Origin of the sequence: Dickeya sp. MK7 (genome assembly GCF_000406305.1) — a bacterium.
Taxonomy (GTDB): Bacteria; Pseudomonadota; Gammaproteobacteria; order Enterobacterales; family Enterobacteriaceae; genus Dickeya; species Dickeya fangzhongdai.
In genome coordinates this window covers 4,720,620-4,775,702 of sequence record NZ_CM001984.1, presented here as the reverse complement: position 1 = coordinate 4,775,702, position 55,083 = coordinate 4,720,620, and the positions used below count along the sequence as shown (strand labels likewise).

General features: G+C 57.5%; 44 protein-coding genes and 1 riboswitch (1 of these 45 cut by a window edge). Of the genes, 25 read left to right on the top strand and 19 right to left on the bottom strand.

Annotation, left to right across the window (positions count from 1 at the left end; all coding sequences use genetic code 11):
• Positions 1-35: 35 nt before the first annotated feature.
• The 7 genes from DXXMK7_RS20745 to DXXMK7_RS20715 all read right to left on the bottom strand — a co-directional run bounded on the left by DXXMK7_RS20745 (position 36) and on the right by DXXMK7_RS20715 (position 8,223).
• Entirely contained in the window at positions 36-353 is a 318-nt protein-coding gene (locus DXXMK7_RS20745) for a hypothetical protein (protein WP_049842700.1), read from the bottom strand.
• A gap of 110 nt (positions 354-463) precedes the next feature.
• Positions 464-4,057, bottom strand: a complete 3,594-nt coding sequence (uca, locus tag DXXMK7_RS20740; RefSeq protein ID WP_038920645.1) for an urea carboxylase — start codon at positions 4,055-4,057, stop codon at positions 464-466.
• A 101-nt stretch (positions 4,058-4,158) separates the two neighbouring features.
• Positions 4,159-4,794, bottom strand: coding sequence for an urea amidolyase associated protein UAAP2 (locus DXXMK7_RS20735; RefSeq protein WP_038920644.1), 636 nt, complete (start codon positions 4,792-4,794; stop codon positions 4,159-4,161).
• A gap of 2 nt (positions 4,795-4,796) precedes the next feature.
• Positions 4,797-5,516: an urea amidolyase associated protein UAAP1 gene (locus tag DXXMK7_RS20730; protein ID WP_038920643.1), complete on the bottom strand. Its 720-nt coding sequence runs from the start codon at positions 5,514-5,516 to the stop codon at positions 4,797-4,799.
• Positions 5,517-5,532: 16 nt separating this feature from the next.
• Positions 5,533-6,312 carry an ABC transporter ATP-binding protein gene (locus DXXMK7_RS20725; protein WP_038920642.1) on the bottom strand — a complete coding sequence of 260 codons (780 nt, stop codon included), beginning with the start codon at positions 6,310-6,312 and terminating at the stop codon, positions 5,533-5,535.
• A 26-nt stretch (positions 6,313-6,338) separates the two neighbouring features.
• Positions 6,339-7,151 (bottom strand): ABC transporter permease, encoded by an 813-nt coding sequence (locus DXXMK7_RS20720; protein ID WP_038920640.1) that lies wholly within the window; start codon positions 7,149-7,151, stop codon positions 6,339-6,341.
• Between the two features lie 16 nt (positions 7,152-7,167).
• Positions 7,168-8,223, bottom strand: coding sequence for a putative urea ABC transporter substrate-binding protein (locus DXXMK7_RS20715; protein ID WP_038920639.1), 1,056 nt, complete (start codon positions 8,221-8,223; stop codon positions 7,168-7,170).
• Between the two features lie 71 nt (positions 8,224-8,294).
• Positions 8,295-8,389, bottom strand: a riboswitch (guanidine-I (ykkC/yxkD leader).
• Between the two features lie 514 nt (positions 8,390-8,903).
• Here DXXMK7_RS20715 and DXXMK7_RS20710 point away from each other — a divergent pair.
• The 4 genes from DXXMK7_RS20710 to DXXMK7_RS20695 all read left to right on the top strand — a co-directional run bounded on the left by DXXMK7_RS20710 (position 8,904) and on the right by DXXMK7_RS20695 (position 13,946).
• Positions 8,904-9,614: a DUF3053 domain-containing protein gene (locus DXXMK7_RS20710; protein WP_038920638.1), complete on the top strand. Its 711-nt coding sequence runs from the start codon at positions 8,904-8,906 to the stop codon at positions 9,612-9,614.
• A gap of 508 nt (positions 9,615-10,122) precedes the next feature.
• A complete protein-coding gene (locus tag DXXMK7_RS20705) occupies positions 10,123-12,030 on the top strand; it encodes a PTS mannitol transporter subunit IICBA (protein WP_038920637.1) in 1,908 nt (635 codons plus the stop codon).
• Positions 12,031-12,105: 75 nt separating this feature from the next.
• Entirely contained in the window at positions 12,106-13,254 is a 1,149-nt protein-coding gene (locus tag DXXMK7_RS20700) for a mannitol-1-phosphate 5-dehydrogenase (RefSeq protein WP_038921167.1), read from the top strand.
• A gap of 77 nt (positions 13,255-13,331) precedes the next feature.
• The gene (locus tag DXXMK7_RS20695) at positions 13,332-13,946 is read left to right on the top strand and encodes an MltR family transcriptional regulator (protein ID WP_202438406.1); all 615 of its coding nucleotides are present in this window, start codon (positions 13,332-13,334) and stop codon (positions 13,944-13,946) included.
• Between the two features lie 125 nt (positions 13,947-14,071).
• On the opposite strand, the gene DXXMK7_RS20690 is transcribed toward DXXMK7_RS20695, so the two are convergent.
• From DXXMK7_RS20690 to fdhD, 3 genes are all read right to left on the bottom strand, one after another.
• On the bottom strand, positions 14,072-15,958 hold the full coding sequence (locus tag DXXMK7_RS20690) for a methyl-accepting chemotaxis protein (RefSeq protein WP_038920636.1): 1,887 nt from the start codon (positions 15,956-15,958) through the stop codon (positions 14,072-14,074).
• Positions 15,959-16,224: 266 nt separating this feature from the next.
• Complete coding sequence (gene sodA, locus DXXMK7_RS20685) at positions 16,225-16,851, bottom strand: superoxide dismutase [Mn] (RefSeq protein ID WP_038920635.1); 627 nt, start codon at positions 16,849-16,851, stop codon at positions 16,225-16,227.
• 228 nt (positions 16,852-17,079) lie between these two features.
• Positions 17,080-17,904 carry a formate dehydrogenase accessory sulfurtransferase FdhD gene (gene fdhD, locus DXXMK7_RS20680; RefSeq protein ID WP_038920634.1) on the bottom strand — a complete coding sequence of 275 codons (825 nt, stop codon included), beginning with the start codon at positions 17,902-17,904 and terminating at the stop codon, positions 17,080-17,082.
• 367 nt (positions 17,905-18,271) lie between these two features.
• Here fdhD and DXXMK7_RS20675 point away from each other — a divergent pair, with 367 nt between their 5' ends.
• On the top strand, positions 18,272-19,810 hold the full coding sequence (locus DXXMK7_RS20675) for an aldehyde dehydrogenase family protein (protein WP_038920633.1): 1,539 nt from the start codon (positions 18,272-18,274) through the stop codon (positions 19,808-19,810).
• 105 nt (positions 19,811-19,915) lie between these two features.
• Here the strand turns inward: DXXMK7_RS20675 and xylB are convergent, their stop codons facing one another.
• Positions 19,916-21,376 carry a xylulokinase gene (gene xylB, locus DXXMK7_RS20670; RefSeq protein WP_038920632.1) on the bottom strand — a complete coding sequence of 487 codons (1,461 nt, stop codon included), beginning with the start codon at positions 21,374-21,376 and terminating at the stop codon, positions 19,916-19,918.
• A gap of 119 nt (positions 21,377-21,495) precedes the next feature.
• Positions 21,496-22,815: a xylose isomerase gene (gene xylA / locus DXXMK7_RS20665; RefSeq protein WP_038920630.1), complete on the bottom strand. Its 1,320-nt coding sequence runs from the start codon at positions 22,813-22,815 to the stop codon at positions 21,496-21,498.
• A 366-nt stretch (positions 22,816-23,181) separates the two neighbouring features.
• On the opposite strand from xylA, the gene xylF reads away from it, so the two are divergent.
• The 4 genes from xylF to xylR all read left to right on the top strand — a co-directional run bounded on the left by xylF (position 23,182) and on the right by xylR (position 28,356).
• Entirely contained in the window at positions 23,182-24,177 is a 996-nt protein-coding gene (gene xylF, locus DXXMK7_RS20660) for a D-xylose ABC transporter substrate-binding protein (protein WP_038920629.1), read from the top strand.
• Between the two features lie 73 nt (positions 24,178-24,250).
• Complete coding sequence (locus tag DXXMK7_RS20655) at positions 24,251-25,792, top strand: xylose ABC transporter ATP-binding protein (protein WP_038920628.1); 1,542 nt, start codon at positions 24,251-24,253, stop codon at positions 25,790-25,792.
• A complete protein-coding gene (gene xylH / locus DXXMK7_RS20650) occupies positions 25,770-26,954 on the top strand; it encodes a xylose ABC transporter permease XylH (RefSeq protein WP_038920627.1) in 1,185 nt (394 codons plus the stop codon). Before DXXMK7_RS20655 ends, xylH begins: the two co-directional genes overlap by 23 nt.
• A gap of 196 nt (positions 26,955-27,150) precedes the next feature.
• A complete protein-coding gene (gene xylR / locus DXXMK7_RS20645; protein ID WP_038920626.1) occupies positions 27,151-28,356 on the top strand; it encodes a D-xylose utilization transcriptional activator XylR in 1,206 nt (401 codons plus the stop codon).
• Positions 28,357-28,428: 72 nt separating this feature from the next.
• Here xylR and DXXMK7_RS20640 read toward each other — a convergent pair whose 3' ends face one another.
• Together DXXMK7_RS20640 and DXXMK7_RS20635 are read right to left on the bottom strand one after the other, a co-directional pair.
• Entirely contained in the window at positions 28,429-29,004 is a 576-nt protein-coding gene (locus DXXMK7_RS20640) for a DJ-1/PfpI family protein (protein WP_038663704.1), read from the bottom strand.
• Between the two features lie 257 nt (positions 29,005-29,261).
• Positions 29,262-29,540 (bottom strand): metal/formaldehyde-sensitive transcriptional repressor, encoded by a 279-nt coding sequence (locus DXXMK7_RS20635; protein WP_038920625.1) that lies wholly within the window; start codon positions 29,538-29,540, stop codon positions 29,262-29,264.
• A 99-nt stretch (positions 29,541-29,639) separates the two neighbouring features.
• Between DXXMK7_RS20635 and DXXMK7_RS20630 the strand changes: the two genes are divergently transcribed.
• Positions 29,640-30,542, top strand: a complete 903-nt coding sequence (locus DXXMK7_RS20630; RefSeq protein ID WP_038920624.1) for a nickel/cobalt efflux protein RcnA — start codon at positions 29,640-29,642, stop codon at positions 30,540-30,542.
• A gap of 52 nt (positions 30,543-30,594) precedes the next feature.
• Here DXXMK7_RS20630 and DXXMK7_RS22875 read toward each other — a convergent pair whose 3' ends face one another.
• Complete coding sequence (locus DXXMK7_RS22875; RefSeq protein WP_157987365.1) at positions 30,595-30,738, bottom strand: hypothetical protein; 144 nt, start codon at positions 30,736-30,738, stop codon at positions 30,595-30,597.
• A 119-nt stretch (positions 30,739-30,857) separates the two neighbouring features.
• On the opposite strand from DXXMK7_RS22875, the gene argG reads away from it, so the two are divergent.
• Complete coding sequence (gene argG, locus DXXMK7_RS20625) at positions 30,858-32,207, top strand: argininosuccinate synthase (protein WP_038920623.1); 1,350 nt, start codon at positions 30,858-30,860, stop codon at positions 32,205-32,207.
• A gap of 104 nt (positions 32,208-32,311) precedes the next feature.
• Here the strand turns inward: argG and DXXMK7_RS20620 are convergent, their stop codons facing one another.
• Complete coding sequence (locus DXXMK7_RS20620) at positions 32,312-32,812, bottom strand: MarR family winged helix-turn-helix transcriptional regulator (protein ID WP_038663695.1); 501 nt, start codon at positions 32,810-32,812, stop codon at positions 32,312-32,314.
• A 357-nt stretch (positions 32,813-33,169) separates the two neighbouring features.
• On the opposite strand from DXXMK7_RS20620, the gene DXXMK7_RS20615 reads away from it, so the two are divergent.
• The 9 genes from DXXMK7_RS20615 to DXXMK7_RS20570 all read left to right on the top strand — a co-directional run bounded on the left by DXXMK7_RS20615 (position 33,170) and on the right by DXXMK7_RS20570 (position 45,408).
• The gene (locus DXXMK7_RS20615; protein WP_038920622.1) at positions 33,170-34,063 is read left to right on the top strand and encodes a carboxylate/amino acid/amine transporter; all 894 of its coding nucleotides are present in this window, start codon (positions 33,170-33,172) and stop codon (positions 34,061-34,063) included.
• Between the two features lie 345 nt (positions 34,064-34,408).
• On the top strand, positions 34,409-35,359 hold the full coding sequence (locus DXXMK7_RS20610) for a pseudouridine-5'-phosphate glycosidase (RefSeq protein WP_038920621.1): 951 nt from the start codon (positions 34,409-34,411) through the stop codon (positions 35,357-35,359).
• An 11-nt stretch (positions 35,360-35,370) separates the two neighbouring features.
• Positions 35,371-36,063: an HAD family hydrolase gene (locus DXXMK7_RS20605; protein ID WP_038920620.1), complete on the top strand. Its 693-nt coding sequence runs from the start codon at positions 35,371-35,373 to the stop codon at positions 36,061-36,063.
• A gap of 275 nt (positions 36,064-36,338) precedes the next feature.
• Entirely contained in the window at positions 36,339-40,805 is a 4,467-nt protein-coding gene (locus tag DXXMK7_RS20595) for an amino acid adenylation domain-containing protein (RefSeq protein WP_038920618.1), read from the top strand.
• 314 nt (positions 40,806-41,119) lie between these two features.
• Complete coding sequence (locus tag DXXMK7_RS20590) at positions 41,120-42,076, top strand: 3-oxoacyl-[acyl-carrier-protein] synthase III C-terminal domain-containing protein (protein ID WP_231348828.1); 957 nt, start codon at positions 41,120-41,122, stop codon at positions 42,074-42,076.
• 13 nt (positions 42,077-42,089) lie between these two features.
• Positions 42,090-42,356, top strand: a complete 267-nt coding sequence (locus DXXMK7_RS20585; protein ID WP_174213724.1) for an acyl carrier protein — start codon at positions 42,090-42,092, stop codon at positions 42,354-42,356.
• Positions 42,346-42,957 carry a VfmB protein gene (locus DXXMK7_RS20580; RefSeq protein WP_038920615.1) on the top strand — a complete coding sequence of 204 codons (612 nt, stop codon included), beginning with the start codon at positions 42,346-42,348 and terminating at the stop codon, positions 42,955-42,957. Before DXXMK7_RS20585 ends, DXXMK7_RS20580 begins: the two co-directional genes overlap by 11 nt.
• Positions 42,958-42,977: 20 nt before the next feature.
• Positions 42,978-44,333: an MATE family efflux transporter gene (locus DXXMK7_RS20575; RefSeq protein ID WP_038920614.1), complete on the top strand. Its 1,356-nt coding sequence runs from the start codon at positions 42,978-42,980 to the stop codon at positions 44,331-44,333.
• Positions 44,320-45,408, top strand: coding sequence for an alpha/beta fold hydrolase (locus DXXMK7_RS20570; protein WP_038920613.1), 1,089 nt, complete (start codon positions 44,320-44,322; stop codon positions 45,406-45,408). Before DXXMK7_RS20575 ends, DXXMK7_RS20570 begins: the two co-directional genes overlap by 14 nt.
• Positions 45,409-45,471: 63 nt before the next feature.
• On the opposite strand, the gene vfmE is transcribed toward DXXMK7_RS20570, so the two are convergent.
• Positions 45,472-46,035 (bottom strand): AraC family transcriptional regulator VfmE, encoded by a 564-nt coding sequence (gene vfmE / locus DXXMK7_RS20565; protein ID WP_038663664.1) that lies wholly within the window; start codon positions 46,033-46,035, stop codon positions 45,472-45,474.
• A 624-nt stretch (positions 46,036-46,659) separates the two neighbouring features.
• Here vfmE and DXXMK7_RS20560 point away from each other — a divergent pair.
• The 5 genes from DXXMK7_RS20560 to DXXMK7_RS20540 all read left to right on the top strand — a co-directional run bounded on the left by DXXMK7_RS20560 (position 46,660) and on the right by DXXMK7_RS20540 (position 53,450).
• Positions 46,660-47,367 carry an ABC transporter ATP-binding protein gene (locus DXXMK7_RS20560; RefSeq protein WP_038663661.1) on the top strand — a complete coding sequence of 236 codons (708 nt, stop codon included), beginning with the start codon at positions 46,660-46,662 and terminating at the stop codon, positions 47,365-47,367.
• 4 nt (positions 47,368-47,371) lie between these two features.
• Positions 47,372-49,807: an ADOP family duplicated permease gene (locus DXXMK7_RS20555; RefSeq protein ID WP_038920612.1), complete on the top strand. Its 2,436-nt coding sequence runs from the start codon at positions 47,372-47,374 to the stop codon at positions 49,805-49,807.
• A gap of 203 nt (positions 49,808-50,010) precedes the next feature.
• A complete protein-coding gene (gene vfmH / locus DXXMK7_RS20550) occupies positions 50,011-51,411 on the top strand; it encodes a two-component system response regulator VfmH (RefSeq protein WP_038920611.1) in 1,401 nt (466 codons plus the stop codon).
• On the top strand, positions 51,404-52,723 hold the full coding sequence (vfmI, locus tag DXXMK7_RS20545; protein WP_023638054.1) for a two-component system sensor histidine kinase VfmI: 1,320 nt from the start codon (positions 51,404-51,406) through the stop codon (positions 52,721-52,723). The genes vfmH and vfmI overlap by 8 nt, the downstream gene beginning before the upstream one ends.
• A complete protein-coding gene (locus DXXMK7_RS20540; RefSeq protein WP_231348829.1) occupies positions 52,692-53,450 on the top strand; it encodes a 4'-phosphopantetheinyl transferase superfamily protein in 759 nt (252 codons plus the stop codon). The genes vfmI and DXXMK7_RS20540 overlap by 32 nt, the downstream gene beginning before the upstream one ends.
• On the opposite strand, the gene DXXMK7_RS20535 is transcribed toward DXXMK7_RS20540, so the two are convergent.
• Both DXXMK7_RS20535 and DXXMK7_RS20530 read right to left on the bottom strand, forming a co-directional pair.
• Positions 53,438-54,085: a GIN domain-containing protein gene (locus DXXMK7_RS20535; RefSeq protein ID WP_038920608.1), complete on the bottom strand. Its 648-nt coding sequence runs from the start codon at positions 54,083-54,085 to the stop codon at positions 53,438-53,440. The genes DXXMK7_RS20540 and DXXMK7_RS20535 overlap by 13 nt on opposite strands.
• Before the next feature lie 281 nt (positions 54,086-54,366).
• Positions 54,367-55,083 carry the 3' portion of a 3-oxoacyl-ACP synthase gene (locus DXXMK7_RS20530; protein ID WP_038920607.1) on the bottom strand. Its footprint extends 222 nt past the window's final position, so only the last 717 of its 939 coding nucleotides appear in the window; its start codon lies beyond the right edge, outside the window; its stop codon occupies positions 54,367-54,369.

Below are 55,083 nucleotides of genomic sequence, written 5' to 3'. Positions count from 1 at the left end.
GCGCTTACACGCCCACAGCAGTCAGCCGTAACCCACTAATTATCCACCACTGCTTTTCCCTGATACCACTTCCCGCAAAACGTCACCCTGCCGTTGGCGATGCTGCATTCGCGGTAAGCCCCCTCTTTCAGCACGGCTGCGCTCCCCTGATACCATTTGCCGCAAAATGTCACTCTGCCGTTGGCGATAGTGCATTCCCGATACTCGCCGTGTTGCAAAACCGGGGCCGAGCCCTGAAACCACGAGCTGCAGGCGGCGATTTGTCCGTTGATGATATTGCACGCACGGTAATCGGCCCATGCCGTTGGGGTGACGATAACCAGTATCCACCACAAAATTGCTCTGACTTTCATATTTTTATGCCGTTATCTGCCTGAATCCGGTACCGGTATCGTTACCGTCATTTCACATAAAAACAACCGGCTGACGCATGTCAGCCGGATAAGACGGCAGAATAACAATATCAGGCGTCAGCGGGTTCGATCACCATCAGCAACTGTCCCGCCTGCACCTGATGGCCGGGTTGACGGTGCAGTGTGTGAATAATGCCCGCGACCGGCGCGGTGATGGGGATTTCCATTTTCATCGACTCCAGAATCCCCACCAGTTGACCGGCGCTGACGGTATCGCCGGGAGCAACCAGCCACTGCCAGACGCTGCCCGCCACCTGGCTTTCCACGCCGTAGCCGTGGGCCGGAACGGTATCGTCATCAGCGGTAGTCTCCTGCAAGCTGCTGTCGAAAGTGAACTGACCGTCGGCGCGCCAGCGCGCCAGTTCCTCGTCAAAGGCTCGCTGGCGTTGCTGCTGGAAAGCGTCGATCGCCGATTGCTGCTCCATCAGATTCCGCTGATAGTCGGCGAGATGAAACTCCCCTTCTTCGGTACGCAACGGATAATCTCCCCACGGGAAGCGCTCGCGGATCGCCAGCAGCTCCTGCGCGGTAACCGGATAAAAGCGAATCTGATCGAAGAACCGCAGCAACCAGGGTTGACGGAAAACGTCTGTTTGTCGATCACGATTCCACATCTGCAACGTGCGGCCGATGAACTGATAGCCGCCGGGGCCTTCCATACCGTATACACACAGATAGGCGCCGCCGATGCCGACCGAGTTTTCCGCCGTCCAGGTGCGGGCCGGGTTGTATTTGGTGGTCACCAGCCGGTGACGCGGGTCGAGCGGGGTGGCGACCGGCGCGCCGAGGTAGACGTCTCCCAGCCCCATCACCAGATAACGGGCGCTGAAGACGATGTCTTTGACCTGATCCACCGATTCCAGCCCGTTGATGCGACGGATGAATTCGATGTTGCTGGGGCACCAGGGGGCGCCGGGTCTGACCGACTGGGTATAGCGGGTGATGGCCTCGCGGCAGGCGTCGTCGTCCCAGCTGAGCGGCAGCCACACGGTGCGGGAAGGAACGGCGGCATGCTGCAGGTCGCCGAGCGCGTCGTCTGCTTGCTGCAGATGCGCCAGCAGCGCGCTGCGCGGGCATTGCAGGCTATCGAAATGGATTTGCAGCGAGCGGATACCCGGCGTCAGCTCCTGTATGCCCGGCAACGGATGCTGTTCCAGCCACTGCATCAGCGCGTGCACGCGAAAACGCAGGGCGATATCCAGCCGGTGCTCGCCATACTCCAGCAGCAGGAAACGGTCACCTGCCGCCAGACAGTTCACCGATGGTCGATCGCCTTGCGCCGATCGGTGATACAGCACGGGCGAGGGGCAACAGGCGGCGAGGGTGGGTTCTGCCACCGGGCGACCGGCGGCGATGGCGGATTCCGCTTCGCGCGCCAGTTCGTCCGCCTGCTCCAGACTCACCGGCATGAAACGAATGCTGTCGCCGGCTTTTAACTGGCCGAGTTTCCATAAATCGGCGTGGATCACCGTGGCCGGGCAGACGAACCCGCCCAGCGATGGGCCGTCCGGCCCCAGGATGACCGGCATATCGCCGGTAAAATCCACCGTGCCGAAGGCGTAGGCGTTGTCGTGGATATTGGACGGGTGCATGCCGGCTTCGCCGCCGTCGGTTCGCGCCCACTGAGGTTTAGGGCCAATCAGCCGGATGCCGGTACGGCTGGAGTTGTAATGCACCTGCCAGTCGGCGGCGAAAAAGGCCCCGATGTCCTCTGGGGTAAAGTAGTCCGGCGCGCCGTGCGGCCCGTACACCACCCGCAATTGCCAGTGAGAGTGCCAGTCGGGCGCAGGCAGGGCGACATCGATGGCGGGCGACTGAGGCGCGGCCAGATGCAGTACGTCGCCGGCGCGCAATGCACGCCCGGCATGACCGCCGAATTTGCCGAGCGTGAAGGTGCTGCGGCTGCCCAGATACGTCGGGCAGGCCAGACCGCCGGCCAGCAACAGGTAGCTGCGGCAGCCCGCGCCCTGAATATCGCCAAGCGTCAGCGTTTGCCCGGCGCGGGCGTGATGAGTCCGCCAGCCGGCGAGCGGAGCATCATCCAGCCGGGCGTCGATGGCGGCGCCGGTGATGACGAAAGCGCAGTCGCGGTTGAAGCGCAGCGTTGGGCCGCGCAGGGTGAGCTCCAGCCCGGTGGCGTCCGGCGCGTTGCCCAGCAACTGATTGCCGAGTCGGAAGGAGCGAGTGTCGAACGGTCCGGAGGGCGGGACGCCGACATGCCAGTAACCGGTACGGCCGGGCGCATCCTGCACGGTGGTAAGCGTGCCGCCGCCGAGGACATCCAGCGTAGCGGGCTGCCAGACGACGCCGCCCAGCGTCGCGGTGATGATTTCTCCGCGCCTGACGGCGGGCAGGGTCAGCAGGTGGCGCAGCCAGTCGAGATTGGTTTCGATGCCGTACAGCGACGTGGCGCTCAGCGCCTGCGTCATACCGTCGAGCGCGGCGTCCCGGCTGGCGCCGTGAACGAGGACTTTCGCCAGCATCGGGTCATAAAACGGCGACACCTCGCTGCCGCTGTCCAGCCAGTGGTCGATACGCAGGGTGAGGCCGGGCAGCGAGTCCGGGAAACTGACGTTGCTCAGCAACCCGGCGCAAGGCTGGAACTGTTTGGCCGGGTCTTCGGCGTACAGCCGTACCTGAATGGCGTGGCCGCGCGGCGTGGCGGCAAGTGTATGGAGCGGCGGCAGGCAACCGGCGCCCAGCGTCACCATCCATTGCACGATGTCGACGCCGTACACCATCTCGGTCACGCCGTGTTCTACCTGCAGGCGAGTGTTGACCTCCAGGAACCAGAACTGCTTGCTGCTTTCGTCGTACACATACTCTACCGTGCCTGCGCTGCGGTAGTTCACCGCCTGACACAGCCGGATGGCGGTGGCCTGTAGTTCGGCGCGTACGTCGTCGCCAAGGTTGGGGGCCGGGGTCTCCTCAATCACTTTCTGGTTGCGGCGCTGGGCGGAGCAGTCGCGCTCGCCAAGGGCGATGACGTTGCCCTGACCGTCGCCGAATACCTGCACTTCGATGTGGCGGGCCTGGGCGATGAATTTTTCCAGAAATACGCCGTCGTCGGCGAAATTGTTGCCCGCCAGTCGTTTCACGCGGGTAAAGGCATCGACCAACTGGTCCTGGTCATTGCAGCGCTGCATGCCGATGCCGCCGCCGCCCGCGGTGCTCTTTAACATCACCGGATAACCAATGCGGCGCGCCTGTTCGCAGGCGCTGTCCAGCGAGGTGAGCAGGCCGCTGCCGGGCAGCAGCGGTACGTCATTCTGCTGCGCCAGCGCGCGCGCCTGATGCTTGAGGCCGAAAGCGGTCATCTGCGCCACGGTCGGGCCGAGAAATACCAGGCCCGCCTGCTCGCAGCGGGTGACGAAACCGGCGTTCTCGCTCAGGAAGCCGTAGCCGGGGTGAATCGCCTGTGCGCCGCTTTTCGCTGCGATGTGCAGTAATTTGTCCTGATTCAGGTAGGTATCGCGCACCGGGCCGTCGCCCAGCGACCAGGCTTCGTCCGCCTGACGTACGTGCAGCGAATGACGATCCGCTTCGGCGTAAACGACGATGGCCTTCACGCCCATTGTTTTCAGGGTGCGGATGATACGCACCGCAATAGCGCCACGGTTGGCAATCAGTACTCGCTCAAACATGACTGAGTCTCTTACGGGCAGGTCGTCCTGCGAAGTCTCGGACGCGTGTTGCGGGTCGTCCCGCGCGTCGCTGTTCCCGATGCGTGTCGTTGCCGCCGCGTTTACCAGACGGCGATATCGATCGGGGTGGGGTTATAGCCGTTACAGGGGTTGTTCAACTGCGGACAATTGGAGATCAGCACCAATACGTTTATTTTCGCCACCATTTCCACGTATTTCCCCGGTGCGGAGATGCCGTCGGCGAAGGTCAATCCGCCTTCCCGCGTCACCGGCACGTTCATGAAAAAATTGATGTTGTGGGTGATGTCGCGTTTGGTCAGGTGGTATTCCGGGTGTTGCGCCACCGCCAGCATCCAGCTGTCGCGGCAGGCGTGCATGTGGCGTTTTTCCAGATCGTAGCGCACCGTGTTGCTCTCGGTGGCGCAGGCGCCGCCGAGGGTGTCGTGGCGGCCGCAGGTGTCCGCCACGATTTCCAGCATCGGACGGTCTTCGTTGGAACGCAGTATGCTGCCGGTGGTGAGAAAGACGTTGCGCTGACCGCGCAGGGTATCGGTCACGCTGTAGCGCTCGGCGGTGTCGTCGGCGTTGTAGAACAGGGTATCGGCGGCCTGATTGCCTTCGAGATCGGTAATACGCAGCGTCTGACCGGCTTCAATGCGGTGCAGCCAGTAGTCGCCGGCGGGAAGGGTGGCGCGATAAACCGCCGTGGCGGGGTCGCGTTGGCTGGTCTGGATCATGATCAGACTCCTTGGGGTTGTTCGGCCAGATAGTAAAGCGTGTTGTTGCGCAGTCCGCGCCGGTTCTCCGGTCGTGCCAGACAGATGTCCGGCAACGGCGCACGCTGGTGGTCCAGCGTCAGCAGGATCGGATGTCGCGGGTAGTCAGCGGCGGCGCTGAGCGGATGCGGGCAGGTATGCAGGATAACCAGCGTATCCATGGCGAAACGCAGAGTGACGCTGGCGCCGGGCTGTCCCTGCTGTTCCAGCGTCAGGTTGCCGTCGTCGTCGCTGCTCACGCGGGCGAAAAAGTTAACGCAGGCGGCCATGTCGCGCTTGCCAAGACCGTATTTCGCCAGTTCCACCAGAAAGCTGTCGTAGCCGTTCTGATGGCGGCTGTTACGGGCCTGCTGGTAGTTCAGTTCGCCGAACTGACGCGCCACCTGCTGCGCGTTGGCGCTACCGCACACGGTTTCATGCCAGCCGAAACTGTCGGCTTCGATGCCGCAGAAAATACGGCCCATATCCGAGTACAGGCAGTGGCCGGCGGTCAGGCGAAACGTATGCTGGCATTTGAGCGTGTCCGGCGCGTTGTAACGCTCCAGCGGATTTTCCGGGTTGTAGAACAGCATGCCCACGTTGGCGCCGCCTTCGACGTCGGTCAGGCACAGCGCGGTACCGCGGCGCATGACCAGCGACCAGTGCGACCCGGCGGGCAGTTCGGTCTGATAATGATCGTTCATTGTGTGACTCCTCCCATCAGGCGACATGCCGCCGCCCGTCAATCAGTTCTCCCACCGAAGCTCGCACGCCGGCAGGCGAGCGCTCCAGCGGAAGGTCGTAGGTGATGCTGGCGCCAAAAGCGTCTGGCGCTTGCGGGTCCTGGCGCAGCTTGTCGAACACCCACAGGCGCGACCCGAGTGAAAAACCTTCTTTAAGGTCATGGGTGATCATGAAAATGGTCAGGCAATTTTCCCGCCACAACTGGCTGATCAACTGGTGCATCTCGGCGCGGATGCCGGGGTCCAGCGCGCCGAACGGCTCATCCAGCAGCAGAATGCGCGGGCGTTTGATCAACGCCTGCGCCAGCGCCAGCCGCTGCTGCATGCCGCCGGACAGCTGATGCGGATACTTGTGAGCGGATTGTTCCAGACCTACCTGACGCAACATCTCCATTGCGCCGGCGTGCAGGGCGCGACGCCGCCGGCCCCATACCCGGCCCAGCCAGCGGGCTTCGGCGAATTCCGCACCGAGCATGACGTTCTCCGCCACACTAAGGTGAGGGAAAACCGAGTAGCGCTGGAACACCACGCCGCGGTGTTCGTCCGGCTCCTGCGGCATGGGCGCGCCGTCGAGCAGCAACTGGCCGCTGCTGGGGCCTTCAGTGCCGAGCAGCATCTTGAGAAACGTGGTCTTGCCGCAACCGGACGCACCGACGATGGAGACGAATTCGCCTTCCTCGACCGAGACGTTGAGCCGTTCCAGCACCACCTGACCGTCGTACTCTTTCCTGATGTTTTTAAGTTTTAACAACGACATAGGTTCTCCTGCATTCCGGTTGACGCTCATTTCGAGTAATACCAGGGCCAGCCGCGACGGCTGATGACCCGCAGCAGCACATCGAGCAGGAACGCCAGCGCCGTGATCCAGGCGACGTAAGGCAGAATGACGTCCATCGCCAGATAGCGGCGCATCAGGAAGATGCGGTAGCCCAGCCCCTCGGTGGCGGCGATAGCTTCGGCGGCGATCAGGAACAGCCAGGCGGAACTGAGCGACAGGCGCACCGCATCCAGCAACCGCGGCATCAATTGCGGTAGAATCACCCGCCACAGGATTTGGCCGCTGTGGCCGCCGAGGGTTTGCGCTTTGACCAGTTGCTCCTGCGGCAGGCTCTGGATGTAGAGTTGCAGGTCGCGAATGATGAACGGCGTGATGCCCACCATGATCAGCACCACTTTGGATACCTCGCCCAGTCCGAAGCAGATGAACAGGACAGGCAGCACCGCCAGCGGCGGGATCAGCGCAAACAGGGTGATCAGCGGCGACAGCGTGGCGCGCACTGCCGGCAGCGCGCCGCACAGCAGGCCGAACACCAGCGCCAGCATCGCGCTCAACCCCACGCCGATCAACAGCCGAAGCAGGCTGGCGGCGGTGTCGACCCACAGCATGTATTCGCCGGTGCGTTCGTTGGGCTCGAACGCCATGCGATGCATGGCGTCCGCCATCGCGCCCAGCCCCGGCAACAGCTTGTCGGCGGCGTTCGCCGCCAGTCGGGCGTCGGACGCCATCAGGTAGACAAGCAGCAGCGCCAGTAGCGGCAGAAACCCCATCATCCCGCGTGTCAGCGGCAGCGGCTGGTAGTTGATCAATTTGCGCATCCGGCGTTCTCCCGTATTACAGCTTGTTGTCGGCCGCCAGTTTCAGAAACTCGTCGCTGAAACGCAGTTTGACGTTACCGGTGTTGCCCCACAGACCCACAGGGGTGGATACCCCCACCACGTCTGCGCCCGGCGCGCCGTCGCCCAGCAGGCCGTGACGGAAGGAGAATTCCGCGACCGACTGCATGGTGGTTTTCAACTGGGCGTTCTGGACGAACTCCAGCGCCTGTTTCGGGGTGGCGAACAGGTGGGTGGCGGCCAGTTGCTCGTCAAATCCGGCCAGGTCGGTGCCGGCGGCCTGCCCCATGAAGGTGCGGGCTTGGCGGGCGACGCTGCTGTCGCCGGACATCGCTTGCAGGGTTTCATACCAGGCGCCGGTCAGGGCTTTGCCCAGCTCGGGGTGTTGCTTCAGTGTGGCGGTATTGACCACCAGCAGATCGAGAATTTCGCCGGGGATTTGCGCGGAAGAAAACGCCAGCTGGCTGCCCGGCTGTTTTTTGGCTTCCGCCAGCAACGGGTTCCAGGTGACGATGGCCTGCACCTCCGACGTACCGAAGGCGGCGACCAGATCGGCATCGGCGGTATTCACCACTTTGATGTCCTTCTCGCTCATGCCGTTCTTTTCCAGCGCCCGCGCCAGCAGGTAGTGAGACACGGACAGCTGGACCAGATTGATCGGCTTACCTTTGAGCGCGGCCAGGCTGTTAGTGCCTTTGATCAGAATGCCGTCGTTGCCGTTTGAGTAGTCGCCGACGATGAGCGCGGTGCTGTCCACGCCGCCGGCCGCCGGAATGGTCAGCGCGTCCATGTTGGTCATGGCGCAGCCGTCAAAGCCGCCTGCGGTGTACTGGTTAACGGATTCGATGTAGTCGTTGACCTGAACAAACTGGATATCGATGCCGTATTTGTCGGCCCATTTCTTGATGATGCCTTGCTGCTGGGCGTAGTCCCACGGCATCCAGCCGGCGTAAATGGACCAGCAGAGTTTGAAGGCGGGTTTGTTGGCGGCCAGCGCACTGGCGCTGCACAGCGCCAGTGCGCAAACAAGCAGTAATCGTTGAATCGTTTTCATGGCGTATATCCTCTGACGTTGGGCGCAATCATTAGCAAAGCAGGAGGGCGGCGAGCATGTATCTCGCTGTATCCTCCCGGGCTTTTATCCCGCCGTGTAACCGCCAGAGGGCGGTCGGTGACTCTCGGACCTGCGCAGTAAAGCCGGAACCCTAGTCACCCATTTCCAAATTGTCTGGCGACACCGGTTGCCCGCTATCGCTCCTGCTGCCAGTCAGACAAAGCAAAATACTTGCCATGTTGCGTGTCGATACGAATCCGCCGCAGGCGTTTTCTTGATTTTTTATTTATCTTTCAAATTATTAACTGTGATGTGCTATGGCATCCTCCAGCCTGTCGGTTGGTCGGCGATTACCTGCCGTGCATTACCGGGATGCACTACTTGTGTGCAAGATTTGTGTGCAAGATGACATGTTGTGTGCAAGATGGTGTGCAACCTGCGCGAAGCCTTATGCACGTTGTGGTAACAGAATAGCGGCAGCAGAACAGACGATTCTGCGGGTGGCATGGCGTCGATCCGGCGTAGAATAGCGGTCCTTGATTGTTGAACAGGCCGTTGGGAGAAAAAAACAGGCGTGGCATGTCCCACGCGGCGGCAGGTTCGGTTACGCTTATGGCGACATGGCTCGCCGGGCGATAGAGACCGCCGGGTCACGGTGGTGAAAATAAACAGGAGTAGTAATGATGTTGGCGGATTACCGTTCGCGCTGGCTGCTGCCAGTGGTTATGTTGGTTGTGGCATTGCAACTGTCGGCCTGCGGCGACAAGGATAAGGATGCGCGTCAGGCGTTCATCACCTTCCTGCAGGGGATTTCACAGCAGGAAGGGCGCCAGTTGCCGGCGTTGTCCGAACCGCAGAAACAGAGCTTCGGGCGTTTTACCCAGGATTACGCTGTGATGACCGCTTTCAATCAGCAACTGGATCAGGCGCTGGCAGGCAGCCTGACGCCGATGCTGGACGTCGTGTCCCGCATTCGCGTGCCGCAGGATTACGTTACTCAGCGCGATAACCTGCGTCAGGCGCTGGGCGGCCTCAATATGCTGAGCCCGCAGGTGCAGAACGCCAAAACCCAGGCGGATAACGCCCGCCGTGCGCTCAAGCAGCCGGAAGAATTGCAGACGGTATACGATAAAGTCTATAACCGCGCCGTTTCCCTGCCGGCCAATGCGATGGTGACGGTAGTGCCGGCCAGCACGTCGTTTGCACAGAGCGTGGTGCAGGTGGGCGATTATCTGCAGACGCAAGGCAATCAGGTAGTGTTTGGAAACAACGGCGTCCAGTTCCACACCCAGCAGCAGGTGGATCAGTACAACAGCATGATGACCGATATCGCCAATCAGCAGCAGAAACTGTTCACGACGCTCAAATCCCAGAATTTCCTGCCTCACTAAGGTGACCCCGGCACGGGCTGGTTTTCTTGCGAAGGCCGGTTCGTGCTGAAAATATATTGTGATTCATCTCACATATTTCATATAAACCCAATTCGTAAAATAGTGATCTTAATCACTATTTTTTGTGACCTGATTGGTTTTTTTCTGACCATTTATCCGGTTTTATTATTTTTTTGTGAATTGTGTCACTTATTTGTGGTGGGCTTGTGGGTGGTTTTTGTGATTTTTGTCACGATTTTCCCGCGAGTTGCGGTCTGAAAACCACGTGCTAGAGTCCGCTTGATAACGGGTTTTGGGGGGCCACGCCGGTGGCGCACGCTATTGAGATTTTTCGTCGTCACACGATGCCGTGATCGCGATACGACAGAGTCGACAATGACGACAATAGCGGTATGCACACATTGCGGTACACGACCTCATGATTCCGACGGAAGTCATCACGCTGTCTAACAATCAATAATTACCGCGCGAACGCTTTCCGCCGCGCGTTTCAAAGGGGTGTATCTCTATGCTCTCACCAGATACCAAGGTCAAGGTGCAGAATTTTGGCCGTTTCCTGAGCAATATGGTGATGCCGAATATCGGCGCCTTTATTGCCTGGGGGATTATCACAGCACTGTTTATTCCTACCGGATGGATCCCCAACGCGACGTTGGCCAAGCTGGTCGGCCCGATGATCACCTATCTGTTGCCGTTACTGATCGGTTTTACCGGCGGACGTCTGGTAGGTGGAGAGCGCGGCGGCGTGGTCGGCGCCATCACCACTATGGGCGTGGTGGTCGGCTCCGATATCCCGATGTTCCTCGGCGCCATGATTGCCGGCCCGTTGGGTGGCTGGGCGATCAAACACTTTGACCGCGCGGTTGACGGCAAAATCAAAAGCGGCTTTGAGATGCTGGTCAACAACTTCTCCGCCGGTATCATCGGCATGTTGCTGGCTATTCTGTCCTTCCTGGCGATTGGTCCGCTGGTCGAGGCGCTGTCGCGCATTCTGGCCGCCGGCGTACACCTGATGGTGCAGAACAACCTGTTGCCGCTGGCGTCGATTTTCGTTGAACCGGCGAAGATCCTGTTCCTGAATAACGCCATCAACCACGGCATCTTCTCGCCGCTGGGCATCCAGCAGGCGACGGAAGCCGGGAAATCCATCTTCTTCCTGATCGAAGCCAACCCGGGTCCGGGCATGGGCGTGCTGATGGCTTACATGCTGTTCGGCCGCGGCAACGCCAAACAGTCTGCGCCGGGCGCGGCCATCATCCACTTCCTGGGCGGGATTCATGAAATCTACTTCCCGTATGTGCTGATGAATCCGCGTCTGATTATCGCCGTTATTCTTGGCGGCATGACCGGCGTGTTCACGCTGGGCCTGCTGAACGGCGGTCTGGTGTCTCCGGCCTCGCCGGGTTCCATTCTGGCGGTGCTGGCCATGACGCCGAAAGGCGCCTACTTCGCCAATATCGTCGCGATCGCCGCCGCTTTCGCGGTCTCCTTTGTGGTGTCGGCCATCCTGCTGAAAAGCAGCAAAGTGAAGGATGACGACGAACTGGAGCTGGCGACCCGCCGTATGCAGGAAATGAAATCCGCGTCCAAAGGTCAGGCTGTCGGCGGCGTGAGCGGCGACCTTGGCACCGTGCGTAAAATCATCGTCGCTTGCGACGCCGGCATGGGCTCCAGCGCCATGGGAGCAGGGGTGCTGCGCAAGAAGGTACAGGATGCCGGTCTGCGGGGCATTTTGGTGACCAACAGCGCCATCAACAACCTGCCGGAAGACGTGGATCTGGTGATCACCCATCGTGATCTGACCGAGCGCGCCATGCGCCATGCGCCACAGGCTCAGCACATTTCGCTGACCAACTTCCTCGATAGCAATCTGTATAACGATCTGGTTGCCCGCCTGCAGGCTGCTCAACCCGGCGAGGCCAAACCCGCTGCAGCCGCTGCGGTTGCCGAGCCGGCCGCCGCACCGCAGACGTTGTTCCAGCTGACGGAGAAAAACGTCTTCCTGAACCTGCAGGCCGCCGACAAAGAACAGGCCATTCGTTTTGCCGGTGAACAACTGGTAAAAGGCGGTTATGTCGAGCCGGCGTATGTCGACGCGATGCTGGAGCGTGAGAAACTGACCTCCACCTACCTGGGCGAGTCGATCGCCGTGCCGCACGGGACTATTGAAGCCAAGGACCGGGTGCTGAAAACCGGCGTGGTGTTCTGCCAGTATCCGCAAGGGGTGCGCTTCGGCGATGATGAGGACGACGTGGCTCGTCTGGTCATCGGTATCGCGGCCCGCAACAACGAACACGTGCAGGTCATCACCAATCTCACCAGCGCGCTGGATGATGAGTCGATAATAGAACGGCTGGCTCAGACGGGGAATGTGCAGGATGTCCTCGACCTGCTTTCCGGCAAGTCGCCTGCCTGACAGATAAAAAAGTGCCGCCTTCGGGCGGCGCTTTCTTTCCCGGATTGTTAAATCTCAGTAGTAAGGTTACGCATGATGAAAGCATTACATTTTGGGGCCGGCAATATCGGCCGTGGGTTTATCGGCAAGCTGCTGGCGGACGCGGGCATTTCCCTGACGTTTGCCGATGTGAACCAGCCGTTGCTGGATGCCATCAATCAACGCGGTAGCTATCCGGTTCGGATCGTCGGCGAACAGCAGCAGGTAGAGACGGTCAGTCAGGTCAGCGCCGTACACAGCGGCAGCCCGCAGGCGGTTGAGTTGATTGCCGGGGTTGACCTGGTGACAACGGCCGTGGGGCCGCAGATTCTGGCGAAGATCGCCGGCGCTATTGCTCAGGGGCTGGTGAAACGCCATGCCAACGGCAACACCTCGCCGCTGAATATTATCGCCTGCGAAAACATGGTGCGCGGCACCAGCCAGCTCAAACAGCATGTGCTGGCGCAATTGCCGGAAAATACGCAGGCGTGGGTCGCGCAGCATGTCGGTTTCGTGGACTCGGCGGTGGACCGTATTGTGCCGCCGGCTGAAGCCGGCGAGTCCGATCCGCTGGCGGTGACGGTGGAAACCTTCAGCGAATGGATTGTGGATAAAACCCAGTTCAACGGCGAGCCGCCGGCGATCGCCGGTATGGAACTGACCGATAATCTGATGGCGTTCGTTGAGCGCAAGCTGTTCACCCTGAACACCGGTCATGCCATCACCGCTTACCTCGGCCAGCGCGCCGGGCACAGCACCATCCGCGACGCCATTCTGGACCCGGCGATCCGCCGCGTGGTGCAGGGGGCGATGGAAGAGAGCGGCGCGGTGCTGATTCGTCGCTACGGTTTTGATGCCGACAAGCATCAGGCTTACATCCGCAAAATTCTTACCCGTTTTGAAAACCCGTGGCTGCACGATGAGGTGGAGCGCGTCGGCCGTCAGCCGCTGCGTAAACTCAGCGCTGGCGATCGCCTGATCAAACCGTTGCTGGGCACGCTGGAATACAGCCTGCCGCATGACAACCTGATCCAGGGTATTGCCGCCGCGATGCATTATCGCAGCGAGCAGGACCCGCAGGCGCAGGAACTGGCGGCGTTGATCGCCTCGCAAGGGCCGAAGGTTGCGCTGGCGCAGATTTCCGGTCTGGACGCTGACAGCGAGGTTGTCGGAAAAGCGGTGAGTGTGTATAACGCCATGCAGTAATCGGCGCGTCTCGGCACAGATCAGGCTGTGTCCCTGCTTTTCAATCGAGTGCGTTGGATAGGACGGGGGCGTTGAAGATGAAAAGCCATGCCCCCGTGGAGTCAGCCGCTCCAACGCGCAGGGGCAATACTGTGCGCGGAATTAACGTACGAGAAGCGACGATGGACGATACGCAGGCATTTGAAAACCGGGTACTGGAATCCCTGAATGCATCGAAAACGGTCAGAAGCTTTATGCTGATGGCCGTCGAATTATTGGCGGAAGCCGTCAGCCTGCTGATGCTGCAGGCGTTTCGCAAAGACGATTATGCCGTGAAGTACGCCGTCGAACCCCTGTTATCCGGCAGCGGGCCGCTGGGCGAGCTGTCAGTGCGGTTGAAGCTGATTTACGGTCTGGGGATGATCAGCCGTAAAGAATACGAAGATACCGAGCTGCTGATGGCGCTGGGCGAGGAGCTGACCCACGATGAGCATGGGTACCGGTTTACCGATGATGAAATTCTCGGGCCGATCAGCGAGCTGCATTGTGTGAGCAGCCTGCCGCCGTCGCCGATGCTGCCGCCGAGCGTCGATCCCGACGACGCGTTGCTGGCGGCCATGCAACAGCAGCGTTATCAGCAGATGGTGCGTTCCACGCTGGTGCTGTCGCTGACCGAACTTATCGCCGGCATCAGCCTGAAAAAGGCGTTCTGATTCAGGGATATCAGGTAATCAGATAACAAAGGGCAACCCGTTTGGGTTGCCCTTTTTGCATTCTCGCTTTCGCTTATCCCCTTTGCCGAAGGGGATGCGATGCGCCGTCCGGCTGCTGCCTGCCGTTACCGCTTATAAGACAGCTGCTGTTGATGACCGGCAAACGGCAAACCGTGGCTGGCGGGCGCCAGTTCCTGCGTGGAGGAGAGACGGAAAGCCGACACGGTGTTGGAGAGCATGACCGCCTGTTCTTCCAGCGAGCTGGCGGCCGCGGAGGATTGCTGCACCAGCGCGGCGTTCTGCTGGGTGGTGCTGTCCATCTCGACGATCGCCTGATTCACCTGGGCGATACCGCGGCTTTGTTCATCGGACGCGACCGTAATTTCCCCCATGATGTCGTGCACATGCGTCACCGCCGTCACAATTTCCTGCATGGTTTTACCGGCTGAGTGCACCAGATGGGCGCCTTTCGATACCTGATCGACCGAGGTGGAGATCAAACCTTCAATCTCTTTGGCCGCCTGCGAGCTGCGTTGCGCCAGGTTGCGTACTTCGTTGGCCACTACGGCAAACCCGCGGCCTTGTTCACCGGCGCGGGCGGCTTCCACCGCGGCGTTGAGCGCCAGAATATTGGTCTGGAAGGCGATGCCGTTGATCACCGAGGTGATTTCCGCAATCCGTTTGGAACTGCCCTCGATGTCGGACATGGTTTGCACCACGTCTTCCACCAGTTTGCCGCCTTCCTGTGCCGTGTGCGTCGCATCCAGCACCAGCTTGTTGGCCTGATGCGCGTTAGCGGCGTTCTGTTTCACGGTGGAGGTCAGTTGTTCCATGCTGGCGGCGGTTTGTTCCACCGACGCGGCCTGGGATTCGGTACGGGCGGCCAGGTCATTGTTACCGGTGACGATTTCGCTGGCGGCGGTGGTGATCTGGCTGACGCCCATACGGATGTCATCGATCATGTTGTGCAGATTGGCCTTCATTTTCGCCATAGCGCCAAACAACATGCCCAGTTCGTCACGGCGTGTGGTTTCAATGGCGATGGTCAGATCGCCGATGGCGATGCTTTCGGCGATAGCTACGGTGTTGTTCAGCGGCTGGGTAATCTGGCGGGAAATATACCAGGCAATCAGCGCGCCCAGCACCAGCGTAATCAGCGCGGTGATGGCAATCTGCCATTCGGCGCTGGTGATATCGCTCTGGGTGGCGGCGGTTTCCTCGGTGACCATCTTGTCGACATTGTCGAGCAGTTGATTGGCGGTTTCACCCAGCTGTTTGGCCTGATTCATCTCCGTCTGATAAGCCGGAAGGTAAGCCAGTACCTGCGTTTTGTAGGTCGAAAGCGTAGAAACCACCGGCGCCATGATGGCTTGCTGTTCCGGCGTCAGCGCCTGAATAAACTGATTCAGCGTCGCCTGCGCGTCATCCAGCGAGGTAACCAGCGGTTTTTCCGCATCACTGTTCAGCGACAACAACAGGCCGCGCACCAGATAGCGGACCGTCACCAGCTTCTGGTGCAGCGTGCTTAACTGCAACTGAAGCGGCAGATTGCCGGCAACCTGTTGCTCGATCTGCTTGAGCGGTTTTTCCGAATCGGACAGGTTCCAGCTTTTTCTGACGTCATCTTTTTTGGCGATGGCGTCGGTATAGTTTTTTTGTCTTTCTTTATATTGGCTGATGAGCCTGGCGATATTGCTCAGTTTGTCGTCGTAATCGCCGCGCCAGGATTTATCCTGGATTGAAGAGATTAAATTAACAATGTTATCAATATGTTTGGTGTTTTGCTGGATGCTATCCGGGTTATAACTTGTGCTATACAAAACACGATAATAACGGGCTTCATTAACCTCATCGCTGATTTGATTGCTGAAGATAACTTTTTCAAAACGCCCTTTCAGTATTTCGATGTAGTGTACGCTTACTGCAGCAATAATGACGGTCAGCAACAGAATTAAGGAAAACCCTAATCCTAACTTCCTGCCGACTTTGATATTTTCGAATTTTATAGCCATTTTTTTTCTTCCATCATTAATAGGCTGAGTGATGAAGTAATGTGGTGAATAACCGATTTATTCGTGAATGTGAGATTGCCATGTTGGCGGCTGTGTGTAGTCTATAACAAAAACTGCAGAATCTATCGGCGCGCCATAGTGAAACTTTATACTGCTTTTCGCGGCGATAATCCTGAAAATAAAATAAAAAAAACCCGGCATAACAAATGTTATTCCGGGTTTGGTCGCGTTAATTTCTGATTTAGAAATTAATTTTTACCTTTTACTTATTTTTTGGCTTCAGCGAGACGTTTAGCCGCTTCGTCCCAGTTTACGACGCTCCAGAACGCTTTAATGTAGTCCGGACGGCGGTTCTGGTATTTCAGGTAATAAGCGTGCTCCCACACGTCCAGTGCGATGAGCGGATAGCCGGATGCGCCGGAAATCGCTTCGCCCATCAGCGGGCTGTCCTGGTTGGCGGTGGAAACGACAGCCAGTTTGCCGTCATCTTTCAGCACCAGCCACGCCCAGCCGGAACCGAAACGGGTTGCTGCCGCCTGCTCGAATTTTTCTTTGAACGCGTCAACGCTGCCGAAATCGCGCTCAATGGCGGCTTTCAGTTCGCCGGTCAGCGTGGTGCCCAGTTTCAGGCCTTTCCAGAACAGGCTGTGGTTGGCGTGACCGCCGGCGTTGTTACGCAGAGGGCCTTTTTTGTCGGCCGGCAGTTGATCCAGTTTGGTGATCAGCTCTTCGGCGGACAGGCTGGCGAACTCTGGCAGGGATTCCAGCGCTGCGTTAGCGTTATTGACGTAAGCCTGATGGTGTTTGGAGTGATGGATTTCCATCGTCTGCTTGTCGAAGTGCGGCTCCAGTGCGTCATAAGCATAAGGCAGGGATGGCAGTGAATAACTCATGTTTAGCATCTCCATTGTTGTCGTGCGCAATTTAGTTATTGGGCGGCGCTATTGCTTGTTAGCACCGCGTAAGCATTAGGTTCATTATAGTTAATTAAATGATCTTGAAAACGACTATTCGTGGCACCGGCCGGTTTATCTGCGCGCTTTATTCCGCGATTACAAGCGTTTATGCCGTAATCGCTCCGACTAACAACAAATCGATCTAAGCTCTGCCCGGTCTGACCATCAGGCCTGCAAGCGCTGCGGATGGGTATAGATGGTGGCGCGTCCGGGGCGACAGAAGCCGACCAGCGTCAGATTGCACCGCTCGGCCACCTCTACCGCCAGCGATGTAGCGGCTGAAACCGCAAACAGAATTTCCACCCCGCACATGGCGGATTTTTGCACCATTTCATAGCTGGCGCGGCTGGATACCAGCGCCGCCCCCTGTTGCCAGGGCTGGCGCGCGCGCGTTCCCAGCAGTTTGTCCAGCGCCACATGGCGGCCGACGTCCTCACAGCCGCCCAACAGTTCCCCTTCCGGCGACAACCAGGCCGCGGCGTGCGTCGAACCGGTCAGCGCGCCCGCCTGTTGCACGCTTTTCAGCGCCTGCAACGCCTGCTCCAGACGGGACAGCGAGAAGTGCTGGGTGAACGGCAGCGGCGACACCGGTTTGCCGATTTCTTCCAACTGCTCCACCCCGCAGACCCCGCAACCGGTTCGCCCATCCATCGCCCGCCGGCGCGCTTTCAACCCGGCGAAACGGCGGCTGGACAGCTCGATCTGTACTTCAATGCCGTTGCACACCGGCACGACATCCATGCCGTAGATGTCCTGTGGCGACTGGATGATGCCTTCCGACAGGGAAAAACCGAGCGCAAACGGCTCCAGATCTTTTGGCGACGCCATCATCACGACGTGTGAAATACCGTTATAGACCAGCGCCACCGGCACTTCTTCCGCCAACCAGTCCTGCCGCGGCGAATCCAGTTCACCCTGATGCCAGACGGTGCGCTGGCAGGCGCCAGCTATCAATCTCTCTGCGACGCCCTGAGAATCATCATTGTTCACGGTGTTGTGCCCGCTGTTACGTGTGTCTATTTTGACATTATTTCACCGCCGTGGCAGGGATGCGAATTTTTATCCCGTCAGTTTCCATCCACACCCTACGGATAAAAAAGTATGGCCTGAATGTGGGAATAACAAACTGTGCGCTGCGTCGAAGAGTGGCGTTTTTCCCTGCGGTAGACCTTTTACAATCTGGTAACACTGTATACGATTTAATCATTACTTTCTGTGAGGACTTATCAGCCAGACGGAGCTTTTCATGCCTGCCGGTTTCGCTCTGGCAGGCTCTGGCTGCCGCGGCGCAGGGGGTTCCGGCATGACGCCGGGTATCCGCCTGCGATGACACCCTGTATCACCAAAGGAGACAGACATGGCCATCGATACCGCAGGAAACCGGGTGTTGCCCGGTGAATACGGACCCGCCCTCACGCTGAAAAAGCGCTACGACAACTTTATCGGCGGCGCGTGGGTGCCGCCATCCAGCAATGAATACTACGTCAACCTGACGCCGGTGACCGGCCAGCCGCTGTGTGAAGTCGCCAGTTCAAACAGCCGCGACGTCGAACATGCGCTGGACGCGGCTCACAAGGCCAGCGCCGAATGGGGGGCGTTATCCACCCGCGAACGGGCGCAGATCCTTAATCGCATCGCCGATCGCATGGAGGCCAATCTGGATCTGCTGGCCAGCGCGGAAACCTGGGACAACGGAAAACCGATCCGGGAAACGCGCAATGCCGATGTGCCGTTGGGCATCGATCACTTCCGTTACTTTGCCGCCTGTATTCGCGCGCAGGAAGGGTCGATCAGCGAGATCGACCACGATACCGTCGCCTACCATTTCCACGAACCGCTGGGCGTAGTCGGGCAGATTATTCCGTGGAACTTCCCGCTGCTGATGGCGTGCTGGAAACTGGCGCCGGCGCTGGCGGCCGGTAACTGCATCGTACTGAAACCCGCCAAGCTGACGCCGCTGTCGGTGCTGTTGCTGATGGAGCTGATTCAGGATGTGCTGCCGCCGGGCGTGCTGAACGTGGTTAACGGCGCCGGCGGGCAGATCGGCGAGTACCTGGCGACGTCGCCGCGTATCGCCAAGGTGGCCTTTACCGGCTCGACCGAAGTCGGCCAGCAGATCATGGGTTATGCGGCGCAGAACGTCATCCCGGTAACGCTGGAACTGGGCGGTAAATCGCCGAATATCTTCTTTGCCGACGTGATGGATCAGGAAGACAGCTTCTTTGACAAGGTGCTGGAAGGGTTTGCGCTGTTTGCGTTCAATCAGGGCGAGGTGTGTACCTGCCCGAGCCGGGCGTTGATTCAGGAATCGATTTACGAACGGTTCATGGAGCGCGCCATCAAACGGGTGGAATCCATCCGGGTCGGCAATCCGCTCGACAGTCAAACCATGATGGGTGCGCAGGTGTCGGCGGGGCAACTGGATACCATCCTCAATTACATCGATATCGGCAAGAAAGAAGGGGCGCAGGTGCTGACCGGCGGGCACCGCAAAGTGCTGCCGGGGGAACTGGCGCAAGGTTACTATCTGGAGCCGACCATTCTGTTCGGCCAGAACAGCATGCGGGTGTTCCAGGAGGAGATATTCGGGCCGGTGCTGGCGGTGACTACCTTCAAAACGCCGGAGGAAGCGCTGGCGATCGCCAACGACACCCCTTACGGTTTGGGCGCCGGGGTATGGAGCCGCAACGCCAACATCGCCTACCGCATGGGCCGCGGCATCCAGGCCGGCCGCGTCTGGACCAACTGCTACCATGCTTACCCGGCGCATGCGGCGTTCGGCGGCTATAAACAGTCCGGTATTGGGCGCGAAACCCACAAGATGATGCTGGAGCACTATCAGCAGACCAAATGCCTGCTGGTCAGTTACTCCGAGAAACCACTCGGTTTGTTCTAAGCCAGCCGCTAGTCAGAAGAGGGCCGCTTTTGCGGCCCTCTCCTTTTTGCTAATACGGTAAGTTTATTAATACGGTGAGTTTTGCCATCGGCTGGGCGGCTCGCATCAGATCATCAGCGGGCTGAGTTGCTGGTAGAGCTGGCGGAATACCGTGCGCTGTTGCGCGTACTGCGCGTGGCGCGTCGGGTCCGGCTGGTGCGTTTGTTCCAGCGGCAAAGCGGGCAGCAACTGCGCCAGCGGCGTCGTCGGATTCAGCGCAATTTGCGCCAGCCGCGCTGCGCCCAGCGCCGGGCCGACATCGCCGCCGGTGCGGTACTCCAGCGTCTTGCCGCTGATATCCGCCAGCATCTGTCGCCAGTAAGCGCTGCGGGCGCCGCCGCCGATCAGCGTTACCTGCCGGGGTTCCAGCCCGGTTGCATGCAGCGCGTCCATGCCGTCCGCCAGCGCAAATCCCACGCCTTCCAACACCGCGCGCGCCAGCGCCGCACGGCCGTGCGAGTGGGTCAGCCCCCAGAAGGCGCCCTTAGCTTGCGGGTTGTTGTGCGGCGTGCGTTCGCCGGACAGGTAGGGCAGGAACCACACCGGCGTGGCGGTTTCATCCTCGCTTGCCTGTTCGGCTTCGGCGAGCAGCGCCGCCACGCTGTCGGCGTGCGTGAGCCGTGCGGCCCAGTCGAGACAGGACGCGGCGCTCAGCATGACGGACATCAGATGCCAGCTGTTGGGCAACGCATGGCAAAAGCTGTGAACGGCACGTTGAGGATTGCTGAGAAAGCCGTTGCTGACCGCGAAGTAAACCCCGGACGTGCCGAGCGACAGCATGGCCTGGCCGGCCTGATACAGCCCTACGCCGATGGCGCCGGCGGCATTGTCGCCGCCGCCTGCGACCACCGGCACCGGCGGTATGCCCCAGCGGGCGGCGATGTCGGCGCGCAGCTGTCCGGTAATCTGGTTGCCTTCGAACAATGCAGGCATCTGATCGCGGTGTAGTCCGCAGGCGGCGAGCAGAGCGTCATTCCAGTCCCGTCGGGCGACATCCATCCACAGCGTGCCTGCCGCATCGGACATGTCGCTGGCGAAATCCCCGGTCAGGCGCCAGCGCAGGTAATCTTTTGGCAACAGCACCTTGTCGATTTGCCGAAAAATATCCGGTTCGTGCTGCTGTACCCACTTCAGCTTCGGCGCGGTAAAGCCGGGCATCATCAGGTTGCCGGTGATGCGGCGGGCGTCCGGCACCTGTTGCTCCAGTTGCAGGCATTGTGCGGCGCTGCGTCCGTCGTTCCACAGGATAGCCGGGCGCAACACCCGCTGCTTCGCATCCAGCAGCGTCGCGCCGTGCATCTGGCCGGTCAGCCCGATGGCCCGCACGCCCTGCAACGCCTGTTGCGCGGCCAACCCGGTCAGGGCGGCGTCGGTCGCCTGCCACCACGCTTGCGGATCCTGTTCCGACCACAGCGGATGTGGGCGTGAGACATTCAGCGGCACGCTGTGGCTGGCCGCCACGTCGCCGTTTTCCCGTAATAAGATGGCTTTCACGCCCGATGTGCCAAGATCGATGCCGATGTACATAACGCCTCGCTGTGACTTCGTGTGCCGTTATCAGGCTGTACCCTTAATATTTGTACTGCTGGCGCAGACGCCAAAAACCCGTTTTCCGCGTTGTTGGGGTTGCGCCAGCCTACACCTATTCAACCGAACAGGTAGCGATTAACCAGATTTTCCAGTCGTTCCTGCTGCCCGCTGTGGTGTTGCGGGTCAAGCTGATTGCGGGCGGCATAACCCGCCAGCATCTCCAGCGACGCGTTGCCCTGCAGGATCTGCTGCCCCAGTTCGCCGTTCCAGCCGGCGTAGCGGTTGGCGACGTGCTGGTTCAGCTCGCCGTCTTCCAGCATGCGGACGGCCACCTTGAGCGACAGCGCCATCGTGTCCATCGCGCCGATATGGGCGTGGAACAGATCGTAGCGATCGGTGCTCTGGCGGCGGACCTTGGCGTCGAAATTGAGGCCGCCGGTGGTGAATCCGCCTGCTTTCAGGATTTCATAGAGTACCAGCGCGTTTTCCTCCACGCTGTTGGGGAACTGGTCGGTGTCCCAGCCGAGCTGCGGGTCGCCGCGATTGGTGTCCACCGAACCGAAGATGCCGAGCGCAATCGCTGTAGCGATCTCGTGATGGAAGGTATGCCCCGCCAGCGTGGCGTGGTTGGCCTCGATATTGACCTTGATTTCTTTCTCCAGCCCGAACTGTTTGAGGAAGCCGTAGACGGTGGCGACATCGTAGTCGTACTGGTGTTTGGTCGGCTCCTGCGGTTTGGGTTCGATCAGCAGCGTGCCGTTGAAACCGATCTTGTGCTTGTGCTCCACCACCATCTGCATAAAGCGCCCAATCTGTTCGCGCTCCTGACGCAGGTCGGTATTGAGTAGGGTCTCGTAGCCTTCGCGGCCGCCCCACAGGACATAGTTCTCGCCGCCCAGCGTTTTGGTGGCGTTCATGGCGCTGAACACCTGCGTGGCGGCCCAGGCGAACACTTCCGGGTCGGGGTTGGTGGCGGCGCCGGCGGCGTAACGCGGATTCGTGAAACAGTTGGCGGTGCCCCACAGCAGCTTCACGCCGGTTTCCTGCTGTTTGGCCGCCAGAATCTCGGTCATGGCGGCGAAGTTATTCTGGTATTCCTGTAACGAACCGCCTTCCGGCGCGACGTCGACATCGTGGAAACAGTAATAGGGCGCGCCCAGTTTGTGCAGGAACTCAAAGGCGATATCGGCTTTGCGTTTCGCCAGCGCCAGCGCGTCGCCGGACTGCTGCCAGGGCCGGGCGAAGGCGCCGGCGCCGAACATGTCGGAACCGTTCCAGCAGAAGGTGTGCCAGTAACAGACCGCGAAACGCAAATGGTCGGCCATGCGCTTGCCGAGGATGACCTCGTCAGGGTTGTAATGGCGGAAGGCAAACGGATTGCGGCTGCCCTGACCTTCAAAGCGGACTTTTTCTATCTGATCAAAATAAGCGTGCATTGTTATCTCCTTGCAAACCACCGGAATGGCTGTTTTCAGCCTTTTCTCAATATTCCGTTTGCCTGCCGGTTTCCTCAATTACGTTATTTCACAGTGAAATTCAGATAATTATTAAATGTGCGCTCGATCGCAAAAAATAACCGGAATAATCTGCAAAACCGCTCGCACTCGTTGGTGTTATGAAATGGATTAACAAGATGAAAATATGACCGCTATCAAAAAATAACAATTAAACCAAAAAACGTAATTCGGAGATAAAAATCAGCAATTGCTGACCCTGACTTTTCTTGTCAACAATTTCATGCAACGTAGCCGTAAGTGAAGTGACGTTTTTATCCTGCCTTCCTATAACAAAGGTACTCTACGATGAAAATGAAACACGTATTACTGTCAGCCTGTGCCGCACTTGCCATGCTGAGTCAGCCGGGGTTTGCCAAAGAGGTTAAAATCGGCATGGCTATCGACGACCTGCGTCTCGAACGCTGGCAGAAGGATCGGGATATTTTTGTGAAGAACGCCGAAGAAAAAGGGGCGAAAGTGTTTGTGCAGTCCGCCAACGGCAATGAAGAAACCCAGATATCCCAGATAGAAAATATGATTAACCGCGGCGTCGATGTGCTGGTGATTATCCCTTATAACGGTCAGGTTTTAAGTAACGTGATTGCCGAAGCCAAACGCGAGGGAATAAAAGTATTGGCTTATGACCGTATGATTAATAACGCGGATATCGATTTTTACATTTCGTTTGATAATGAAAAAGTCGGAGAACTTCAGGCACAATATTTGATCAATAAGGTGCCGCAGGGCAGTTATTTTCTGATGGGCGGTTCGCCGGTTGATAATAACGCCAAGCTGTTCCGCCAGGGCCAGATGAAAGTATTAAAACCGTTAATTGATAGCGGCAAGATCAAGGTGGCGGGCGACCAGTGGGTGGATGCCTGGCTGCCGGAAAATGCGCTGAAAATCATGGAAAACGCGCTGACCGCCAACAACAACAAGATTGATGCGGTGGTGGCCTCGAACGACGCGACCGCGGGCGGCGCGATTCAGGCGCTCTCCGCCCAGGGGCTGGCCGGCAAGGTGGCGATCTCCGGTCAGGACGCCGACCTGGCGGCCATCAAGCGGATCGTAGCCGGTACCCAGACCATGACCGTGTACAAACCCATCAGCAAACTGGCGCAGGATGCGGCCAATATCGCGGTGTCGCTGGGGCAGGGGAAAAAGCCGGAGTCCAACGCCACGCTCAATAACGGCAAGAAGGATGTGCCTGCCTTCCTGCTGACGCCGATCCCGGTCGACAAGACGAATATCGACAGCACCGTCGTCGCCGACGGATTCCATAAGAAAGCGGACATCTATTAACCAGTTCGCCCGCCGTCCGGCGAGCCGCTTTGCAGCGTCGCTGGATGTGCGGCATCGGCCAGACGGAGGGGTTATGCCGTGTCTGTTGGAAATGAAAAACATCACCAAGGCCTTCGGGGCGGTGAAAGCGGTGGACAATGTCAGCCTGCAGCTGGAGGCGGGGCAGGTGTTGTCGCTGTGCGGCGAGAACGGTTCCGGCAAGTCGACGCTGATGAAGGTGCTGTGCGCGGTGTATCCGTACGGCAGCTATGAGGGCAGCATCCGGTTCGCCGGCGATGAGCTGCGGGCCGGGCATATCCGCGACACCGAACAGAAAGGGATCGCCATCATTCATCAGGAGCTGGCGCTGGTCAAAGCGATGACGGTGCTGGAAAACATCTTTCTCGGCAATGAGCGGACGCGCTTTGGCGTGATGGATTACGACGCCATGTATCTGCGCTGTCAGACGATGCTGGCGCAGGTGCGGCTGGACATCGATCCGAATACCCGCGTTGGCGAACTGGGGTTGGGTCAACAGCAACTGGTGGAGATCGCCAAAGCGTTGAACAAGCAGGTTAGGCTGCTGATTCTCGATGAACCCACCGCGTCGCTGACCGAACGGGAAACCGGCGTGTTGCTGGATATCGTGCGCGACCTGCGTCACCACGGCATCGCCTGCATCTACATCTCCCACAAGCTCAACGAGGTCAAGGCGATTTCCGACGTGATCTGCGTGATCCGCGACGGCAAACACATTGGCACCTGCCCGGCGGACTCGCTCAGCGAAGATCAGATCATCGCCATGATGGTGGGGCGTGAGCTGACGGAGCTGTATCCGAACCAACCGCATGATATCGGCGAAGAGGTGCTGCGGGTAGAACACCTGACCGCCTGGCATCCGGTGAACCGCCATATTCGCCGGGTGGACGACGTGTCGTTCAGCCTGCGCCGCGGCGAAGTGCTGGGGATCGCCGGGCTGGTCGGCGCCGGGCGCACTGAAACGGTCCAGTGCCTGTTCGGCGCGTATCCGGGGCGATGGCAGGGCGATATCCGGGTGGAAGGCAAACCGGTCGCTATCCGACATTGTCGGCAGGCGATGGCGCTGGGGATCGCTATGGTGCCGGAAGATCGCAAAAAGGACGGCATCATTCCGGTGATGAGCGTGGCGCAGAATATTACGCTGGCGGCGCTCGACCAGTTCACCGGCGCGCTGTCGGTGCTGCGGGATGCCGAGGAGCAGCATAGTTTGCGGGAGTCGATCACCCATCTGAAAGTGAAAACCGCGTCGCCTGAGCTGGCGATCGCCCGCCTCAGCGGCGGCAACCAGCAAAAGGCCATCCTGGCGAAGTGCCTGCTGTTGCGCCCGAAAATCCTGATTCTGGATGAACCGACCCGGGGGATCGACATCGGTGCAAAATATGAAATCTATAAACTGATCAACCAGTTGGTGAAGCAACAAATCGCCGTCATCGTGATTTCCTCCGAACTGCCCGAGGTGCTGGGCCTGAGCGACCGGGTGCTGGTGATGCATCAGGGGCGGCTTAAGGCGGATTTGCCTAATCGGGGCCTGACGCAGGAGCAGGTGATGGAAGCCGCATTAAGGAGTGAGCATCATGCTGAAAACCTGGCTGTCTGACCGTACGCCCGCGTCGGCGGCGTCTCCCGGAGACGCGCCTCGCCGCCATCCTTTCAATCTGCAGGTGCTGGTGATGATCGCGGCGATTGTCGCCATCATGCTGTTTTTCACCTTCATGACCGACGGCGCGTACCTCAGCGCGCGCAACATTTCCAACCTGCTGCGCCAGACCGCCATCACCGGCATTCTGGCGGTGGGCATGGTGTTTGTGATTATTTCCGCCGAAATCGACCTGTCGGTCGGTTCCATGATGGGGCTGCTGGGCGGCGTGGCGGCGATTCTGGATGTCTGGTATGGCTGGCCGTTGCCCCTGACGGTGGCGGCGACCCTGCTATTGGGGCTGTTGCTCGGCGCCTGGAACGGCTGGTGGGTGGCATACCGGCGCGTGCCGTCGTTCATTGTGACGTTGGCGGGCATGCTGGCGTTTCGCGGCGTGCTGATCGGCATCACCAACGGGACGACGGTATCGCCAACCAGCCCGGCGATGTCGCAGATTGGCCAGAGTTATCTGCCGGAAGGCGTGGGATTTTTGTTCGGCGTTATCGGGCTGATGGTGTTTGTGGTATGGCGCTGGCGTCAGCGGCTGCGTCGTCAGCGACTGGGGTTGCCGGTGGCCGCCGCGTCCGGCGATGTCGCTCGCCAGGCGCTGATGGCGGTGCTGGTGCTGGGCGCCATCTATCTGCTCAATGATTATCGCGGGGTGCCGACGCCGGTACTGCTGCTGACGCTCATCATGCTGGGCGGCATGTTCATGGCGGTACGCACCGCCTTCGGGCGGCGTATTTACGCCGTGGGCGGCAATATCGACGCGGCTCGCCTGTCGGGGGTGAATGTCGAGCGCACCAAGCTGGCGGTGTTCGCCATCAACGGCCTGATGGTGGCGGTGGCGGGTCTGGTGCTCAGTTCCCGGCTGGGCGCCGGGTCGCCGTCAGCCGGGAATATCGCGGAGCTGGACGCCATCGCCGCCTGCGTCATCGGCGGCACCAGCCTGGCGGGCGGGGTGGGTAGCGTAGCGGGCGCCGTGATGGGGGCGTTCATTATGGCGTCGCTGGATAACGGCATGAGCATGCTCGATGTACCCACCTTCTGGCAGTACATCGTCAAGGGCGGCATCCTGCTGCTGGCGGTGTGGATGGATACCGCCACCAAGCATAAGGCCTGATCACTGTGATGGCCGGGATGGCGGTATATCTGCGGCAAAATGAGCGAGACAGTTCGCAAAGTAAGGAAATTATTTTTGGGCTAACGGTCGACCGTGCTATTTAGGCGGAAGGCGCGCTTTTTGCGCCGGATCGCCGGATTTCGCCCGGAGAAGGGACGACGCCCACCATCGTACTGTCCGAAGAGAACGTATCGCCATGTTTGAGAAACGCTACCGTATTACGTTGCTGTTCAATGCCAACAAAGTATACGACCGGCAGGTGGTTGAAGGCGTAGGTGAGTATCTGCAGGCGTCTCAGTGCGACTGGGATATCTTCATCGAGGAGGATTTTCGCTGTCGCATCGAAAATATCCGCGACTGGCTGGGGGATGGCGTGATCGCGGATTTCGACGATCCGGCGATTATCGCATTGCTGTCCGGGGTGCGGGTGCCGCTGGTGGGTGTGGGTGGTTCTTATCACCATCCGCAGGACTATCCGCCGGTGCACTATATCGCCACCGATAACCACGCGCTGGTGGAGAGCGCGTTTTTGCATCTGAAGAATAAGGGGTTGAACCGGTTCGCGTTTTACGGCCTGCCGGCATCGGTGGGGAAAGGGTGGGCGCAGGAACGGGAACACGCTTTTCGGCAGTTGGTGGCGGCGGAGCAGTATCAGGGCGTGGTGTATCAGGGCATGGCGACATCGCCGGGCAACTGGCAGTACGCTCAAAACCGGCTGGCGGACTGGATTCAGACTCTACCGCCTCAAACCGGCATCATTGCGGTGACGGATGCCCGCGCCCGCCATCTGTTGCAGGTGTGCGAGCATCTGAACATCGCGGTGCCGGAAAAGCTGTGCGTGATTGGCATCGATAATGAAGAACTGACCCGCTACCTGTCGCGCGTAGCCCTATCTTCAGTGGCGCAGGGGACGCGGCAGATGGGGTATCGGGCCGCCAAACTGTTGCATCAGTTGTTGCTGACGCCCTACGCGCTGCCGTTGCAGCGCATTCTGGTGCCGCCGCTGCGGGTGGTGGAACGCAGCTCGACCGATTACCGTTCGGTGCACGACCCGGCGGTGATTCAGGCGATGCATTTTATCCGTCATCACGCCTGTAAAGGCATCAAAGTGGAGCAGGTGCTGGACGCGGTCGGGCTGTCGCGTTCCAACCTTGAAAAACGCTTCAAGGATGAAACCGGGCAGACCATTCACGGTATGATCCACACCGAAAAACTGGAGCGGGCGAGAAATCTGCTGGTGTCTACGTCGCTGTCGATCAACGAGATTTCGTCCATGTGTGGTTATCCCTCGTTGCCGTATTTTTATTCCGTGTTCCGTAAGGATTACGACCTGACGCCGCGCGAATACCGCGAACGCTATGGCGAAGGCGGCTACGGCGACAGCCGATATGACAATGAATGACGGGATGTAATCCGGGGGTAATCTGAGCATGACAGGAGTGACGGCGCGCCCGCGCCGTCACAGAGCGTCCATTCAGGCTGGCACACGCCAGTAGTCGTAATAGATATGCTCGACCTGGAAGTTCACATCGTCGCGATCTTCGCTCAGTCGACTGGCAAGGGTAAACGCGAAATCAAATGCCACGCCCAGCCCTTTGCCGCTGATCAGGTTGCCGTCTTCCACCACTTTCTGGTCGACATACACGCCGTCGGTCACGTCTTTCCACAGGTCGCCGGAGCAGACATAGCGACGGCCCTTCAGCAACTGGTTGCCGCCCAGCACTCTGGCGGCCGCCGAGCACAGCGGGCAAATCAGCTTGCCGGCTTCGTCGTGGCGGCGGATAAATTCCGTCACCATCGGATTGGCGGCCAGATTCACCGTACCCTGCGGACCTCCCGGAATCACCACGGCATCAAACAGCCGGTCCATATTTCTTTCCAGCAGGGCATCCGCGAACATGCGGATATTGTGGTAACTGTGTAGCTCCAGCCGGTCGTGACAGGAAAGCAGGGTGACGTCCAGTTTCGTGCGATGCAGCACATCGATCACCATAATCGCTTCCGCTTCTTCAAATCCGGGAGCCAAAAGAATGGCGACGTTCTTGGCCATGGTATCTCCAGCAATCATCAAAGGGAGGAACATCTGTGCCGCCGAGGATAGCAAAGAAACTCGTTTCAAATGAAACGTCGTTTTAATATTGAGTGGTAGGTCGCGTAATCGATGTTTGCTCGTCCGCGCTGGCGATAAACAGCGCTATACTCCCTTCCTTCATGCCGTGGTCGCCGCCCGGTAGGGCAGACGCTGGCGACCAGCTGCGTAGGGTCGGTTTTTCAACCCACTACGTCATGCAAACTACGCCATACAAGCTACTTCATATACGAACGAATTACCGTCACGATCGCTTCCAGATCGCCGGCGCGTTCCGCCGGGTCCGCTTCTTCATTCATCAGATGGTCACGGATGTGGCCTTCCAGCACCTCGCCCATCAATCCGTTCACCGCTCCCCGAATGGCGGCGATCTGTTGCAGGATTTCCAGACATGAACGTCCCCCGCCGTCCAGCGCTTTTTCCAGCGCGTCCGTCTGACCTTTGATGCGTCTGACGCGCGTCAGTAGTTTCTTTTTTTCGTGAATGGTATGCGGCATGGCGACTCCCGTCTTGTCTGACCCTATACTGGGGTATAGTATATTTTCATCATTTCACTTCCAGGCTGGCCTGCCGACCACCTGATTCGGACGCTAACTATGACGGATTTTTCCTTACTTTTGCAGCAGGGCGTGGCTAACGCCTGGCTGTTTATTCCCAGCGCGGTGTTGTTGGGCGCGTTACACGGCCTGGAGCCGGGGCATTCCAAGACCATGATGGCGGCGTTTATCGTGGCGATTCGCGGAACGGTGAAGCAGGCGGTGATGCTGGGGGTGGCCGCTACGTTGTCCCATACCGCCGTGGTTTGGCTGATTGCGCTGGGCGGCATGTACCTGAGCCAGCAATTTACCGCCGAATACACCGAGCCCTGGCTGCAGTTTATTTCCGGCATCATCATTCTGGGGACCGCCACCTGGATGTTCTGGCGCACCTGGCGCGACGAGCGGGCATGGGTGCAACATCAGCATAGTCATGAGCATCATCACGACCACGACCATCATGACCATCATCACGACCATGACCATGATGATCATCATCACCATGAGCGTAATCACGCTCACCAGCATGCCGAACATCCACATGACCACGGGCAGGCTAATGGTGAGTATCATCATGGTGAGTATCAGGACGCACATGAGCGGGCGCATGCCAACGAGATACGCCTGCGTTTCGCCAATCGGGAAGCCAGCAACGGGCAGATTTTGCTGTTTGGCCTGACCGGCGGGTTGATTCCCTGCCCGGCCGCCATCACGGTGCTGCTGTTGTGTATTCAGGTGAAGGCTTTTACGCTGGGGGCGGCGCTGGTGGTATGTTTCAGCATCGGGTTGGCGTTGACGCTGGTGGCTGTCGGGGTCGGCGCGGCGCTGAGCGTACAGCAGGCCAGCCGCCGCTGGCCGGGATTCGCCACGCTGGCGCGCCGGGCGCCCTATTTTTCCAGCTTGCTGATCGCGGTAGTGGGTGTGTATATGCTGCTTCATGGCTGGGCGCGTTTGCCGCTATAGCCGCATCGTTCTCCGTAACCTCGCCATGCCGGCAGTGTGAAAAACGGCGGCTTTATGGCTTTTCTTTGAGAGCAGAGCCGCCGTAGCGAATTTTTTTCCTGAAAATCCGCCTCCTCTCTTCCGGTCCGCCGGAAAAGATGTTTAAATTATCAATCATAAATTTTGCATAAATATGCATTGATGCGCGGTTGTTCATCGCAGTCGATTCTGATGGCGCCGTGTCGTGCGCGTCTCAATGCATGACCAGACATTGCGTAACCCGGCGGCAGGGCTGCTAAGCTTAACGCCATCGAAATCAAGCAGGGATTAATAGTTATGACGACGATTTTGAAACATCTTCCGGTGGGCCAGCGGATTGGGATTGCTTTCTCCGGTGGTCTGGACACCAGCGCCGCCTTGTTGTGGATGCGTCAGAAAGGCGCGGTGCCTTATGCCTATACCGCGAACCTGGGTCAGCCGGATGAAGACGACTACGACGCCATTCCGCGTCGCGCCAAAGAGTATGGCGCTGAGAATGCTCGTCTGATCGATTGCCGTAAACAGCTGGTAGCGGAAGGCATCGCGGCGATTCAGTGCGGCGCGTTCCACAACACCACCGGCGGTATGACTTATTTCAACACCACGCCGCTGGGCCGTGCGGTGACCGGCACCATGCTGGTGGCGGCGATGAAAGAAGACGGCGTTAATATCTGGGGTGACGGCAGCACCTACAAAGGCAACGACATCGAGCGTTTCTACCGTTACGGTCTGCTGACCAATGCCGAACTGAAAATCTACAAACCCTGGCTGGACACCGATTTCATCGACGAACTGGGCGGCCGTCAGGAGATGTCCGAGTTTATGACGAAGTCGGGCTTCGACTACAAAATGTCGGCGGAAAAAGCCTACTCCACCGACTCCAACATGCTGGGTGCGACCCACGAAGCGAAGGATCTGGAATTCCTGAACTCCAGCGTGAAAATCGTTAATCCGATCATGGGCGTGAAGTTCTGGGACGAAAACGTGCGCATTCCGGCGGAAGAAGTGACCGTGCGTTTCGAGCGCGGCCATCCGGTGGCGCTGAACGGCCAGACGTTCTCCGATGACGTGGAACTGTTGCTGGAAGCCAATCGCATCGGGGGTCGTCACGGCCTCGGCATGAGCGACCAGATCGAAAACCGTATTATCGAAGCGAAAAGCCGCGGCATCTATGAAGCACCGGGGATGGCGCTGTTGCACATCGCCTACGAACGTCTGGTGACCGGCATCCATAACGAAGACACCATCGAGCAGTACCACGCTCATGGCCGCCAACTGGGCCGCCTGCTGTATCAGGGCCGTTGGTTTGACCCGCAGGCGCTGATGCTGCGTGACGCGCTGCAGCGTTGGGTCGCCAGCGAAATCACCGGCGAAGTGACGCTTGAACTGCGTCGCGGCAACGACTATTCGATCCTGAATACCGTGTCGGACAACCTGACCTACAAACCGGAACGCCTGACGATGGAAAAAGGCGAATCCGTGTTCTCGCCGGATGACCGTATCGGCCAGCTGACGATGCGTAATCTGGATATCACCGACACCCGCGAGAAGCTGTTCAACTACGTGGAAAGCGGCCTGATTTCCTCCGGCAATGCGGGTCTGCCGCAGGTCGCCAATCCGTTGCTGCAGGACAAGTCCGCGAAATAATCGCGGCCTGCATGTAACGGCAAAAGGGGCATCCGTCTGGATGCCCCTTTTTCGTGCCTGCCGTCTGTTGCCGCTGGCTGCCAGACCGCGATGTCACCCGATCATTAACGGTTGTTTACCAGGTGTTTTTCAACCCGCCCCAGCAGGGCGCGCAACTGCGTTTTTTCTTCTTCACTGAACGGGGAGAGAATGTCGCGTTCATTTTCCACATGCTCTTCCACTACCCGATTGATCAGAGCGAAACCCTCGTCGGTCAATTGGATGTTGACTGAACGGCGGTCGCCTTCAATCGGCATCCGGCGTAGCCAGCCGGCCTGCTCCAGCCTGTCCAGCCGACTGGTCAGGGTGCTGTTGTTGATCATCAGCGCGTTGACGATCTGAGACGGGCTGATGGCATAAGGCGCGCCTCGTCTGCGCAGGGTCGCCAGAATGTCGAACTCGCGGGCGCTCAGTTTGTACTTGCTGAATACTTTGTCCAGGGCGCGGTCAATCAGCAGACTGACACGGGATAGGGTGCCAATCACCAGCATGGGCTCGACATCGAGGTCGGGGCGCTCGTTGCGCCATTGTTGAACAATATCTGATACTTCCAGGTAGCGTGCCATTAACTAGATATCCTTGATTAATATAAAAAACCATTCCTTTTTATTAAGGCGTAGGTCAATACCATTACGCGATCAACCCTACTGTAATATTCTGGAAAGAAATATTCAATGTCAGATGTTATTGACACACTAATTACGTATGCGTATATTACGAAATCGTAATATACGGTGTTGTTTATCGGTGTCACAGGATGTGATGCGTCAAGATACGGGAAGATCGAAAGTGAGTAAGTCAGGAGAACTGCACATGGATGTGCGCCTTCTGTACGGCCAGGGAGGCGGTACGCCTCAGGCTGAGCGGAGATCGTAAATAGACCTCCGCTTTTTGACAGGAACAGTTTGAGGAAGGTTCATTTCGTGAAATTAAAAGATTTCGCTTTTTACGCCCCCTGTGTCTGGGGAACCACCTACTTTGTCACCACCCAATTTCTGCCTGCCGACAAACCGCTGTTGGCTGCCCTGATCCGGGCGTTGCCTGCTGGTATTATTCTCATTCTCGGTAAAACTCTGCCGCCGGTCGGCTGGCTGTGGCGCTTGTTTGTACTGGGCGCACTCAATATCGGCGTGTTCTTTGTGATGCTGTTTTTTGCTGCTTATCGCCTGCCTGGCGGCGTGGTGGCGCTGGTGGGGTCGCTTCAGCCGCTGATCGTCATCCTGTTGTCTTTCCTGTTGCTGACGCAGCCGGTGCTGAAAAAGCAGATGGTGGCGGCCGTGGCCGGCGGCATCGGTATTGCGTTGCTGATTTCGCTGCCGAAAGCGCCGCTGAACCCCGCCGGGCTGGTGGCGTCGGCGTTGGCGACGGTGAGTATGGCGTCCGGTCTGGTGCTGACTAAAAAGTGGGGGCGCCCGGCCGGAATGACGATGCTGACGTTTACCGGCTGGCAGCTGTTTTGCGGCGGGCTGGTGATTCTGCCGGTGCAGATGCTGACAGAGCCGTTGCCGGATGTGGTGAACCTGACCAACCTTGCCGGTTATTTTTACCTGGCGATTCCCGGCTCTTTACTGGCGTATTTCATGTGGTTCTCCGGTATTGAAGCTAATTCGCCGGTGATGATGTCGATGCTGGGTTTTCTCAGCCCGTTGGTCGCGCTGTTTCTGGGCTTTTTATTTCTTCAACAAGGACTTTCCGGAGCACAATTGGTCGGAGTGGTATTCATTTTCTCGGCGATTATTATTGTTCAGGATGTTTCGTTATTTAGCAGAAGAAAAAAAGTGAAGCAGTTGGAGCAATCTGACTGTGCTGTCAAATAAATAATATTTTTGTGTTACATATCACAAAATAATCTTGAACATGAAATATTAAAGTAATATACATATTGCCTAATAAATTTAGGTTATCAGATCAATAGTTAATATCTTGCAGACAGGAAAAACGTTTTTTAATTTAATGAAGATGTTATACGCCAGTCGGTGAAAATATTACGCTGGCGATTAGTACGAATCGATAATAATTCAGGATGTATTATTATCGATAATATACCCCCAATAAATTTGAGTTGCAGGACCACATGCTCGTGCGTTGAGCAACGTAATGCGCCTGCAACTTGAAGTATGACGGGGATAACCTGACATAATCGCCCAGGATGAGAGAATATTATGTCTAAAACGGATTTTTCGCATGAGTTACTGCTGTTTAGCGATGAGGTAAAGGAGGCGCTGCATACCGGTAAGCCGGTGGTGGCGCTGGAGTCGACCGTGATCGCCCACGGCCTGCCTTATCCTGAGAATGTGGCTACGGCCAGAAAGATTGAGGCCGCTGTGCGTGCCGAAGGGGCGATTCCTGCGACGATCGGCATCGAAAACGGCCGATTTCTGATTGGTATGTCGGATGCCGATATTGAACGGTTTGGCTCGACCAAGGGCATTCCGAAAGCCAGCAGCCGCGATATTCCGGTGATTCTGGCGCAAGGCGGCATGGGCGCGACCACCGTGGCTTCGTCGCTGGTGGCGGCGGACCTGGCCGGTATTCCTTTCTTTGCATCGGCGGGCATCGGCGGCGTGCACCGCGGCGCCGAGCGGTCGATGGATATTTCCGCCGACCTGATCCAGTTCACCCGCTCCCGGGTCGCGGTGGTGTGTGCCGGCGCCAAGAGTATTCTCGACCTTGGTTTGACGCTTGAATATCTGGAAACCCAGTGCGTACCCATCATTTCCTATCAATCTGACGATTTTCCCGCTTTTTACTGCCGTTCCAGTGGTTTTCACAGCCCCCATCGGCTGGACGACGCCACGGTTATTGCCCGTTCCATCGAGATGCACTGGAAGCTGGGTAACCAGAGCTCGGTGCTGATTACCCATCCGATTCACGAAGAGGACGCCATCGACACCGATGAAGTGGAGTCGATTATCCGTGACGCCGCCGTTCAGGCGGAGCGTGAAGGTATTCGCGGGCCGGGCGCCACGCCGTATCTGATGCGCGCCGTCGCCAAAGCCACGCAAGGGCGGACGGTCAAGGCCAATATGTCGGTGCTGATCAGTACCGCCGCGCTGGCTGGCAAACTGGCCCGCGCCCATACCGACTACCTACGGCAGCAAAACCAGGCATAAGGATATGTCTCATGAAGCCACTTGTGATTTTTGATCTGGACGGCACGCTGGTCGACACGCCGAGCGGCATTGTTAGTGCATTTGTCACGGCATTGCGCGATCTGGGGATGCCGGTTGAGGACCGTCGCGCCATTCGCGCCACTATCGGCCTGCCGCTGGAAAAAGCTTTTGGTCAGCTTCTGGCGCTGCCGGTCGAGGACGAAAGGGTAACCGCCGCGGTCAGGCTGTATCAGGCCGTTTTCCGTGAGCAGGTGCTGCCGCTGGCGCCGGGGCTGGTTTTTCCCGGCGTGGTGGAGGGGCTGGCATTGCTGAAAGGGCAAGGGTATACGCTGGCGGTCGCCACCAGCAAGGTATTCGCCAGTGCGAAAGCGCTGCTGGAGGCGGCCGGATTGTGGTCGTACTTCGATCTGGTGCTGGGGGCGGACATGGTGGCACACCCCAAACCGCACCCCGAAATGGGGCTGCTGGCGATGTCCCGTTTGGGCGCTGATGCGGCGACCACTGCGATGGTGGGCGACACCACTCATGATTTGCTGATGGCGAAACAGGCCGGTATAGCCGCCATTGGCGTCACCTGGGGGATTCATAACACCGACCAGCTTAAGGCGGCGGAACCGCAGGTAATTGTTGATACATTTAGCGAGGTAGTCGGGGCTGCCCACGCGTTATTAAAACTGTCTTCTTCCCCGATATCTTATTGTTGATATTCTATACCCTAAATAATTCGAGTTGCAGGAAGACGGCAACCGAGTGAATCCCCAGGAGCTTACTCAAGTAAGTGACTGGGGTGAACGAGGACAGCCAACGCACCAGCAACTTGAAGTATGACGAGTATACCTGAGTTTTCTTAGTCATTTTATTGCCCGGAAAATGGATTTGACCTGAAGACTGGAGTCTGGGGTCAAATCCTATGTACGGCGATTTATCCTGAAATAAAACCGTTCGATTTATTTTTATTGATTCATGCACGAGGATTGTAATGGATAACATCTCGAATCACGCATTCAATTACCCGGTATTAGTTTTGAATAAAGGATTATTACCTGATCATGACGATATCTCCCTGGCTCGTTATCTTTTTTCTGCTCTGACGCTGGCGGTATCGCGTATTACCCAGAATGAAGAAATGATCGTCGGTTTTCATTTGCATCCACAGGAAATAGCCTTTTGGAAAGATGACGAACATATTCGTCAACATATTCTCCCGCTGAATGTTCGGCTTAATAGCGCCACGCCTATTGCCGATTTTACCCGCAAAATAATAACCTGGATGACGCCGGACGCTATTTGTCAGAAAAATGACGTGGGCGTCAGCGTGCTGAAGCTGGGCACGCAACATGCGCTCCACGATATTTTTGACCTGGAAATATCCTGGCAGCCGCCAGTGGAGAACGAGCCGGTTCGGGCGCTGACATGCCATGTCGCCAGCCGCGAAGAGGCGTTAGTGCTGACGCTGCGGTTTAACCCGGCTCGTTTCAACGCGACGCAGATGCAAAAACTGCCTGAGGTATGGCATCAGATAACGACGTTCGCGGCGAAAACCGGTGTGGAAACGCTGCGTGATATCGGGTTGATTGACGACGCCGAACGCCAACGCGTGCTGCACGTTTTTAACCAGACCGAACGGGCGTGGGACGGAGAAACGACGGTCGCCGCACGGCTGAAAAACCGGGCGCAACGCCATCCGGAACAGACCGCGGTGGTGTTCCGCGATCGGTCGCTGAGTTACCGGCAACTCTACCGGCAGGCGGGCGCGCTGGCGCACTACCTGAATGCGCTGGAGACGGAACGCGAGCGTTGCGTAGGGTTGTTTGTCGAGCCATCGCTGGAACTAATGACCGGCGCCTGGGGGATTCTGCTGTCCGGCAATGCTTATCTGCCGTTGTCGCCGGAATACCCGGAAGATCGGCTGGCTTATATGCTGGAGAACAGCCAAACCCGTATCATCGTTACCCAGCCGCATTTGCGTGAGCGGCTGCTGGCGCTGGCGCCGCCGGGAATTCAGGTGGTGACGCCGGACGATGTCGATGCGTTTATGCATCAGCACACGCACCCTCTGCCCGACGCGCCGGCGAACGATATCGCACCGCATCATCTGGCCTACGTGATTTATACCTCCGGCAGCACCGGCAAGCCGAAAGGCGTGATGATTGAACATCATAGCGTGCTGAATCAGATGAACTGGCTGACACAAACCTTCGGGCTGAATGAAGAGACGGTAATTCTGCAGAAAACGCCGATGAGCTTTGATGCGGCGCAGTGGGAAATTCTGTCGCCAGCCTGCGGTTGCCGGGTGGTGATGGGCGAGCCGGGCGTATACCGTAACCCGGAGCAGTTGGTGGATATGCTGGCGGAGTATCAGGTGACGACGTTGCAGTGCGTGCCGACGTTGCTGCAGGCACTGCTGGATACCGAACGCCTGACTGACTGCCCGGCGCTGAGGCGGATTTTCAGCGGCGGCGAAGCGCTGCAAAAGCACCTGGCGCAGGCGTGTCTGGAGACGTTGCCTGATTGCGAACTCGTTAATTTGTACGGCCCGACCGAATGCACCATCAACAGTTCCGCTTTCCGGGTTGATCCCGCCAGCGTGCAGCAGGGGCCGGATACGCTGTCCATCGGCGCGCCGGTGGCGAATACCCGTTATTACATTCTGGATAACTGCCTGACGCCGGTGGCCGTCGGGCAAACCGGGGAGCTGTACATCGGCGGCGACGGGGTGGCGAGAGGCTATCTGAATCGTGATGACCTGACCGCCGAGCGTTTCATTATCGATCCGTTTGCGCCGGCCGGCTCCGGACAGCGCTTATACCGGACCGGCGATATCGCCAGTTGGAATCACGATGGCACGGTCCAGTACGCCGGCCGTGCCGACAATCAGGTCAAGCTGCGCGGTTATCGCGTCGAGCTGGATGAGATCCGCTCGGCGATCGAAACCCATGACTGGGTGAAAGCGGCGGCGGTGATCGTCAGGAACGACCCGTTCACCGGCTATCAGAACCTGATTTCGTTTATTGAACTGAATGCCCGCGAAGCGGCGCTGATGGATCAGGGCAATCACGGTTCGCATCATCAGTCCAAAGCCGATAAGGCGCAGGTCATGATGCAGTTGGCCAATAAAGGATGCCGGGAATTTCCGGCCGCCAGCCAGCCGTATACCCTCGATTTGCCGGGCAAACAGCCGGATGAGAAACAGCGCCTCACCGCGTTCGCCCGCAAAACCTATCGGTTTTACGACGGCGGCGCCGTCAGCCGTAACGACATTCTCTCGTTGCTGCACGAACCGCTGTTGACGGCCATTTCCCGCCAGCCGGATGCCCTGACGCTGGACGAACTGGGGCACTGGCTGCGTTATCTGGGTCAGTTCGCCAGCGCGGAACGGCTGCTGCCCAAATATACCTACGCTTCGCCGGGCGCGTTGTACGCCACTCAGGTTTTTCTGGAACTGAACGACGTGGCCGGGCTGGCCGCCGGACATTATTACTACCAGCCGGTGCATCACCAGTTGATTCGGGTCAGCGAGCAGATTTCGGTGACGCCGGGCAGCCTGCGGTTGCACTTTGTCGGCAAGAAGAGCGCCATCGAACCCATCTACAAAAACAACATTCGGGAAGTGCTGCAAATGGAGATGGGGCACATCATCGGCATGCTGGATAGCATCCTGCCGGATTACGGTTTGGGCGTGACGCTGTGCGACGCAGCGGCGCTGGACCCGGCGCCGCTAGCCATGAATCAGGACGATGACTATCTGGGAGCCTGTGATGTGCTGTGCGGGCCGCGTCTGCCGGCGGATGACGATCTGGATATTTATGTGCAGACCGCCGGCGCGAACATCGCCGATCTGCCGGTGGGGACTTATCGCTACGTTCACGGCGATCTGCAGCACATTGCCAATGACGTTATTGATAAGAAACATGTTATCGCCATCAATCAGGCGGTGTATGAGCGCTCGTCGTTCGGCATCAGTATCGCCAGCCGGACCAAAGGTTGGGCCGGCTACGTGAATGTGGGGCGTAAACTGCAACGCCTGCAGATGAACCCGCTGAATTTCGGGCTGATGTCTTCCGGCTACAGCTCGGAAACCGGCAACGATCTGCCCGCCGCCCGCCGCTTCTGGCACATTCTCGGTCATCGCACCGGACCGTATTATTTCTTTATTGGCGGGCGCATCAGCGACGAGCAGAAATACAGCGAGGGTATGCGGGAAGACGCCGTACACATGAAAGGGCCGGCGGAGATGATTCGTGACGATCTGGCGACGTTCATGCCGGACTACATGATGCCGAACAAGGTACTGATTCTCAATGAAATGCCGCTGACGGCAAACGGTAAAATCGACATGAAAGCGCTGGCGAATATTAATGTCGAGCTGAAGCACAAGACGATCGTCGCGCCCCGTAATCCGCTGGAGCAGCAGATTATGGCGGTCTGGCAGGTGAAACTGAAACGCGAGGAGGTGTCGGTGGACGACAATTTCTTCGAGTCGGGCGGTAATTCGCTGATCGCCGTCAGCCTGATCAATGAGTTGAACGCGACGCTGAACGCCAGCCTGCCGCTGCAGGTGCTGTTTCAGGCGCCCACCGTTGAGAAACTGGCGGTGTGGCTGAGCCGCGCGCGTCAGGAGCCGGTATCCCGTCTGGTGCAGTTGCAGCCCAAAGGGCGTCAGGCGCCAATTTACTGCTGGCCGGGGCTGGGCGGTTACTGCATGAACCTGCGGCTGCTGGCGCGTCAACTGGGCGCGGAGCGACCGTTCTTTGGCATTCAGGCGCATGGCATCAATCCGGGCGAGACGCCTTATGCCACCATCGGCGAGATGGCGGCCAGAGACATTGAACTGATTCGCCAGCACCAGCCGCACGGGCCTTATACGCTGTGGGGCTACTCTTTCGGCGCGCGCGTCGCGTTCGAAACCGCCTGGCAACTGGAGCAGGCGGGCGAGGTGGTGGACAACCTGTATCTGCTGGCGCCCGGTTCGCCGAAGCTGCGCGATGAGCGAGTGGCCGCCATGAGCCGTACGGCGGATTTCGATAATCCCGGTTATCTGACCATCCTGTTTTCGGTATTTATCGGCAGTATTACCGACCCGGCGCTGGCGCGCTGTCTGGAAACGGTGCGCGACGAGGAGAGTTTTGTGGCCTTTATCACCGAGCTCAACCCGGCGCTGGATGATGGGCTGGTACGGCGGATCACCCGCATTGTGGCGCAGACCTTCGAGTTCTCCTACACCTTTAGCGAGCTACAGCAGCGGCAACTGAACGCGCCGGTAACCATCATCAAGGCGCAGGGCGACGATTACTCGTTCATCGAGAATCACGGCGGGTTCTCCGCTTTGCCGCCCACGGTGCTGGAACTGATGGCGGACCACTACAGCATGCTGAAAGCGCCGGGGATCGCCGAACTGACGAGCGTCATTCAGTACCAACAGTCGCCTTCCAGCCTGGTGGGGTGAGACGGTCGGCATAACGCGCGCGGGGAGTCTCCCGCGCGCTTTTCTTTGTTGTCCCATTATCAAACCGATTTTTCCGCTGTTTTGCCGGCACAATCCCATTTTTTAGCGCATTAATCCCACTTTCGAGATAAAAGCGTGCTGAAAACAAGGCGGCGGCAATTGCGGATAAAAACAAAACTCGTTTGTTGGCAAAGTGTCTGTAGATTGACTGTGTTCGATCATGGGTCATGAACGGTGTCGCTGCGACATAGCTTCACTATTAGCGTCATGAGCATTAGCGTCATGAGCGTTTGTGCGACATGGGGACGGTAGCCGTGCGAACTTCATCGGAAACCGGCATGTTTTGCCTGAATGACATTCATCATGAAGCGCCGGAACGCATCCGGCGTTTTCCCCTGGGAGAATTGGGGGATTCGCATCAGCTGCGGGAAGGGCAGCGCCGCATGATGGAAAAGCTGTATCAGCTAAAGACGGTGCCGATGCGCCCCGACAGCCATCAGGCGATGCTGGAGTCGGTGGTGGCGGGGCTGATTGAGAGCTGGCCGACGCTGCCTTCGCAGGAAGGGCTGCTGATCTATGCCAAAACGCAGACGCATAACACCTTTTTTGACCGCCCCTGTCTGGATGACATCCTGCAGCGCCAGCGGTTGGGGCACTGGGACGTCACGACGCTGGGTCTGAATCACTGCGCCAGCGCGCTGTCGGCGTTGCATCTGGTGCGGCACAGCGCGGTGCGTCGGAATACGCCGGTGCTGTTGCTGACGGGGGAGAAGGCGTTTCACCCTGAAATCAACCGCTTCACGGTCGGCGTACAGGGGGAGCTGCCGGTGGCGGCGCTCTTCAATGCGGCGAACAGCCCGTGGCGGGTGACGTTTACGGCGGTCAGGCATTTAAGCCGTTTTTATAACAATCCGAGCAACATGACCCGGCAGGAAAAAGCCGAATTGAATGGTTGTCTGCTGGATGAATTGTGCCGTTTTATTGTCGATGCCGTCAGGGACAGCGGTATCGGCATGGATGAGATGGACTATTTTGTTCCCTGCAATCTTAATTTCCCGTTATTACGTCAGGTGGCGCAACGTCTGAATATGGGCGATCGCTTATTCAGCCGGCAGGTTTCTGACTACGGGCATCTGTATTGTTCAGACGTTTTATTTAATTTTTCTTCACTAATGAAAACTACAACCGGTCGCGCGAAAAACTATTTTTGTTTTTCGATGGGAATGGGGGTCACGCTTTCCTGCGCGCTGATACAGCAAATTGATATCTAAACAGGAGACAGACATGTCTGCGTTATTAATCACTATTCAACAGGCGTTACGCGAAGTCATGGAGAATGACGACATCAAGATCAATGAAAAAACGGATTTTGATCATGACCTCGACCTGGACTCGGTGATGTTTGTGCAATTTTTGCTGACGCTTGAAGATAACATCGACGGGCTACTGTTCGATCCTGACCAAATCAACATGGATGCCTTCACCACCGTGGGCAGTCTGATTAGCTGGCTGAACGCCAATGTATTGCAGGAGGTACGGCATGTCAGTTGAACGCGTCAAGCAGGTCTGGGACGTTTTTCGGGAGCAGCCGTTGTCCGATGCGCTGGCCTGTCTGCTGCAACCGTCGTCGGGAGCGGCGCAGTACGTTCATCCGATTGGGTATCAGATTCAGGAAATCAGCAGCCTGCCTGACGCCGACCAGCCGCAGCGCTTGTTTGACCGGGTGTTGAATCACCTCGGTCTGGATGCGGTGCGCGGTACGGATACCCTGACGCTGCCGGCCAGTTTCCCGATACTGGTGTGCGCCGCTCGTCTGGGGGTGCTGGCCCGCATGCAGACCATGAGCTGGCAGCATCTGTCCAGCCGCAACAGCTTTGGCACCAAAACCACCCGCCATCAGTTGATCAAAGCCAGTTTCGCCGACGTGGCCGGTAAGGCGGCGCTGTTGCTGGAGCAACAGTATCAGCGTTTGCAGGAGGGCGACCTGGCCGGCCTGGAGGATGATCACTACCAGATCACCCAGCTTAACAATGAAGCGGAAAAGATGATGGGCGGACACGGTTTCCTGCTGGGCAACACCCATAGCCTGTCCTATTTCTCCATGATGCTTTACAGCGTCTATGGCAAGGCGAGCTGTCTGGCGGCGGCCTGAATACGGAAAAGGATAGGACGATGAGCCTGATCTCGCGTGTGATGTCCAGAGCTGCCCCGGCTGCGAGTGGGGATATGCGGCAGATCATGGCATTGGCCTGGCCGATGATGGTGACCGCAGTAGTGGTGTCGCTGTCTCAGAATATGCAGATTGCGATTCTGGGCAACGGTACCGAAAGCCAGACGCTGCTGACGCTCTCCTTTTTGCAGCCGTTCAACTTCCTGTTTATCGCCATTCTGGAATGTCTGGCGATCACGAATCAGGTGTTCAGCGCCCGCTCCCGCCATGACTGGCCGCGACAGCGCATCTGGCACAGTACGCTGTGGCTCGCCGGCGCCGGCGTGTTGACGACGGCGCTGGCGGCGTTGCTGTGCCGGGTGCTGGCATCGCCGCTGTCCGGCTGGATGAACAGCCCTGATCTGGCGTGGATGCAGAGCGCCGCGCCGGGGTATCTGTTGTCGATGACGCCGTTTCTGGCGCTGGAAATGTGCAACGCGGCGCTGCGCGGACAGGGGCGAACCGTGCCGGCCATGACGTTGATGTGCGGCTATGTGCTGCTGAACGCCGCGGGCTGTTACCTGGGTTTTCACGTCTACCGGCTTGGTTTTGATGCCGTGCTGCTGGCAAACAGCGTTCCGGCGCTAGTGCTGCTGCCGTTGGCGGCGCGGGCGCTGCGCCGGGTCGCCACACCGGTGCCGGATGAGCGGCCGCAGGCGTTCGCGCCTCGCCTGCTGGCGTTGCTGACCAACGCCGGGTTGCCGGTAGGCTTTTCCATGCTGGTGGTGTTCCTCAGTTCGATGGTGATTTTTCCGCTGGTGGCCGCGCTGGGCGCGGGATTCTTGCCTGCGTTCCTGATCGTGATAAAGCTGCGGGCGTTCTTCATCATTCCGGCGGTGGCGACCGGCTCCGCCATCGCCATTTTGCTGAACCAGCGCCTCAAAACCCATGCCGCGCCGCTGCTGGCGAGCCTGCTGAACAATGGCGTCTGGCTTATCGTGCTGGCCTATCTGGCGTTGACTGCCGGCGTATGCTGGGTGCGCGACGGCATTCTGGCCGGGTTCTCCAATGACGAGGCGATCCGGCAATCCAGCCAGACGTTACTGTTGCTGTTGCTGCCGACATTCTTCCTCACCTCGCTGGTGGCGGCGCTGCAAACGCTGCTGGAACAGATGGAGCGGGGAAAGCGGGTGCTGATTTTTACGCTGATGCTGGAACTGCTGATGGTGGCGGTCGCGCTGACCGCGCATCGCTACCTTAACGACGTGCAGGCGATTGCCGGCCTGATGGTGGCGTTCAGCCTGCTGTACGCCGCGGTGTTCCTGCGTGAGTACCGGTTGCTGGCCAGCGCGCTGGGAGAACGGGATGCTGCTGTATAGCCTGTGCTACCCCTTGATGTGGCTGGCGACGCTCGTCCAGTACAACTACTACCGCGTGCTGGTGAAGCTCCGGCGCCGCCCGTCGCTGCTGCTTAAAGTGCGGATCAAGCCGGAAACGCATTACATCCGGCTGTGCCGCGCGCTGCGTCTGGCGGATTTGTGGTTGCTGGAGCGCTGTTCGCTGCATCTGGCGGCGCGCTATCTGCTGCATCTGTTTGAAACCACGCGTTACATCTCTTACAAGCAGATGGACCACGAATATCTGGCCGGCTTTCGGCAGGAGACGGTCTGTTTTCAACACCAGAACGTGTATGTGTTTCGCTGGGTGCCGCCGCCTGCGGATACGCCGGCAAAAACCGTCTTGCTGGTACATGGCTGGGAGGGCCGCGGCATCATGTTCCGGCCGTTGTGCGAGGCGCTAAAAGCGCAGGGATACGGCGTGGTGATGCCGGATCTGCTGGCGCACGGGCTGTCCGAGGGAAAGCGGGTGTCCAACTATGAACTGGCCAGCCTGATTATCCGGCTGGGGCAGCGCTACGGACCGTTCTGTGCGGTGGTCGGGCATTCCAGCGGCGGCCTGGTGTGTAGCCTGGCGCTGGCGCAGGGACTGGCGGCGGAGCGGCTGGTGTTGCTGGCCAGCCCGGACAATTTCGGCAAGATGATCGACCGGTTTCTGGCGGGCGCTTCGGTGTCGGCGTCGCTGGCGGCGCCCATGAAAGCGATTTATGCGCAGCGCTTTGGTTTTCATCCCGATCAGGTCGGCGAGGCGCTCTACCGCACGCTCGACTGCCCGGCGCTGATTTGCCATGACTGGCAGGATGTGCGCGTCCGTCCGGAGGTGGCGGACGAGATCCACCGGGCGTTTGCCCGCAGCGACGTGTTCTATACCCGCGGGCTGGGCCATCTGGGGATTTTACGCAGCCCCCAGGTACATCAACGCATTCTGTCGTTTTTATCTGACGCCGGAGCGGGAACTGAAAGACAGATTCCACCACTCATTCAGCATTCGATAATGGCTGATGGCGCGGAGCCGTCGCGGTACGGTCCGATGTCGGTGGCGTCAAAGCGGGCATGATATTGCAGAGAGTTGGCGCATCAGCCGAGCCCGCCATCGGTGACGGCGGGCTCTATCGGGGGTTTAATTACAGAGGTTCTGGATATTATCCAGCAGCACGTGACGCGAGAACAGATGACGCTGTTTGCCGAAAATAATATCGAAGCTCATGTTTTGCAGGGTGCGCGGCTGTTCGTTTTCCCGTTCCTGCGAAACCGCTTTGCGATACTTCAGCGGCGGAATGTTGTAGGTCTTGGTAAAACAACGGGAAAAGTGCGGCAGCGAGGAAAAACCGCAGGCATAGCAAATATCGGTGAGCGACCAGTTGGGCGAAATATGAATGATCTCTTTTGCCAGCGTCAGGCGTACACGCCAAATCCAGCGCATCGGCGTAATGTTATAGACCTGATTGAAAAGACGGCAAATATCAAATTTTGATTTACCACTGACGTCTTCAAGATCTTCCAGCGTAATATTGTTACCGATATTGTCGATGATATAGTCAATAATTCCCGCCAGGCTGGTGGCTTTATTATTGGCTGCGAGCGTTTTTCTCAAATTAGGGTGACGGCGGTACATATCCTGAATCAGGTTGTTGTTGAAAATATCATTATCCAACGTATGGGCGTAGGTGTTCTGTAAGCTCATGGTGTCATCCCAAAAAATAGATTCCCCGTGTCTGGTCCAGCTAAATCCAAAAATCCTTACAGCGGCGAAGTCAGTGGTTAATTATTGTCCTTTGGTCAGATGTGCGATCTGTCTAACGCAAATTGTGTGCCATGTTGTGAAGGGTTGTTTTTCAAGGGAAATACTTACATCTACCTGTAACTCGTCCCATTTATGGGATCGGGCTGTGCCGAACATGGGATTTTTCGTCTCGCAAATGACAATCCTGATGCGCTACCCTGCCACGGGCCGGGGGTACGACACGCCGTGCCGATAGGAAGCCGACGTACGCATCGGTTGCCGGAGGCCCGCCGGCTGCACGGCGAGCGGGTGCCGGCCGTGATCAGGATGTAATTGGTATGATTTGTGCTGTTAGAAAAAGGCGCAGCACCGGCGTTTACGAAGACCGTGCGCGTGCGGTATGACGCAGATGAACGGGAAACGGCATGGAGAGCTGGTCAACAGAAGGAAAGAGGCGTCGTCATGGACAGGTGGAGGTATTTTGGACACATTTTTAAAACCAGAGATAAAAGTGAGTGGCCTGCTGCCTGTAAGATACCCTCGGCCTCAGGAAGGCTGACTCTATTTATACACTGAGGATTTCCCATGACGGTGCTGGTTCAACTTGATAATGTGCATAAAATCTTCCTTACCGATGAAATTGAAACGCATGCCCTTAGCAAGATAAACCTTTCTATTCACTCGGGAGAATACGTCTCTATCGCGGGGCCGTCCGGTTGTGGGAAATCGACGCTGCTGTCCATCATGGGGTTGCTGGATACGCCAACGGAAGGGCGCTATCGGTTGAACGGCACGGATGTTGAACGCATCGGCCGCCGGGAAATGGCTCGACTGCGTAACCGGGAAATCGGCTTTATCTTTCAGTCGTTTAATCTGATAAGCGACCTGACTATCGCGGAAAACGTTGCGTTGCCGCTCACTTACCGTAATGACCTGTCGCGATCGGAGCAGAAAGCGCGGGTCATCCAGGCGTTGGAAAAAGTCAACATGTCGCACCGGGTGCGCCATTACCCGTCACAGCTTTCCGGCGGTCAGCAACAGCGGGTAGCGGTGGCGCGAGCCATTGTCGGCAAGCCGTCGTTGCTGCTGGCGGACGAACCGACCGGAAACCTGGATTCCGCCAATGCCGAAGCGGTAATGAATATTCTGGATGAACTGCATCAGGACGGCGCGACCATCTGTATCGTTACCCATGACCCGCGTTCCGCCATGCGCGCCCAGCGCACCATTGTGCTGTCTGACGGGCAGGTAGTGGCCGATGGCGAAAACGGACAATTGCGTCAGGCGGTATAACACGATGAATTTATGGTTCGATATCCGTTACGCCCTGCGTCTGCTGCTCAAAAGCCCCGGATTCAGCGTGCTGACCATTACCGTGATGGCCTGCGGGTTGGGGCTGGCGCTGTATATGTATTCCGTCATCAACACCATCATGTACAAAACCCTGCCGTATCCGAAGGGGGAAGGCATGGTGATGGTGACGCCGAATGTGGGTGGCGTGAGTCTTGATGACTCTGGCTTGAATTTTCTTGATTATACAGAGCTTTCTCGTCAACTGACCAAGGTAGAAGATGTCGGGTATTTTTATGCCGAGTATTTGGATCTTAATGATGGAAAAAGATCTGCTAGGTATATAGGTATTCTCAGTACACCCCAGATGTTTGATTATACGGGGGTCTCGCCATTAATGGGGCGGGTTTTGAATGATGACGATATGCTGTCTGGAGCAGTACCTGTTACGGTAATTAGTTATGACCTATGGGAAAATTATTTTAACGGCAGAAGAGACATTCTTAACCAATCGATACAGATAAATGGTGTGCGTACTTATATTGTTGGTGTTATGCCTAAAGGATTCGCATTTCCATTTTTCCATGACTTGTGGTTACCATCAAAAATAAAGTTACAATCTTTATCTCTGAGAAATCAGGCACCAGAGGTTTATGTTTATGCTCACTTAAATCCTCGATTCTCCCTAGATGAGGCTAATCAGGAAATTGCATCCGTAATGGGAAGGCTGGCTGATAAATATCCGGAAAGTAATAAAGGTATTTCAGCGATAGCACTTTCATTTCAAGTCAGCTTTATGGGTGATGATACTGCTCAGGTGTTTCTTATTACCCTATCTGCTGTAGCATTTGTTCTATTATTAGCCTGTTGTAATGTGGGGAATCTGCTTCTAGCCCGCTCTCATCAGCGTACGAGAGAGATTGCAGTGCGTGTCGCTTTAGGTTCACCTATGATTCGATTGATCATGCAGATGTTATGGGAGAGCTTAATTATATGTATCCTGGCTGGCATTGTCGGGGTATTGCTTGCAGCTTGGGGATTGGATTTAACAAATACGATATTTCCCCGTTTTGTTCCTAATCGTGTGCCATCCTGGTGGCATTTGTCGCTTGACGGCAGCATGATTTTGAATGCGGGCATTTTAGTGATTGTCACCGCATTCATTACCGGTGCATTACCTGCCTGGAAAATCGCTAATGGTCAGTTCTTTCAAGCGTTAAGGGATGGCTCCCGTGGCATACCCGGTTATCGAACCAGTAAGGCTGGACGTTCATTAGTTGTTATTGAGGTGGCACTCTCTTTTTCAATTTTGTGCATTAGTATCCTATTGTTAATTTTAGTGACACAGGCGAAAAATGCAGACTATGGGGTAGCAACTGATGGCTACCTGATATCTCGCGTCAACCTTAATAAAGATATTTACCCGAATGCACAAAGCAGGCGTGATTTTTATCTGAAATTATCTAAACAATTACATGATATACCTGACATAACTGCCGAATCGCTTACCACAAGCGCTCCGGGGGAATTCACGGCTGCTCATCAGCTTCTCATTGAAAACAGAGAAGATGGGAGTAGTGGTGATGAGAATTATCCCATGGTGAATGATGTGCAAGTCATGCCGGGAAGCCTTGCAGGGATGGGGGTCAAGGTGATTTATGGTCGTGAATTCTCAGCATTAGATAATGAAAAATCGCCTCCCGTCGCTGTAATCAGTGAGTCGCTGGCCAGGAAGTATTGGCCTGATGGAAAAAGTGCGATTGGCAAACGCGTCCGTTTTAGAAACGAGGAAGAGTCTGGTTGGTATACAATAATCGGCGTTGTAACCCATGTTGTACATGGCAGGCCGTTTAGTGCGTTTAAAAACCGTTCAACAGTCTATCGTTCGCTATTACAACGGCCCACGCCCATGATGACTATCATGCTTAAGGCAGAGCATCTTTCTTCCCTGCCTGAGAAGCTCAAACTCGCGTTATATAACGTTGATAGCATGATGCCGGTGGCGCAGCCCCAAACGTTAAACAATGTGCTTGAAAGAAATACGCTTGGTGTCAGGTTCGTCGCTAATTTATTCATGCTGTTTGGGATTATTGCAATAGTACTTTCATCCAGCGGTATCTATGCCGTGACACAAAACGCAATCAGCCAGCGAACTCAGGAAATAGGCATCCGGCAGGTACTGGGAGCGACCCCTAGCCATTTGCTTAAGATGTTGATGTTACAAGGGGTGAACCAGCTTATTGCTGGTTTGATACTGGGATTACCCTTGGCATTGCTGGCTGCTCCCGGAATTAACCGTGCTTTAGGCGATGGCAGGGGTCATTTTGTGCTGCTGTTTGTCTGCGTTGCTTTATTTATCATGCTCATCGTTGCACTCGCTACCTGGATCCCATCCCGGCGCGTCATCATGATGAAACCGGGTGATGCGATACGTTATGAATAAACGGGAGCGGGCGGTATGCTGCCAGTGGCGCCAGTGCTGGCGCTCATGTCAGGATACCGGTTGGCGCTCCAGTTTCCCGCAACAGAGCCGTTAATAGTTACCACGGATCGATTATGCTGTAAGGGGCGTCGCGGCGGGAGTTTTCCTGCGGCGGCGCCTGTCAGTGTGAAATTTCAGTATGAACCAGCGTGATAAGGACCCATATGGCGGATAAGCAACATATCCTGATTGTTGATGATGACGCGCATATTCTGGCCAGCCTGCAGATGTTACTGTCCATGGAAGGCTATCAGGTCACTCTCGCTTCCGCCGTTGAGCAGGTGCCCGTTCAGTTGTCCCAGCATGATTTCGATTTGATCCTGATGGATATGAACTATCAGCGGGATACCACGTCCGGGCAGGAAGGGCTGGTGTTGCTGGAAGAGATAAAGCGTTACGACGAATACCTGCCGGTGGTGGCGATGACCGGTTGGGGCAGCGTCGATATCGCGGTGAGCGCCATGCAGGCGGGCGCGGTGGATTTTATTCAGAAACCCTGGGACAACGAGCGGTTGCTGAATGTGATTCGCCAGCAGATCTCCTTTAGCCTCAGCCAGCGTTCCGGCAAGCGGTTGAAAGAAGAAAACAAACTGCTGAAGCTGGAACTGGAAGACAATTTCAATGGCGAGTGGGTGGTGGAATCCGCGCCGATGAAACAATTAATGCGGGTCGTGGAGCAGGTGGCCGCAACCGAGACCAACATCCTGATTCTGGGCGAGAATGGCACCGGCAAAAGCCTGCTGGCCCGGGTCATTCATCAGCTTTCTCCGCGCCGTGACGAGAACATGGTGTCGGTAAACATGGGTTGCATCAACGAAAACCTGTTTGAAAGCGAGATGTTCGGCCATGTGAAAGGCGCGTTTACCGACGCCCGGGAAAGCCGCGTCGGGCGTTTCGAACTGGCGGATAAAGGGACGCTATTTCTGGATGAGATCGGCAATCTGCCGATGACCCAGCAAAGCAAGCTGCTGCGTATTCTGGAAGAGCGTTGTTTTGAGCGGGTTGGCTCGTCCCGTACGCTGAAAACCAATTGCCGTATTATCGCCGCCACCAACGCTGAACTGGATGTCAGGGTGGCGGAAGGGACGTTTCGTCAGGATCTCTATTATCGTCTCAACACCATTGAGTTACGCGTACCGTCACTGGTGGAACGGCAGCAGGATATCATGCCGCTGGCGTTGAATTTCATTGACCGCTACGCCAGAAAATACAACAAGCCGGCGCCGGGACTCAGCCAGTCCGGGCAGGCGGCGCTGTCGGGTTACCACTGGCCGGGTAATATCCGCGAACTGAGTCATTTGCTGGAGCGGGCGGTGTTGCTGTGCGGAGCATCCCGGCTGAACAGTGACGATATCTTTCCGTCACTGCCTGGCGCGCCGCAGAAAGTGGCGAAAGCCGAGCCGGAAGTGGCCTCCGAGGCGACGCTGGCCGATATTGAAGAACGCCTGCTGTGTCAGCGTATGGCGAAGTTTGAGGGCAACGCCATCAAGGCTGCCCGTTCGCTGGGCCTGAGCCGCAGTGCGTTTTACCGACGACTGGAAAAATACAAGATTAACCATGAGTAAACTCGACTCCTCCTTTGAGCCTCCTCACCTGTTGTCATTCAATGTCGCAGCGATTGCCGGCTTGCTGGGGTATTTCCTGCTATGGCTGTTTCCCGACCAGTCGGTGTACCTGAAAATACTGACGGTCTTCATCATTTTTCTGTGTCTGGTCTACAGCAGCTTTACTTTCTCCGAGCGACTGAACGGCAAGATCCACGTCGTGTCCAACCTGCTGGAAGCGCTGGAGCAGGAAAACTTCAGCCTGCGCGGCGTGACCAAGGACAAAGGCGCGTTTGATAACCTGATCCGTCAGATTAACCAGCTTTCCGGCACGATGGCGCGCAGCCGTCAGCAGCAAAAAGAAACCTACTATGTGCTGCACAAGGTGATCTCCAATATCAATATCAGCGTGTTCGCGCTGGATGCGGAGCGGCGCATCATCTGGTGCAACGACGCGGCGGCGGCGCTGGTCAACAAACCGTTATCACTGCTGGTGGGACAACCGGCGGCGGAGTTCGGATTGGAAGGGCTGTTGCAGCAGCCGTCCGATGCCGAGCCGGTCGACTGGCGTTTCCCCGGTACACGGGGAATGTTCCAGATTCGTCACGATTCCTTTATCGAAGACGGCCGGCAAAACCATCTGTTATTCATTAGCGACGTGAGCAAGCTGTTGCGTAACGAAGAGCAGAAAACCTGGCAGAACCTGCTGCGGGTGATCAGCCATGAGATCAACAACTCGTTGACGCCGATTGCCTCCATCAGCCAGACGCTGTTGCAGGTGTTCCGTAAGGATAATCAGCATCAGGCGGCGCCGGATTTGGTCAACGGCATGGAAATCATCAACAATCGCGCCCGCGAATTGATCACCTTTGTCGGCAGTTATCGTCAGTTGAACCGTCTGCCGCCGGCCAACAAACAGCCATGCGATATCGCCGGGCTGATGATGCAAATGGCGATGCTGTTCCCACAGCGCAAACTGGTTCTTTCCGGGGACGCGCCGCAGCAGGCGATGGTCGATGCCAATCAAATGCAGCAGATGTTCATCAACCTGCTGAAAAACGCCGATGAAGCAATGGCGCCCGGGCAGGGTGAAATCGTGCTGCGCTGGAAAGTGATTGCCCGGCAACTGCATATCGAGATTATCGATCAAGGCAAAGGGGTGGCGAATATCGAAAACCTGTTCGTGCCGTTTTATACCACCAAAACGCATGGCAGCGGCATCGGGCTGATTCTGTGCCGGCAGATTGTCGAAGGCCATGACGGGCACCTGACGCTGGAGAACCGTAAGGATGCAGAAGGCTGTGTCGTCAATATCTTCCTGCCGCTGGGATGACCTGACGGCGAGAGCATGGCCGTATCCCCACTGCATTGTGGTGCCGCGTGCGCAATTGGCGAGTCCGGGAATCGTCGCTCAGGCCCGTCAGGCCTGCGGCGTACCGCCGGATACGGCGCTGGCGTCCCGCCAGTTGGCGGAAGGAATGTTGCGTAATCTGCTGGCGCCGTTGTGTCAGCAGGAGGCCGCCGCATTACGCTTTGAGCGCACCCCGCACGGCAAACCGTTTTTACCGCAGCACCCGACTATTCAGTTCAACCTGTCTCATACCCATAGCGCCTTTGCCTTCGCTTTTGCGCGCCACAGCCCGGTGGGCGTGGATGTGGAAAGCTGTCAGGGTCATGCGAGCCGTAAGCGGTCGATAGCCAGACGTTTCTTTCACCCTGATGAAATCCGCTGGCTGGACTCGTTGGATGACGCGCAATTCCTGCCGGCGTTCACCTGTTTGTGGAGCCGCAAGGAAGCCTATATCAAAGCGTTGGGATTAGGGCTGCACAAATCGCTGGCGTCGTTCAGCTGTCTGGCCGACAGTCAGGGCGCTCTCCGGGTGGCGGATGACGGGCAGATTAGCGATTGCTGGCTGGATGAGGCGTGGATTGCGGGGGCGCCGTCCGTAGCGCTCAGCTACTGCCTGTTCCCCGCGAAATCGATCGTGCCGGATGCGTGGCGCTTGCTGATACTGCAGGGCGAGGCGCCGGGAAACAGCGCATCGCTTCAGCAGCCGTGATGGTCTATCAGGCTGGCTACGCCGTTGCTGGTATGAACCAGCGTATCCGGCGCTACCCGAACTCTGGCGCCGGTGGTGACGGTTCCACTCAGTTGCCGCACGTGGCATAACCGCGCGTCTACGCCCATGGCGATATTCACAACGGCCTCTTGCGCCGAAAAAGCTGGTTCATGGGTATTGAAAGAGGACCCCATCGCCAGCGACAGGTCGAGTTGACGCGTGTTGCCCGCGACATTGATCTCCGCGCCCATACTGCCGTCGACCGTGAATGTGTCGGGTGAGACCGCGCAGGCGGGAACGGTCATTTTGACGCCTGACTGCGCCTTTATCGTATGAATCGGCGCACTGATGGTGACGGTGATCGCAACGCTGTGATCGCGCAGGATATTGTCATCGCTGGAGTGGTTTTCGATTACCAGGCTCTGTCCCTGAGGGCGGATGACCAGCTTCTCCAGAACATCCTGTCTGGCGCTGGCCTCCACGCGGTATCCATTACCGCAAACCAACGTGACGCTCAGGCCACGGCTGACATCCAATGTCGTAAAGGAGGGCACTTCCACGTTTTGCTGATTCGCCGGAGAACAGGCCGCCATCAATGGCAGCAGCGCCAGCGCGGAACAAAGCAATGCCTTCATTCCTCTCCCCCTTTTCCGTTGCTATCCCTGCTATGCCAGCCTGACGTCCTGTATCAGGAGGGAACCCGCGGCCAGCTTATCCTTGTCTGGCCGATACCCGTCTGATCATTCATCCGTTGTTCAGTCGGGGCGGTTCAGTTACATCCTTGTCTCTTATCGCCGGCAAGCCAGCGAAAGCTTTCCCTGATGACTATTATGCATAGCGGAATTATCCATTTTTGTCTGAAATTGAGAACTATTCTGATAAATGCGGCTAAATAGTGCGGCAAGGCCGCACAGCGTCAGATCGGCGCGTCAGCGTATCGGATTCGGCAACTGCCGATCCAGGCGCCCAGCCCGACGGACAGCATGACGTGGGGCTTGCCGGACTGAATGGCAGGCAACGCGGCCGGCAGCAACAGCAGCGGATCGACGGTGTAGCAGTGTCCGATATCCGGCATCAGACCGAGCGCAATGTTTTCCAGCGGATGTTGATGACGACGGGAATAATTGAGCCAGCTTAACCGATTGACGTTGTGCGGCAAGAGATGGAGATGTGTCGGGTTACCTGACCTTGTATTTTGTAGCGCATCGAAAATCAGCTCATCATGAGCTTGATAAAATCCCTTTTTGGCATGCTCGCTACCATGAATTCCTTCATGAAACTCTGGTCGCTGTCCGGTATAGACTGGTTCTATTTGGAAGCCGGATGGCTGATTTTCCAGTAGCAGTGCTGCGAAGGCATCACCTACCATAGTACAGCCGGGGAAATATCGCTCCTGCATCGCAAATGCAGACAAGGTATCGCCGGCAATGATCGCCACCCGCTTGGCTCGTTGTTGCGACAGCAGCCGTTGGGCCAGCGCCAGCGCCCAAAATAGCGTGGCGCAGTTTTGCTGGTCGAGTTCGTAGCAGGGGGCGCTATCGCGAATAAACGGATGCTCTTGACCAAGTTGAGCCAGCCAGGGTTGTCGTTCCGCCGCCTGCACCGGCATGCCGTGGGCGTAGATCAGCACATC

What these genes read in the sequence shown, in the direction of transcription:
- DXXMK7_RS20745 (WP_049842700.1), bottom strand. Translation starts at nt 353, where the DNA reads ATGAAAGTCAGAGCAATTTTGTGGTGGATACTGGTTATCGTCACCCCA.
- uca (WP_038920645.1), bottom strand. Translation starts at nt 4,057, where the DNA reads ATGTTTGAGCGAGTACTGATTGCCAACCGTGGCGCTATTGCGGTGCGT.
- DXXMK7_RS20735 (WP_038920644.1), bottom strand. Translation starts at nt 4,794, where the DNA reads ATGATCCAGACCAGCCAACGCGACCCCGCCACGGCGGTTTATCGCGCC.
- DXXMK7_RS20730 (WP_038920643.1), bottom strand. Translation starts at nt 5,516, where the DNA reads ATGAACGATCATTATCAGACCGAACTGCCCGCCGGGTCGCACTGGTCG.
- DXXMK7_RS20725 (WP_038920642.1), bottom strand. Translation starts at nt 6,312, where the DNA reads ATGTCGTTGTTAAAACTTAAAAACATCAGGAAAGAGTACGACGGTCAG.
- DXXMK7_RS20720 (WP_038920640.1), bottom strand. Translation starts at nt 7,151, where the DNA reads ATGCGCAAATTGATCAACTACCAGCCGCTGCCGCTGACACGCGGGATG.
- DXXMK7_RS20715 (WP_038920639.1), bottom strand. Translation starts at nt 8,223, where the DNA reads ATGAAAACGATTCAACGATTACTGCTTGTTTGCGCACTGGCGCTGTGC.
- DXXMK7_RS20710 (WP_038920638.1), top strand. Translation starts at nt 8,904, where the DNA reads ATGATGTTGGCGGATTACCGTTCGCGCTGGCTGCTGCCAGTGGTTATG.
- DXXMK7_RS20705 (WP_038920637.1), top strand. Translation starts at nt 10,123, where the DNA reads ATGCTCTCACCAGATACCAAGGTCAAGGTGCAGAATTTTGGCCGTTTC.
- DXXMK7_RS20700 (WP_038921167.1), top strand. Translation starts at nt 12,106, where the DNA reads ATGAAAGCATTACATTTTGGGGCCGGCAATATCGGCCGTGGGTTTATC.
- DXXMK7_RS20695 (WP_202438406.1), top strand. Translation starts at nt 13,332, where the DNA reads ATGAAAAGCCATGCCCCCGTGGAGTCAGCCGCTCCAACGCGCAGGGGC.
- DXXMK7_RS20690 (WP_038920636.1), bottom strand. Translation starts at nt 15,958, where the DNA reads ATGGCTATAAAATTCGAAAATATCAAAGTCGGCAGGAAGTTAGGATTA.
- sodA (WP_038920635.1), bottom strand. Translation starts at nt 16,851, where the DNA reads ATGAGTTATTCACTGCCATCCCTGCCTTATGCTTATGACGCACTGGAG.
- DXXMK7_RS20675 (WP_038920633.1), top strand. Translation starts at nt 18,272, where the DNA reads ATGGCCATCGATACCGCAGGAAACCGGGTGTTGCCCGGTGAATACGGA.
- xylB (WP_038920632.1), bottom strand. Translation starts at nt 21,376, where the DNA reads ATGTACATCGGCATCGATCTTGGCACATCGGGCGTGAAAGCCATCTTA.
- xylA (WP_038920630.1), bottom strand. Translation starts at nt 22,815, where the DNA reads ATGCACGCTTATTTTGATCAGATAGAAAAAGTCCGCTTTGAAGGTCAG.
- xylF (WP_038920629.1), top strand. Translation starts at nt 23,182, where the DNA reads ATGAAAATGAAACACGTATTACTGTCAGCCTGTGCCGCACTTGCCATG.
- DXXMK7_RS20655 (WP_038920628.1), top strand. Translation starts at nt 24,251, where the DNA reads ATGCCGTGTCTGTTGGAAATGAAAAACATCACCAAGGCCTTCGGGGCG.
- xylH (WP_038920627.1), top strand. Translation starts at nt 25,770, where the DNA reads ATGCTGAAAACCTGGCTGTCTGACCGTACGCCCGCGTCGGCGGCGTCT.
- xylR (WP_038920626.1), top strand. Translation starts at nt 27,151, where the DNA reads ATGTTTGAGAAACGCTACCGTATTACGTTGCTGTTCAATGCCAACAAA.
- DXXMK7_RS20640 (WP_038663704.1), bottom strand. Translation starts at nt 29,004, where the DNA reads ATGGCCAAGAACGTCGCCATTCTTTTGGCTCCCGGATTTGAAGAAGCG.
- DXXMK7_RS20635 (WP_038920625.1), bottom strand. Translation starts at nt 29,540, where the DNA reads ATGCCGCATACCATTCACGAAAAAAAGAAACTACTGACGCGCGTCAGA.
- DXXMK7_RS20630 (WP_038920624.1), top strand. Translation starts at nt 29,640, where the DNA reads ATGACGGATTTTTCCTTACTTTTGCAGCAGGGCGTGGCTAACGCCTGG.
- DXXMK7_RS22875 (WP_157987365.1), bottom strand. Translation starts at nt 30,738, where the DNA reads ATGAACAACCGCGCATCAATGCATATTTATGCAAAATTTATGATTGAT.
- argG (WP_038920623.1), top strand. Translation starts at nt 30,858, where the DNA reads ATGACGACGATTTTGAAACATCTTCCGGTGGGCCAGCGGATTGGGATT.
- DXXMK7_RS20620 (WP_038663695.1), bottom strand. Translation starts at nt 32,812, where the DNA reads ATGGCACGCTACCTGGAAGTATCAGATATTGTTCAACAATGGCGCAAC.
- DXXMK7_RS20610 (WP_038920621.1), top strand. Translation starts at nt 34,409, where the DNA reads ATGTCTAAAACGGATTTTTCGCATGAGTTACTGCTGTTTAGCGATGAG.
- DXXMK7_RS20605 (WP_038920620.1), top strand. Translation starts at nt 35,371, where the DNA reads ATGAAGCCACTTGTGATTTTTGATCTGGACGGCACGCTGGTCGACACG.
- DXXMK7_RS20595 (WP_038920618.1), top strand. Translation starts at nt 36,339, where the DNA reads ATGGATAACATCTCGAATCACGCATTCAATTACCCGGTATTAGTTTTG.
- DXXMK7_RS20585 (WP_174213724.1), top strand. Translation starts at nt 42,090, where the DNA reads ATGTCTGCGTTATTAATCACTATTCAACAGGCGTTACGCGAAGTCATG.
- DXXMK7_RS20580 (WP_038920615.1), top strand. Translation starts at nt 42,346, where the DNA reads ATGTCAGTTGAACGCGTCAAGCAGGTCTGGGACGTTTTTCGGGAGCAG.
- DXXMK7_RS20575 (WP_038920614.1), top strand. Translation starts at nt 42,978, where the DNA reads ATGAGCCTGATCTCGCGTGTGATGTCCAGAGCTGCCCCGGCTGCGAGT.
- DXXMK7_RS20570 (WP_038920613.1), top strand. Translation starts at nt 44,320, where the DNA reads ATGCTGCTGTATAGCCTGTGCTACCCCTTGATGTGGCTGGCGACGCTC.
- vfmE (WP_038663664.1), bottom strand. Translation starts at nt 46,035, where the DNA reads ATGAGCTTACAGAACACCTACGCCCATACGTTGGATAATGATATTTTC.
- DXXMK7_RS20560 (WP_038663661.1), top strand. Translation starts at nt 46,660, where the DNA reads ATGACGGTGCTGGTTCAACTTGATAATGTGCATAAAATCTTCCTTACC.
- DXXMK7_RS20555 (WP_038920612.1), top strand. Translation starts at nt 47,372, where the DNA reads ATGAATTTATGGTTCGATATCCGTTACGCCCTGCGTCTGCTGCTCAAA.
- vfmH (WP_038920611.1), top strand. Translation starts at nt 50,011, where the DNA reads ATGGCGGATAAGCAACATATCCTGATTGTTGATGATGACGCGCATATT.
- vfmI (WP_023638054.1), top strand. Translation starts at nt 51,404, where the DNA reads ATGAGTAAACTCGACTCCTCCTTTGAGCCTCCTCACCTGTTGTCATTC.
- DXXMK7_RS20535 (WP_038920608.1), bottom strand. Translation starts at nt 54,085, where the DNA reads ATGAAGGCATTGCTTTGTTCCGCGCTGGCGCTGCTGCCATTGATGGCG.